The organism is Alteromonas gracilis (assembly GCF_002993325.1).
Lineage (GTDB): Bacteria > Pseudomonadota > Gammaproteobacteria > Enterobacterales > Alteromonadaceae > Alteromonas > Alteromonas gracilis.
In genome coordinates, this window is record NZ_PVNO01000030.1 from 14,178 (window position 1) to 71,848 (window position 57,671).

51 protein-coding genes and 1 tRNA gene (1 of these 52 only partly in view) are annotated in these 57,671 nt (G+C 44.1%); 21 read left to right on the top strand and 31 right to left on the bottom strand.

Features of this window, described 5'->3' with window-relative positions; all coding sequences use genetic code 11:
- The 4 genes from C6Y39_RS18815 to smrA form a co-directional block, all read left to right on the top strand.
- Window positions 1-583 (top strand): hypothetical protein (locus C6Y39_RS18815; RefSeq protein WP_167390678.1); only part of this gene is annotated, 583 nt, incomplete at its 5' end.
- A gap of 246 nt (window positions 584-829) precedes the next feature.
- A tRNA-Arg gene (locus C6Y39_RS16130) sits at window positions 830-904 on the top strand.
- A gap of 127 nt (window positions 905-1,031) precedes the next feature.
- Window positions 1,032-1,157 (top strand): hypothetical protein, encoded by a 126-nt coding sequence (locus C6Y39_RS18995; RefSeq protein WP_276309307.1) that lies wholly within the window; start codon window positions 1,032-1,034, stop codon window positions 1,155-1,157.
- A gap of 143 nt (window positions 1,158-1,300) precedes the next feature.
- Window positions 1,301-1,888: a DNA endonuclease SmrA gene (smrA, locus tag C6Y39_RS16135; protein WP_105932262.1), complete on the top strand. Its 588-nt coding sequence runs from the start codon at window positions 1,301-1,303 to the stop codon at window positions 1,886-1,888.
- 158 nt (window positions 1,889-2,046) lie between these two features.
- Here the strand turns inward: smrA and C6Y39_RS18820 are convergent, their stop codons facing one another.
- Together C6Y39_RS18820 and purL are read right to left on the bottom strand one after the other, a co-directional pair.
- Window positions 2,047-2,187 carry a hypothetical protein gene (locus C6Y39_RS18820; protein ID WP_012517588.1) on the bottom strand — a complete coding sequence of 47 codons (141 nt, stop codon included), beginning with the start codon at window positions 2,185-2,187 and terminating at the stop codon, window positions 2,047-2,049.
- 258 nt (window positions 2,188-2,445) lie between these two features.
- Entirely contained in the window at window positions 2,446-6,333 is a 3,888-nt protein-coding gene (gene purL / locus C6Y39_RS16140) for a phosphoribosylformylglycinamidine synthase (protein ID WP_105932263.1), read from the bottom strand.
- A gap of 176 nt (window positions 6,334-6,509) precedes the next feature.
- Between purL and mltF the strand changes: the two genes are divergently transcribed.
- Entirely contained in the window at window positions 6,510-7,898 is a 1,389-nt protein-coding gene (gene mltF / locus C6Y39_RS16145; RefSeq protein WP_105932264.1) for a membrane-bound lytic murein transglycosylase MltF, read from the top strand.
- Between the two features lie 405 nt (window positions 7,899-8,303).
- Here the strand turns inward: mltF and tadA are convergent, their stop codons facing one another.
- A complete protein-coding gene (gene tadA, locus C6Y39_RS16150) occupies window positions 8,304-8,810 on the bottom strand; it encodes a tRNA adenosine(34) deaminase TadA (RefSeq protein WP_105932349.1) in 507 nt (168 codons plus the stop codon).
- Window positions 8,811-9,373: 563 nt separating this feature from the next.
- Here tadA and C6Y39_RS16155 point away from each other — a divergent pair.
- Window positions 9,374-9,601, top strand: coding sequence for a hypothetical protein (locus C6Y39_RS16155; RefSeq protein ID WP_105932265.1), 228 nt, complete (start codon window positions 9,374-9,376; stop codon window positions 9,599-9,601).
- A 48-nt stretch (window positions 9,602-9,649) separates the two neighbouring features.
- On the opposite strand, the gene C6Y39_RS16160 is transcribed toward C6Y39_RS16155, so the two are convergent.
- Entirely contained in the window at window positions 9,650-11,617 is a 1,968-nt protein-coding gene (locus C6Y39_RS16160; protein ID WP_105932266.1) for a monovalent cation:proton antiporter family protein, read from the bottom strand.
- Between the two features lie 356 nt (window positions 11,618-11,973).
- Here C6Y39_RS16160 and C6Y39_RS16170 point away from each other — a divergent pair, with 356 nt between their 5' ends.
- Entirely contained in the window at window positions 11,974-12,873 is a 900-nt protein-coding gene (locus tag C6Y39_RS16170; RefSeq protein WP_105932268.1) for a GGDEF domain-containing protein, read from the top strand.
- A gap of 215 nt (window positions 12,874-13,088) precedes the next feature.
- On the opposite strand, the gene tilS is transcribed toward C6Y39_RS16170, so the two are convergent.
- The 17 genes from tilS to rpsB form a co-directional block, all read right to left on the bottom strand.
- Window positions 13,089-14,414 carry a tRNA lysidine(34) synthetase TilS gene (gene tilS, locus C6Y39_RS16175; RefSeq protein ID WP_240618919.1) on the bottom strand — a complete coding sequence of 442 codons (1,326 nt, stop codon included), beginning with the start codon at window positions 14,412-14,414 and terminating at the stop codon, window positions 13,089-13,091.
- Between the two features lie 124 nt (window positions 14,415-14,538).
- Window positions 14,539-15,495, bottom strand: coding sequence for an acetyl-CoA carboxylase carboxyl transferase subunit alpha (gene accA, locus C6Y39_RS16180; protein WP_105932269.1), 957 nt, complete (start codon window positions 15,493-15,495; stop codon window positions 14,539-14,541).
- 68 nt (window positions 15,496-15,563) lie between these two features.
- Entirely contained in the window at window positions 15,564-19,028 is a 3,465-nt protein-coding gene (dnaE, locus tag C6Y39_RS16185; protein WP_105932270.1) for a DNA polymerase III subunit alpha, read from the bottom strand.
- Between the two features lie 4 nt (window positions 19,029-19,032).
- Entirely contained in the window at window positions 19,033-19,605 is a 573-nt protein-coding gene (gene rnhB, locus C6Y39_RS16190) for a ribonuclease HII (RefSeq protein ID WP_105932271.1), read from the bottom strand.
- Complete coding sequence (gene lpxB / locus C6Y39_RS16195) at window positions 19,598-20,746, bottom strand: lipid-A-disaccharide synthase (RefSeq protein ID WP_105932272.1); 1,149 nt, start codon at window positions 20,744-20,746, stop codon at window positions 19,598-19,600. Before lpxB ends, rnhB begins: the two co-directional genes overlap by 8 nt.
- A 2-nt stretch (window positions 20,747-20,748) precedes the next feature.
- A complete protein-coding gene (lpxA, locus tag C6Y39_RS16200) occupies window positions 20,749-21,519 on the bottom strand; it encodes an acyl-ACP--UDP-N-acetylglucosamine O-acyltransferase (protein ID WP_105932273.1) in 771 nt (256 codons plus the stop codon).
- Window position 21,520: 1 nt separating this feature from the next.
- Window positions 21,521-21,970, bottom strand: coding sequence for a 3-hydroxyacyl-ACP dehydratase FabZ (gene fabZ / locus C6Y39_RS16205; protein WP_105932351.1), 450 nt, complete (start codon window positions 21,968-21,970; stop codon window positions 21,521-21,523).
- A 193-nt stretch (window positions 21,971-22,163) separates the two neighbouring features.
- Window positions 22,164-22,679 (bottom strand): OmpH family outer membrane protein, encoded by a 516-nt coding sequence (locus C6Y39_RS16210; RefSeq protein WP_105932274.1) that lies wholly within the window; start codon window positions 22,677-22,679, stop codon window positions 22,164-22,166.
- A 61-nt stretch (window positions 22,680-22,740) separates the two neighbouring features.
- A complete protein-coding gene (gene bamA, locus C6Y39_RS16215; protein WP_105932275.1) occupies window positions 22,741-25,218 on the bottom strand; it encodes an outer membrane protein assembly factor BamA in 2,478 nt (825 codons plus the stop codon).
- Between the two features lie 58 nt (window positions 25,219-25,276).
- Window positions 25,277-26,629 (bottom strand): sigma E protease regulator RseP, encoded by a 1,353-nt coding sequence (gene rseP / locus C6Y39_RS16220; RefSeq protein ID WP_105932276.1) that lies wholly within the window; start codon window positions 26,627-26,629, stop codon window positions 25,277-25,279.
- A complete protein-coding gene (gene ispC, locus C6Y39_RS16225; protein WP_105932352.1) occupies window positions 26,623-27,810 on the bottom strand; it encodes a 1-deoxy-D-xylulose-5-phosphate reductoisomerase in 1,188 nt (395 codons plus the stop codon). Before ispC ends, rseP begins: the two co-directional genes overlap by 7 nt.
- Entirely contained in the window at window positions 27,810-28,673 is an 864-nt protein-coding gene (locus tag C6Y39_RS16230) for a phosphatidate cytidylyltransferase (RefSeq protein WP_105932277.1), read from the bottom strand. Before C6Y39_RS16230 ends, ispC begins: the two co-directional genes overlap by 1 nt.
- 54 nt (window positions 28,674-28,727) lie before the next feature.
- Window positions 28,728-29,510 (bottom strand): polyprenyl diphosphate synthase, encoded by a 783-nt coding sequence (uppS, locus tag C6Y39_RS16235; RefSeq protein ID WP_105932278.1) that lies wholly within the window; start codon window positions 29,508-29,510, stop codon window positions 28,728-28,730.
- A gap of 9 nt (window positions 29,511-29,519) precedes the next feature.
- Window positions 29,520-30,077 (bottom strand): ribosome recycling factor, encoded by a 558-nt coding sequence (gene frr / locus C6Y39_RS16240; protein WP_105932279.1) that lies wholly within the window; start codon window positions 30,075-30,077, stop codon window positions 29,520-29,522.
- Between the two features lie 23 nt (window positions 30,078-30,100).
- Window positions 30,101-30,838 carry a UMP kinase gene (pyrH, locus tag C6Y39_RS16245; RefSeq protein ID WP_105932280.1) on the bottom strand — a complete coding sequence of 246 codons (738 nt, stop codon included), beginning with the start codon at window positions 30,836-30,838 and terminating at the stop codon, window positions 30,101-30,103.
- Between the two features lie 235 nt (window positions 30,839-31,073).
- A complete protein-coding gene (tsf, locus tag C6Y39_RS16250; RefSeq protein WP_105932281.1) occupies window positions 31,074-31,946 on the bottom strand; it encodes a translation elongation factor Ts in 873 nt (290 codons plus the stop codon).
- A gap of 121 nt (window positions 31,947-32,067) precedes the next feature.
- Window positions 32,068-32,799, bottom strand: coding sequence for a 30S ribosomal protein S2 (rpsB, locus tag C6Y39_RS16255; RefSeq protein WP_105932282.1), 732 nt, complete (start codon window positions 32,797-32,799; stop codon window positions 32,068-32,070).
- 444 nt (window positions 32,800-33,243) lie between these two features.
- Here rpsB and map point away from each other — a divergent pair, with 444 nt between their 5' ends.
- The 3 genes from map (at window position 33,244) to dapD (ending at window position 37,767) form a co-directional block, all read left to right on the top strand.
- The gene (gene map, locus C6Y39_RS16260) at window positions 33,244-34,038 is read left to right on the top strand and encodes a type I methionyl aminopeptidase (protein WP_105932353.1); all 795 of its coding nucleotides are present in this window, start codon (window positions 33,244-33,246) and stop codon (window positions 34,036-34,038) included.
- 256 nt (window positions 34,039-34,294) lie between these two features.
- Window positions 34,295-36,946, top strand: a complete 2,652-nt coding sequence (glnD, locus tag C6Y39_RS16265; protein ID WP_105932283.1) for a [protein-PII] uridylyltransferase — start codon at window positions 34,295-34,297, stop codon at window positions 36,944-36,946.
- Window positions 36,943-37,767: a 2,3,4,5-tetrahydropyridine-2,6-dicarboxylate N-succinyltransferase gene (gene dapD / locus C6Y39_RS16270; RefSeq protein WP_105932284.1), complete on the top strand. Its 825-nt coding sequence runs from the start codon at window positions 36,943-36,945 to the stop codon at window positions 37,765-37,767. The genes glnD and dapD overlap by 4 nt, the downstream gene beginning before the upstream one ends.
- Before the next feature lie 131 nt (window positions 37,768-37,898).
- Here dapD and C6Y39_RS16275 read toward each other — a convergent pair whose 3' ends face one another.
- From C6Y39_RS16275 to C6Y39_RS16285, 3 genes are all read right to left on the bottom strand, one after another.
- Window positions 37,899-38,348, bottom strand: a complete 450-nt coding sequence (locus C6Y39_RS16275; RefSeq protein WP_105932285.1) for a flavodoxin domain-containing protein — start codon at window positions 38,346-38,348, stop codon at window positions 37,899-37,901.
- A gap of 66 nt (window positions 38,349-38,414) precedes the next feature.
- Entirely contained in the window at window positions 38,415-39,242 is an 828-nt protein-coding gene (gene truC, locus C6Y39_RS16280; protein ID WP_105932286.1) for a tRNA pseudouridine(65) synthase TruC, read from the bottom strand.
- Window positions 39,239-39,583 (bottom strand): YqcC family protein, encoded by a 345-nt coding sequence (locus tag C6Y39_RS16285; RefSeq protein ID WP_240618920.1) that lies wholly within the window; start codon window positions 39,581-39,583, stop codon window positions 39,239-39,241. The genes truC and C6Y39_RS16285 overlap by 4 nt, the downstream gene beginning before the upstream one ends.
- A gap of 195 nt (window positions 39,584-39,778) precedes the next feature.
- Here C6Y39_RS16285 and C6Y39_RS16290 point away from each other — a divergent pair, with 195 nt between their 5' ends.
- Together C6Y39_RS16290 and C6Y39_RS16295 are read left to right on the top strand one after the other, a co-directional pair.
- Window positions 39,779-40,828, top strand: coding sequence for a DUF3549 family protein (locus C6Y39_RS16290; protein WP_105932287.1), 1,050 nt, complete (start codon window positions 39,779-39,781; stop codon window positions 40,826-40,828).
- The gene (locus tag C6Y39_RS16295; RefSeq protein WP_105932288.1) at window positions 40,829-41,131 is read left to right on the top strand and encodes a DUF3301 domain-containing protein; all 303 of its coding nucleotides are present in this window, start codon (window positions 40,829-40,831) and stop codon (window positions 41,129-41,131) included. It begins immediately after the preceding gene.
- Between the two features lie 951 nt (window positions 41,132-42,082).
- Here C6Y39_RS16295 and C6Y39_RS16300 read toward each other — a convergent pair.
- Both C6Y39_RS16300 and C6Y39_RS16305 read right to left on the bottom strand, forming a co-directional pair.
- Window positions 42,083-42,730, bottom strand: coding sequence for a GNAT family N-acetyltransferase (locus C6Y39_RS16300; RefSeq protein ID WP_105932289.1), 648 nt, complete (start codon window positions 42,728-42,730; stop codon window positions 42,083-42,085).
- A 197-nt stretch (window positions 42,731-42,927) separates the two neighbouring features.
- Window positions 42,928-43,293, bottom strand: coding sequence for a DUF3192 domain-containing protein (locus C6Y39_RS16305; protein WP_105932290.1), 366 nt, complete (start codon window positions 43,291-43,293; stop codon window positions 42,928-42,930).
- Between the two features lie 428 nt (window positions 43,294-43,721).
- Here C6Y39_RS16305 and C6Y39_RS16310 point away from each other — a divergent pair, with 428 nt between their 5' ends.
- Entirely contained in the window at window positions 43,722-43,931 is a 210-nt protein-coding gene (locus C6Y39_RS16310) for a hypothetical protein (protein ID WP_240618921.1), read from the top strand.
- A 42-nt stretch (window positions 43,932-43,973) separates the two neighbouring features.
- Here C6Y39_RS16310 and syd read toward each other — a convergent pair whose 3' ends face one another.
- Entirely contained in the window at window positions 43,974-44,519 is a 546-nt protein-coding gene (syd, locus tag C6Y39_RS16315; RefSeq protein WP_105932292.1) for a SecY-interacting protein, read from the bottom strand.
- 143 nt (window positions 44,520-44,662) lie between these two features.
- Here syd and queF point away from each other — a divergent pair, with 143 nt between their 5' ends.
- The 7 genes from queF to C6Y39_RS16350 all read left to right on the top strand — a co-directional run bounded on the left by queF (window position 44,663) and on the right by C6Y39_RS16350 (window position 52,653).
- A complete protein-coding gene (queF, locus tag C6Y39_RS16320; protein ID WP_105932293.1) occupies window positions 44,663-45,523 on the top strand; it encodes an NADPH-dependent 7-cyano-7-deazaguanine reductase QueF in 861 nt (286 codons plus the stop codon).
- Window positions 45,524-45,596: 73 nt separating this feature from the next.
- A complete protein-coding gene (locus C6Y39_RS16325; protein WP_105932294.1) occupies window positions 45,597-47,153 on the top strand; it encodes a GGDEF domain-containing protein in 1,557 nt (518 codons plus the stop codon).
- Window positions 47,154-47,164: 11 nt separating this feature from the next.
- Window positions 47,165-48,529 (top strand): nucleotide 5'-monophosphate nucleosidase PpnN, encoded by a 1,365-nt coding sequence (ppnN, locus tag C6Y39_RS16330; RefSeq protein ID WP_105932295.1) that lies wholly within the window; start codon window positions 47,165-47,167, stop codon window positions 48,527-48,529.
- 225 nt (window positions 48,530-48,754) lie between these two features.
- Window positions 48,755-49,129, top strand: a complete 375-nt coding sequence (locus C6Y39_RS16335) for a DUF3192 domain-containing protein (RefSeq protein WP_012517477.1) — start codon at window positions 48,755-48,757, stop codon at window positions 49,127-49,129.
- An 11-nt stretch (window positions 49,130-49,140) separates the two neighbouring features.
- Entirely contained in the window at window positions 49,141-50,751 is a 1,611-nt protein-coding gene (locus C6Y39_RS16340; protein ID WP_105932296.1) for a histidine kinase, read from the top strand.
- 246 nt (window positions 50,752-50,997) lie between these two features.
- Window positions 50,998-52,005 (top strand): isocitrate dehydrogenase, encoded by a 1,008-nt coding sequence (locus tag C6Y39_RS16345; protein WP_105932297.1) that lies wholly within the window; start codon window positions 50,998-51,000, stop codon window positions 52,003-52,005.
- Window positions 52,006-52,338: 333 nt separating this feature from the next.
- Complete coding sequence (locus C6Y39_RS16350; RefSeq protein ID WP_105932298.1) at window positions 52,339-52,653, top strand: ComEA family DNA-binding protein; 315 nt, start codon at window positions 52,339-52,341, stop codon at window positions 52,651-52,653.
- 127 nt (window positions 52,654-52,780) lie between these two features.
- Here C6Y39_RS16350 and galU read toward each other — a convergent pair whose 3' ends face one another.
- The 4 genes from galU to wecA all read right to left on the bottom strand — a co-directional run bounded on the left by galU (window position 52,781) and on the right by wecA (window position 56,932).
- Complete coding sequence (gene galU / locus C6Y39_RS16355) at window positions 52,781-53,674, bottom strand: UTP--glucose-1-phosphate uridylyltransferase GalU (RefSeq protein ID WP_105932299.1); 894 nt, start codon at window positions 53,672-53,674, stop codon at window positions 52,781-52,783.
- A gap of 341 nt (window positions 53,675-54,015) precedes the next feature.
- A complete protein-coding gene (locus tag C6Y39_RS16360; RefSeq protein ID WP_105932300.1) occupies window positions 54,016-54,876 on the bottom strand; it encodes a glycosyltransferase family 2 protein in 861 nt (286 codons plus the stop codon).
- Window positions 54,873-55,760 (bottom strand): glycosyltransferase, encoded by an 888-nt coding sequence (locus C6Y39_RS16365; RefSeq protein WP_105932301.1) that lies wholly within the window; start codon window positions 55,758-55,760, stop codon window positions 54,873-54,875. The genes C6Y39_RS16360 and C6Y39_RS16365 overlap by 4 nt, the downstream gene beginning before the upstream one ends.
- A gap of 110 nt (window positions 55,761-55,870) precedes the next feature.
- A complete protein-coding gene (wecA, locus tag C6Y39_RS16370; protein WP_105932302.1) occupies window positions 55,871-56,932 on the bottom strand; it encodes a UDP-N-acetylglucosamine--undecaprenyl-phosphate N-acetylglucosaminephosphotransferase in 1,062 nt (353 codons plus the stop codon).
- A gap of 485 nt (window positions 56,933-57,417) precedes the next feature.
- Here wecA and C6Y39_RS16375 point away from each other — a divergent pair, with 485 nt between their 5' ends.
- Window positions 57,418-57,671, top strand: the 5' portion of a protein-coding gene (locus tag C6Y39_RS16375; RefSeq protein ID WP_105932303.1) for a hypothetical protein. The gene runs 145 nt beyond the window's last position; only the first 254 of its 399 coding nucleotides appear in the window; the start codon lies at window positions 57,418-57,420; its stop codon lies beyond the right edge, outside the window.

The window sequence follows — 57,671 nt, forward strand, 5'->3', positions numbered from 1 at the left end:
AACTGTTACGTTAGGTAAATTACCGGAAGATACCATTACCCTTCCACAAGAAGACGTAATTTCGACAACAGCGCCCGATGAAAGCACGAGCCCTCTTACATCTGATAGTAGGGAGCAAGACAACACGGCGATTGAAACTGTTACGTTAGGTAAATTACCGGAAGATACCATTACCCTCCCACAAGAAGACGTAATTTCAACAACAGCGCCCGATGAAAGCACGCCCCTCCTTACATCTGATAGTAGGGAGCAAGACAACACGGCGATTGAAACTGTTACGTTAGATAAATTACCGGAAGATACCATTACCCTTCCACAAGAAGACGTAATTTCAACAACAGAACCTGTGACGGAGCTAACTGCTAATGTCATCGATTTTGATCTTCCGTATGAAGATTTGATTCTTCCATCAGCTGAGTCTGATTCATCTGAATTAGACAGCGACGAGACGCTACTTTCTGGTTCAAATAACCAAATAGCTGATATATCAAAAGAAGGCAGTGGGGATATTAATGCACCTTCTCCCACTGAGTCTGAAGTACTCAAAACTGCGATGGATAAGCTTCCACCTTTAGATATCTGATAAGGTAGTTTCTTCTCAAAATCGATAATATATACATAAGACCCTGACATAAATTTCAGGGTCTTTCTTTTTGCCCTTCTAACATTTTTGAAAATATTCTCAGTTTCAGCATAAGTTAATTTAATACAGTATACAGACTTTTTGTTTTGTAGACTTTGTTACGCACCATAAAGCTCCTCACCTCTTTGATAAATATAAGGGTTTCGTATTTCTTTCAACTCCGTATAATAAGATGTTCAGTTATCAGTCCCCATAGTTTAATGGATAAAACAAGGCCCTCCTAAGGCTTAGATGTTGGTTCGATTCCAGCTGGGGACGCCATCTTTGCTAAATCCGCTGAATCACAAGTCAAAGTGCCTGAACACCCTTCTTTTTTTACAAATATTTTCGTGTGTTTCGCTTGAATTTCAATCTGTGTAAGCAATACTCTTTTAAACAGGAGAACATGATGACTTTTGATTTTCCCTCACCCAATGGTGACAATAGCGAAGCTGAGGCTTGCGAAGACACGCCCTTTACTGAAGAAGAATGGGAAGCTATCAATGCCCTCTCTGAACCTGGTGCTATTTTTTAAAAGGTGATTTTTAAAAATTTATCCCCACATTTATACCGTTGTCGGTCAGTTCTTTATTTTTTCTAAAGCGCTATTTAACAATGTAGATCGACAGTTCTTTAAGGACGTATGAATAGCCAAGCAATAACGAGAGTGAGGGGCAAATGGGCCAATTTGAAAGCGACGATATCGATTCGTTTTTTGCAGAAATGCAAGATGTAAAACCAATTGCATCAGATGATAAGGCTTTATTACACGACCCTGAAAAGGCGCTCGCCGAAAAACAAAAACGTGCAGCAAGGCAGCTAAGTGTTCGCGACAAACTTGCTAACCCTTTAAGCATGGAAGGCGTTAAGCCTGTACCACCTGATGATTTTATACATTTCCAGCAGCCCGGCATTCAAGACGGCGTATTTAAAAAACTTCGTCTTGGGAAATACCCTTTAGAGACCAATATTACGCTATCAGGAAAGACGCTAGAGCAAAGCCGCGACCTGATTTATAGCACTATTAAATCAAGTCACGAGCAAGGGGTTCGTGCCCTACTCATTAAGCATGGAACGGGGGAAAACAGTAAACCCTTTCCGGCATTAAAGAAGAGCTATGTTAATCATTGGCTAAAAGAACTTGATGAGGTGATCGCATATCATACGGCGCAACCCATGCACGGCGGGTTTGGCGCAACCTATGTGTTGCTGAAAAAGCATCCTCAGCAAAAATTGATCAATAGAGAAAAGAATAAAAAGGGATAAAATAACGGACAAGTTTTTTAGGCTTCGACAATGGATTTGTCCGCTTTGTTTTAGGCTTTTTTCACAAGCAGCAACACACGGAAAACTTTTTAATAGCCCATAATGATTAACGCCCGTATCAAGCAACTTGATACGGGCGTTAGAATTTTTCTTTCAGACTACTTAACTGAAGACAGCACACTTAGCGTTGTTGGAGCTTCGGCAGACTTCGCAGATGTGCTAAAAACAGCAGTTACGAACATCAGCACTACAGCTACAGCCACTCCGGTTAAGCCAAACCCTTTTGAGGAACGATTCATTGGTCGTCTCTTATTATTTAAACCAGCTCGCAAATGCAGAATACCGGTACAACCCTAACTCAACTCCTGTAACCTAATTGCATTCCCTGCGTGCACTACAATAGATCAGTGACAACTTGATGACAAGAGCAAAAACCAGATTTTTGACACTTTAACAAAGGTTTGACGCCTATTTATGGTATGCGCATTTATTAAACAGTATTTTTATAGAAAATAAACAGGGGGTTTCCCCCTGTTTATTAAAAATCACACAGTTAACTAGCCAACAAATTTACGGGCGTTTCTAAAGATTCGCATCCACGCACCGTCCTCTTGCCATTCATCTGGACGCCAAGAGTTTGCAACGGCTCTAAATACACGTTCAGGGTGCGGCATCATAATAGTGCTGCGCCCATCTACAGACGTTAAACCAGTAATACCTTGTGGTGAACCATTCGGGTTAGCCGGGTATTGCATGGTTGGCTTGCCGTAGTTGTCTACGTAACGCATCGCCACCTGCGCGCCCACCAGTGATAACGCGTTGTCGTTAGCGAACTCAGCCTGACCTTCACCGTGCGACACAGCAATAGGCATACGCGAACCTGCCATGCCATCAAGCAGCACAGACTTAGATTCCATCACTTCAACCATTGCAACGCGGGCTTCAAATCGCGCCGACTGGTTAGTGACAAAGTGCGGCCAATGCTCAGTGCCAGGGATCAATAATTTAAGGTTCGAGAGCATCTGACAGCCATTACACACACCTAAACTGAAAGTATCGTTACGGTTGAAGAAGCCTTCAAACTGATCCCGAGCCATGCTGTTAAACAGTATAGACTTAGCCCAGCCTTCACCTGCTCCCAGAACATCACCGTAAGAGAAACCACCACAAGCAGCAAGACCCGCAAACTGTTCAAGGGTAATGCGACCTGCCAACACGTCACTCATGTGTACATCAATAGCATCAAAGCCTGCACGGGTAAATGCAGCCGCCATTTCAAGATGCGAGTTAACGCCCTGCTCTCTTAAAATAGCCACTTTGGGCTTAACGCCTTTGGCGATATAGGGCGCGGCAACGTCTTCGTTAACATCGTAAGATAGCGCTGCATGCAAACCAGGGTCGGCAGCATCTTGCTTCGCAGCGTGTTCTTGTTCAGCACACTCTGGGTTATCACGAAGCTTTTGCATTTCAAACGTAGTTTGCGCCCACGTTGTACGCATTGATACGCGGCTATCTGAAAGTACAGCAACGCCATCGCGACTAAACTCAATCATATCTGTGCTATTAAGCGTACCGATATCGTGAGTCAATTCAGTTAAACCGAATTCCGTCAATACTGCGTTAACTGCTTCCTGGTCGCTTTCAAGCACTTGAATAACGCCACCCAGTTCTTCATTGAACAATACAGCAATGTCGTTACCTTTAAGGCTATCAAGGTTAACGCTTACGCCTGTTTTACCCGCAAAGGCCATTTCAGCAACAGTGGTAAACAGGCCACCATCTGAACGGTCGTGGTACGCACATACCAAGCCTTTTTCGATAAGCGCCTGCATTGCGTCAAAGAAGGCTTTAAGGCGGCTAGCGGACACCACATCGGCTGGGCTATCGCCAAGCTGGGTATAAACTTGCGCCAAACAGCTCGCGCCCAAGCGATTTTTACCTTCACCCAAATCTAGTAGCAACAAGCGGCTTGCGCCTTTGTCTGTTCTAAGCTGAGGCGTCACCGTTTTGCGAATATCTTTTACGGCGCCAAACGCTGAAATAACCAGTGACAGCGGAGAAGTCACCGCTTTGTCTTCTCCGTTTTCATTCCATGCCGTTTTCATCGACATTGAGTCTTTACCCACTGGAATGGTTAGGCCTAACTCTGGGCAAAGTTCCTCACCCACTGCTTTTACAGCTTCATAAAGACCTGCATCTTCCCCAGGGTGTCCAGCTGCTGCCATCCAGTTTGCGGACAGTTTAATGCGCTTAATATCGCCGATGTTTGCTGCGGCAATGTTGGTTAACGCTTCACCCACAGCAAGACGTGCTGACGCGCCGTGTGACAAAAGTGCAACAGGCGTACGCTCGCCCATCGACATCGCTTCACCGTGGTAGGTGTCAAATGCTGTTGCGGTGACCGCCACGTCTGCCACTGGGACCTGCCATGGGCCCACCATTTGGTCGCGACTTACAAGGCCGGTAACCGAGCGATCGCCAATGGTAATAAGGAAAGTTTTTTCAGCGACAGTTGGCAAAGATAAAATGCGGTTTGCAGCTTCACTTAAGGTAATGCCTGTGTCGTCTAGTGCTGGCGAGCTTACCTCGGACGAACTTACGTCACGGTGCATTTTAGGCGGCTTGCCTAAAAGTACGTCCAGCGGCATATCGATGGGTTTGTTATCAAACTGGCTATCGTTAAGGTTTAGGTGTTGCTCTGCCGTGGCTTCACCAACCACAGCAAATGGCGCGCGCTCGCGGGCACAAATCGCTTCAAAAACTGGCAGGTTTTCTGGTGCTACAGAGAGTACATAGCGCTCTTGCGATTCGTTACACCACAATTCTAGTGGCGTCATTCCAGGCTCATCAGACAATACTTTTCTAAGTTCAAAGTTACCGCCACGGCCACCATCATTAACCAGTTCAGGCAGTGCGTTTGAAAGGCCACCCGCGCCCACATCGTGGATAAACTGGATAGGATTGTTGTCCCCTAGCTGCCAGCATGCATCAATCACTTCCTGACAGCGACGCTCCATTTCTGGGTTGTCTCGCTGTACAGAGGCAAAGTCTAAATCTTCGTTCGATTGGCCAGACGCCATTGACGACGCTGCCCCGCCGCCAAGACCAATATTCATCGCAGGGCCGCCAAGCACAATTAGCTTAGCGCCAACGGTGATTTCACCTTTTTCAATATGTTCACGACGAATGTTACCTAAGCCACCAGCCAGCATAATAGGCTTATGGTAGCCACGAACTTCGACGCCGTTAAAACTATTAACTTCTTGCTCAAACGTACGGAAATAACCTAATAGCGCAGGACGACCAAATTCATTGTTAAACGCAGCGCCACCTAGAGGGCCTTCAAGCATAATATCAAGGGCACTAACAATGCGCTGTGGCTTGCCGTATTCGAATTCCCAAGGCTGCTCAGCGCCCGGTATACGTAAATTAGATACGGTGAAACCAACCAAACCCGCTTTAGGTTTTGAACCACGACCTGTGGCACCTTCATCACGAATTTCACCACCAGAGCCTGTTGCAGCACCTGGGAAAGGTGAAATTGCCGTTGGGTGGTTATGGGTTTCTACCTTCATCAAAATGTCGATATTTTCATGATGGTATTCGTATTGATGTGTTTGAGGATTAGGGAAGAAGCGCCCTGCTTCCCATCCTTCCATAACCGCTGCGTTATCTTTGTAGGCTGAATACACGTGATCAGGCAATAACTCGTAGGTGTTCTTGATCATTTTGAACAGCGACTTCTCTTGATCTTCGCCGTCAATGGTCCAGCTAGCGTTAAAAATCTTGTGACGACAATGTTCAGAGTTTGCTTGCGCAAACATGTAAAGTTCAACGTCAGTCGGGTTTCTGCCTAGCTTTGTAAAGCTTTCAAATAGGTAGTCAATCTCATCATCGGCAAGTGCCAGGCCTAACGATACGTTTGCATTAACCAGCGCATCTTTGCCTTCGCCTAAAACATCAACACTGGTGAAGGTATTGGCTTCAGTGTGAGCAAAAAGCACCGCTGCATCGTCGGTATTAGTAAATACTGACTCAGTCATTCTGTCGTGTAGAAAGCTAGCAACAAGTGCAAAATCATCTTCGCTAAGTGCCGTCTCTGACTCGATATAAAATGCACAGCCGCGTTCTATTCGGTTGATATTTTTTAGACTACAGTTATGAGCGATGTCGGTGGCTTTAGAAGACCAGGGAGAGATAGTGCCGGGGCGAGGAGTGATAAGGAATAGAGTTCCAGAAGGTGTTTGTGCTTGCCTCGCGGGGCCGTAAGTGAGCAGCTTTTCGAGTATTTCTATTTGCTGCTTAGACAAGTCACCTTTGGAATCGACTAGGTGAACATATTCGCTATAAAGGTTTTTTACCCTAACGCCGGATTGACCCAGCTTTGCAATCAGTTTAGTTTGGTTAAACTCTGATAGTGCAGGAGCGCCTCGAAGGACCAACATATTGATTTACCTGGTTTGTTAGAAACAACGACCACCAATGCGACGCGTTGCCTCTTGGATTGATGAGTATTTCGGCGCGGATTATAAAGTAATAATGAGCAGTAAGTAACCTCATAACGCGCTTACGTGAACTTTTTTTTAAACTTAGACGGTTTAATGACAACAAGTAAAGGTCTATGCAGTCATCTGACTATAAAAAGCGATTAAAGCTACAGTTAATAATTATTTTATCTATTGCAGTAATGAGTTGTGGCGTCCCATCAGTGCCTACTGCGCTCTCATCATTATTAGAAAGAGAATCTATTCGGGTGGGCACGGTTTACGGAGCAGGCACGTTTTATAATGGCGCAGAAGGCCCTCAAGGGTTTGAGTACGAGTTACTGGCAGGTTTCGCTGATTACTTGGGTGTCACCTTAGATTTGTATCCGTTTTATAGTTACGAAGTCATGCTTGAGCAACTTGAAGAAGGCAACCTAGATATCGTGGCAACGGGTGATGCGGTTACTGATTCATTGAAAAAACGCTTCGCTTACGGACCCGCCTACCAGCACGTCGAACAAGAGCTTATTTTTCAGGCGGGAACAAACAGGCCTAGAGATCTCGCTGATTTGGACGCACCGATTGTTGCAGTATCAGGGAGTAGCCAAGCATATCTTTTAACAGATATTTTCGACGAACTGAACGAGAGCAATGAGGTCATAAAAACCAATTTGGTGACCACTGAAGACTCAGACTCAGAAGAACTACTACAACAAGTGGCTAATGGTGACATCGCGTATACTGTGGCCGACAGCAATCGTTTAGCACTTCAGCGTAGACGCTATCCCAATTTAGCAGTCGCGAAAACACTTGATGAGAAGATGCCAATGGCATGGGCTCTACCAATGAATCAAGATGACTCGGTTAAAGCTGCATTAATTGAATATTTTGGCACCGTGCATCAGTCTGGTTGGTTTACGGTGTTGGAAGATAAATATTTCGGCCATATTCGACAGTTTGATTATGTGGACAGTCGAGCATTTAACTACGCTGCAGAAACCTCACTGACAGAGTACAAACCGTTATTTCAAAAGTATGCTGGCGAGCTCGACTGGCGACTTTTAGCGGCTATGAGCTATCAGGAAAGTCACTGGGACAGCGAAGCTATCTCTCGGACGGGCGTACGTGGGTTAATGATGCTTACCTTAGATACGGCAAGCGACTGGAACGTAGACGATAGAACCGATCCTGAACAAAGTATTCGCGGTGGGTCACGTTATTTCGCCAGCTTACTAAATAGGATCCCCGCGCGTATAAGCGACCCCGATAGAACCTGGATGGCTATGGCCTCGTACAATATCGGCATGGGACATCTGGAAGATGCGCGAGTACTTACTGAAAGACAAGGTGGAAATCCTGATCTATGGGTAGACGTAAAACGCCGATTGCCGCAGCTTAGACAAAAGAAATACTATCGAACTACCCGCTATGGTTACGCTAGAGGCGACGAAGCGTTGCAGTATGTTGAAAATATTCGTCGCTATTACGACAGCTTAGTCTGGCTAGACGAACAAGGAAAAATTTAACGCCATTCATTATCGCCTCTCTTGAAAACTGTCATTTCGATGTCATCTTTATTCACTACCCTAAGAAAGAGTTAGTCAACGCTAACTCACTTTCTCAAAAGACAATATTCGATAAACATATTCAATGCGAGAAGGACGGTTAGTCTTTCTACAGCGAGAGATGAGAGAAAGGAGAATAAATGAAAAGAAATCGTTTTATGAAAAAAGGAATAAAATTGAAAAACAATAATAGACGTAGGCTTATGCTTAAACGTTGTCATCAAAAAGTACTTCAGCGTCGTAAGCTCTTTGTGACCAGTGACATGTTTACTCAACTAACTCGCACACCGAGCTAGTACTATGGGCGGCTCAACTCGCTGCCCTCAGATCTCTTACATTTACACTTCTATAAACTTCTATGTTGAACTAATCAGACTCGCCATTCTCTTCAAGTTTTTTGGCTTTTTTAGCAGCCTTTATTTCCTTTCTGCGCTTGCGGAAAAAGTCTGACAATTTATGTGCGCACTCGTCAGCTAGTACCCCCGATACTATCTCAATCTGATGATTTAGGGCTGAATGTTGAAGTAAATTCATGACCGAACCCGCTGCACCGGTTTTGGCATCTTTGGCGCCAAACACCACGCGCTTAACACGCGCATGTACCAACATGCCTGCGCACATTGAGCAGGGTTCCAGTGTGACATACAGGGTTGCATCAACAAGGCGATAATTTTGAACTTGAGAGGCAGCTGCTTTCACGGCACGAAGCTCAGCATGAGCAGAAGGGTCGTTATCTGTTATGGGCGTATTGTATCCTTCGCCAATTAGCTCGCCATTTAATACCACACAGGCTCCTACCGGCACTTCTCCTATTAATTCCGCTTTATCGGCAAGCGTTAAGGCATGTTTCATCCAATGCTTATGTTGCTCAATCTCTTCACTTGTGAACGTCTCGCATGCATCTTGAAAGGGTCGTTTAATTTGAATCGCGTTATCGTGCAGAGATAAACTACCATCATGCTTCGACGGTTCACTCTCAATTGCTAAATCCCTTTCTTCACTCTGTCTTTTTAATTCGCCAGATGAATCTTGCTGATGCTCTTCTGCGTGCTTCTGTTCTTTCGTGAGACTTGCTGACAGAGAGTTACTATTTTGGTCATTCATTCGTCAAATTTGCTATTTAAGTTGGTGAAATCTGTTAATCTTTATTTTCTACCTGCCGAGTAAAAAACCTAACACATTAAAAAATAATGACTTTTGTCACTTGGCAATGTACTTGCAAACTCTCATTATAACACTGCTGAAGTGAAGGAATTAACTGGTTACATTTTTTACCAAAAATGTTGAAAAATAACCGTTATATTGCCAAAAGCCTAGCAGGATTTTCTCAATAAGTAGTTAGATCGAATTGACTAGATATACAGGTGAATTAGACAACTGAACATATTTTCACCTACACTGTTTTAAAGCCATTTGTGAGGGATACCACCGTGAATATGACCGCGATTGCAATAGTAGCTATTTGTGCTTGGGCACTTGTCAGTATTGTCGATAGTGCAAAAGACAAAAGTAGAAAAAAGCTTAACACTAAAGAAGTCGATGCTTACAAAAAAGAAATTGCTGATTTGAAAGAGCGCGTATCAGTGTTGGAGAAGATTGTCACCGACGAACGCTACGACTTAAAAAAGCAGTTTGCGGACTTAGAAAAAGACCGCGTCGCATAGGTCACCTCAAACTTGTCTCCCCGCCAGCGCGTTAACTTAAACCGCGCGCTAGCTCCCTTCTAACAGTTTGCGCTCTGCCCGCTCCACCCGTCGAGGTTTACCCGAAATCACGAGGACGTCGTGAGCTTGTAAGATAGCGTCCTTATCGGGGTCTTTTACTTCGTTGCCGTCTCGTCTCAACCCTTTGATTGCCACCCGCATTCTAGAGAAATCTATATCTTTGATTGCTTTTCCGATACACGATGCGTGTTCAGACAGCACAACCGCGTGAATAAATTCTAGTTTATCTTCTGTGCCATAAGTGATTTCAGTGGTTTCTCCTGGATAAAAGCCGTGCATGTGATCGTAACGGCCTTTCCTTTCCGCTCGAACGCGCTTTAAAATACGTGACATGGGAACACCGGCATAATGCAGTACTTGAGAAACTAGCATCAAACTTCCTTCCTGAAGTTCCGGAACCACTTGATTAGCGCCAGCGGTATACAAACTATCAAGTTGGTAATCTCGCTTTGTTCTCACCATAACATCCGTCGTCTCGGTAATGCTTCGTGTTTGGGTGATAACTTGCTTCGCTTTATCGACTTGATCAAAGGTAACTAATACGAGTTTGGCGCTTTCTATATTGGCATTAAGCAAAATATCTTTTTGACTAGCGTCACCGAAAATAACGGGCTCCCCAGCGTTTCGACTCTCGTGTACTCTCACAGGATCCATATCAATGGCGACAAAGTGAATACCTTCCATTTTCAGCATTCTTGCCACCGACTGCCCTACTCGACCAAAACCACATATCACCACATGGTTAGTGAGTTGAGCGCCCGCATTGTGACTAATATTATCGTCAAAAGATAAGTCGTTATTAACGATGCGTTTAGCAATGGTGACACTATTGTTCATTAGCCAAGGTGTTAGTGCCATACTGATTACGCCCATACTCACGATGAGAGATGATTGTTCTGATGTGAGTACACCATGTGTAGTGGCGAGTGCTGCAATAACAAAGCTAAACTCTCCGATCTGACATAGCTTAACGCCTGCTGACCATCCATCTATGGCGTCTGTTTTAACCAATAAAGAAGCGACTCTTACGAGTACCACTTTGGTGATCATAAGTGCAAATACACCGAAAACAATTTCAAACAAACTGTCCCATAGTACGGTTAGCTCTAACTGCATTCCCACTGTCACAAAGAACAGCCCCATCAATATGTCTCTGAAAGGGCGTATATCAGCTTCAAGCTGGTATTTGTACTGGCTCTCTCCGAGCATCATGCCGGCCAAAAATGCGCCCAATGCCATAGATAGCCCGAAATAATAGGTTAACCCTCCTGCCAGCAATGCTATGAGAATAGTGGTCAGAACAAACAGCTCGTCTGTTCTGGTTCTCGCTATTTCTCTAAATACCCAAGGAAGTAACCACTTACCTACAGACATTAAAAATGCAATAACGAAAACGCCTTTGAGTAGCGCTTCACCGAGGGCAAGCGCAATGCTCACTTCACCGGTTTGAGCTAGGAGGGGAATGGCAATTAAAAATGGAACAACCGCTAAATCTTGAAAAAGTAAGATACTGACAGCGAGCTGCGTGCGACGGTTATTTAGGATCCCCATTTCTGTGGCTTGTTTAATGACAATCGCCGTAGAGCTAAGGGCGAGCGTACCGCCTATGATTATTGAAGCGCTCATTGAAATACCGAAAAATAAGGGGATGCAGGTAAAGACAGCGGTAGTGAAGACCATTTGCCCTAAACCTACCCCAAATACTAAAGAGCGCATGGCGAGTAATTTAGGTAAGGAGAATTCTAGCCCCAAGGAAAAAAGCAGAAAAACGATGCCGACTTCGGCCAAGAGGTGCATTTCCTCTGGGTGTGCGAACACCGAAAGGATCTGCGGTCCAGCCAAAATACCAGCAAATAGGTAGGCAAGAATAGGAGGGAGGTGAACACGTTTAAATAAAGCGACAGCGCATACCGATATAAACATCAGTATCACAACATTTAAAAAGCTTGTTCCCACATTACCTCCGAAAATTTAATGAATATGCTATGCAATATCGCTACAGATTTTTGCGGTTTTAGTATCGAGTAACTATCGTATACCCAATATTAAATCTAACCATATGTGTGTATTGTTGTGGGCTGTCAAAAAAGCCACGTAAGATTAGTATCCTCACATTTATAATAAAAAATCAAACCGCTTACCTTTATTGGCACTTGTTTTGCAAAAACCTTTAGTACAAATGCAGATTCGGCAAGTTTTGCCATTGTGACCGCCATAAAACCTTTCAAAAATTGAAAGCTAGGCCACAGGAACGTCAGGGCTTTGACGCTTGTTTCTTTGCATATCAACGCATTTTGTATAGGGGCACTACTGTGGATTTTTCAACCTCGGTCTACGATAGCACACAACACAATAGCTTTTATCCTGCTGAGAGCACTGCAAGTTCACTTACATTTAGTGAACTATCAGGCTTTGTCACACAGATACTTTCCACTCTTGAACTTCAAGAGCTAGGTGGCGTGTATTTCCAGCAGCTTAATATGCTGCTGCCAGTCATCGGGTTTAGCCTATCTGATTTTGACTCTCGCTGGGTTTATGGCAATGCGAAAATATCGTCAACGCTGATTGATTTGCCTTTGCAAGGTGCCAACGCTATCAATGGCGAACAAGCACACGCGTATTATTACATTAGTTCACCATTGTCGTTATCGCAACGGGAAGCGCTTTTCCAACTCCATGATTTATTTGGAAAACAGGTTAAACACGCGCTAACTCTTGCGCAAGTTCAGCAGATGGCGACAAAAGACGCGTTAACAGGTTTAGGCAACCGAGCAGGATTTGAGCAATCTATGACAAGACAGCTGGGCTGGGCCCAGAGGCACGATGAACCCTTTGCTCTTTTAGTTATAGATTTAGACAATTTCAAGTACGTTAACGACAACTTCGGCCACGGCGAAGGTGACAAAGTTCTGGCGCATGTGGCATCGCACCTATCGAGAATGCTGCGAGACGAAGATGAAGCATTCCGCTATGGCGGCGACGAATTCTGTTGCTTGCTAGATTGCCAAACACAGCTTCAGCTTGCCTGTGCTGCACAGCGCATTCAATCGAGCATAAACAGCTCTAGTTATTTGGCAGGCTTAGAAGTATCGACAAGTTTAGGCGGAGCTATCTACCGAGACGGTGATACAGTCAGCAGCATTTTCGACCGCGCAGACAACGCGTTGTATCGCGTCAAAAATTCAGGAAAAAATAGCTATCAAGCGGCATAGGTTTTTTAAGCCATAAAGCGGCAAAATACTGCCGCTTTCGCCTCTATCTCTTTCCCAGTATACCAGCCTGAGGTACCCCAAAGCTTCTGTGCTTTAGCTTGAGTATTGCAGCAGCTAGGTATGCGATAAATGCTGAATTAAACGCTCCTTTCAAAGCACCATTAGCGAAAACAGCTTTTTTAGTTGGTGTCGTTTAACGTGTTAACTAAAATGTCTTAGTCTGATTTGAAAGACACATGGATACGCTGGTCTCTGGGTTGTAAATAAACACATTCCCCATTAACAATTACCGCAATAGGTTGGCTATTTAGGTAAATAACCGGCGCACCATTTCGCTCCCATCGCGGAATACGCCACACCTTGAACCATTCCTTCAATGGTTTAGATACACTAGCGTGCTCAGGCTTAATGCGAAGGTTACGAGCATTGGTTTGAAACCTAACCATGTCGTCCTCTTTTGGCTGAGTTAAAAAAACGGTTACCGACCCGTTAAGCCAAGGAAGATGATTGTCAGTATTGAGATTTAATGTGCCATTTGCGTCAGGTTCATGTGTTGTATTTGCGACCCAATAGAGGTCTTTATCAAACCGAATCACCTTTCCCCACTTGAAGTTAACTTCAGGCGTCGCATCATGCTTCGCGTTTAACATCGATAGTACTTGGTCAGCTTGTGCTTTAGACGGTGACAGTTGGCGTTGCGCATTAAACCAGGCACGTATAACCATGGCTTGCCAAGGTGGTGACAAAGAGGCGAGTTTTTGACCGTCTAGCCTTAACTCTGTGCGCTTACAATCCTCATAAAATGACTGGGCCGAGTCAACCACAAGCGCGCTCTGCTCTGCACACAGCGTTGCACTGCGCCCCACTGTTTTAGTTAACTGGGGCCAGCGATTTAATAAATGTGGAATAATCTCGTTTCTTAAAAAGTTTCTGTCAAAACTATTTTGCTGGTTAGATTCATCCTCAACCCACTGCAGCATTTCATCCTCTGCATAGGTGACTATATCAGCCTTCTCTAATGCCAACATAGGGCGCATGATGAGCGTTTTGCCGCGGTATTGCATTTCCCCCATCCCAGCTAAACCTTGTGGACCAGCGCCTCGTTTCAACTGCAGCAAAACGGTTTCAAGCTGATCTTCTGCGTGCTGACCTAGCAGCAATACGCCGCCTATTTGCTCACAAACCTCAAGTAGTGCGTTGTACCTTACTTTCCGCGCCTCGGCTTCTAGACTCTTGCGCGCACCGGTATTCACCTCTACACGATACAAGTGAAACTGTACATCTTCGAGACGACATTGCAATTCACAATGACGTGCCCAGTTGTCGGCGTTCTCACTCAAACCATGATGTACATGCACCGCATGGACAGGCGCATTAAATTGTTCGCGATACGCGATTACGGCTTGTAACAGAACAGAAGAATCAACACCGCCGCTATAAGCAACAACGAGAGGGGTCTGCAAAGACATGTCAGCTTCGCTTAGAAGGTGCTCTATACGATTAACGACATGTTCGCTTACTGAGAAAATTTGGCGGGACACTTACCGATATGCCTCTTAATCTTATGATCTTAAAAAAGCCAAGGGGTTGGTTACCTTTGGTAAACAACCCCTTGATATCATTTACTAAACAGCCCTGCGCTATTAAACGCAGAAGCGAAAAAGCCTAGCAGTAACCGAAGGACATTAAACGGGCGTAACGCTCTTCCATTAACTTGGTTTTATCCAGCTCTTTTAGCTGACTAAGCTGCTGTTTAATAACAGCTTTAAGGTTAGCCGCCATACTATTGTGATCGCGGTGCGCGCCACCTAATGGCTCTTCAACAATACTGTTAATTAACCCAAGCTCTTTAATCTGTGGCGCACTTACACCCATTGCTTCAGCAGCCAAAGGGGCTTTTTCTGCACTTTTCCACAAAATAGAGGCACAGCCTTCCGGCGAAATAACCGAGTAGGTAGAGTATTGAAGCATATTAACGCGATCGCCCACACCAATTGCTAGTGCACCACCTGAGCCACCTTCGCCAATAACGGTACATACGATTGGAACAGTAAGCTCTGCCATTTCAAACAGGTTTTTCGCAATGGCTTCACTTTGACCACGCTCTTCAGCGCCCACACCCGGGTATGCCCCTGGCGTGTCGATGAAGGTAATGATAGGCATGTTAAAGCGCTCAGCCATTTTCATGAGACGCAATGCCTTGCGATAACCTTCAGGTTTAGGCATACCGAAGTTACGCTTAATTTTTTCGTTAGTGTCGCGACCTTTTTGGTGACCAATAATCATCACCGGCTGGTCGTCTAACATTGCTGGGCCGCCCACAATAGCTTTGTCATCTGCAAACGCACGGTCTCCAGCAAGCTCGTCGAATTCGGTAAAAATACGCGGAATATAATCAAGGGTGTACGGACGCATCGGGTGACGTGCTAGTTGTGAAACCTGCCATGCGCCAAGATCAGAGAAGATTTTCTTAGTTAGCTCCGCGCTTTTTCCACGAAGCTTGTTAATCTCTTCTTCAATCCCAACGTCAAACTCGCCACCTTGATTTACCAACCTAAGCTCTTCAATTTTTGCTTCTAATTCGGCTATTGGCTGTTCAAAGTCCAAAAACTGTATACTCATTTCATGTCCTATTCGTACTACGCTCGTTTATACAAACGCGAGATGTCCAATCTAACGAACTCTTACCCTTAATGGTAGAGAATTGATACGGCTTTGTCTCCCAAACATTGTTTGAGATCGTGTAAAAGTTGGTCTTCCGGCGTAACGTACCATCTTGCACCACACGCCAACGTAACTTCAGCGTCCGGATGGGTTACCGCTAACTGAACAGGACAACTTCCACCATTAAATGCCTGCAGGATAGATTGCATCTGACTCATTTTCTTCGGTTCAAGCAACTGGGTATCAATATTAAGCGCCAGTGCTCTCGCGTTTTTCTCTCGTGCTTGAACAATGTCCATTACATCACGGGCGGTGATTGTATTGCCCCCAGAGAAATCATCAAAGCTGACCTGTCCCTTTATTAGCAATATTCTGTCAGTTTCTAACACACTTTCGAACTGTTCGTACATATCGGGGAAGAAACGTACATCTATTCTGGCACTCTTATCATCAAGTGTCACTATTGCCCAACGACGCCCTCGTTTGTTCGTCATAACACGAACGCCAAGTACTAAACCAACCGCGCTAGCCATTTGATCTTTATTAGTCGGTTTTAAATCAACTAAGCGACCATCGGTGTAATAACGTAATTCTTCCGCATACTGATTTATGGGGTGGCCCGTCAAGTAGAGCCCTAAGGTATCTTTTTCACCTTCTAGCCACACTTTTTCCGGCCACTGCGGTACATCTGCAAAGGCTTGTTTAACCTCGTCGGGTTCAGTAGTTAAAAGCCCAAACATGTCTGATTGACCAAACGACTCCGCCTTAGCATGCTGTCCCGCGGCGGCAAGGGCATCAGGTAAAGTAGCCATCAATGTAGCGCGATGTGGACCTAAGTTGTCCATAGCGCCTGCGAGCACTAACTTTTCTAACACCCGTTTATTAACGCGCTTAATATCAACCTTCGCACAAAAATCAAAAAGATCTTTAAATGCACCTTGGGTTTCGCGCGCTTCGATAATGGCTTCAATAGGACCTTCACCTACCCCTTTAATTGCACCAATACCGTAGACAATGCGGCCTTCGCTATCGACGGTAAATTTGTATTTACCCGCGTTCAAATCTGGCGGCAGTATTTCAATGCCCATGCGCTCGCATTCATCCACGAGCGTCACGATTTTATCGGTGTTATCCATATCCGCCGACATTACCGCAGCCATGAATTCCGCAGGATAATGCACTTTCAGCCAAAGGGTTTGGTAAGACACCAACGCATAAGCGGCTGAGTGAGATTTGTTAAATCCGTAACCTGCGAACTTTTCTACCAAGTCGAAGATTTTCATCGCAAGATCAGGGTCAATGTTATTGCCCTTAGCGCCTTCAGCAAAGGTACCGCGCTGCTTAGCCATCTCTTCCGGCTTTTTCTTACCCATTGCACGGCGCAGCAAGTCAGCACCGCCCAGTGAATAGCCCGCCATTTCCTGGGCTATCTGCATTACCTGTTCCTGATACAAGATAATGCCATAGGTGGGTTCTAGAATTTCTTGAAGACACTCGTGTTGATATTCCGCATCGGGGTAAGATATTTCTTCACGACCGTGCTTACGGTCAATAAAGTTATCTACCATGCCTGATTGAAGCGGCCCAGGACGGAATAGGGCTACCAATGCGATGATATCTTCGAAGCAGTCCGGCTTAAGGCGCTTGATCAGCTCTTTCATGCCTCGAGATTCAAGCTGGAATACCGCCGTTGTCTCGGCGTTTTGAAGGGTTCGAAAACTCTTAGGATCTTCAAGGGGAATAGCGCTGATATCTACATCAACATTCTTGCCTTCCTTGATCATATCTATTGCCCACTGAATGATCGTCAGCGTACGAAGACCCAAGAAGTCAAATTTAACAAGCCCTGCTGTTTCAACGTCGTTTTTGTCGAATTGGGTTACTGGGTTCTTACCTTCGTCATCACAATATAAAGGTGCAAAATCTGTGATAGTCGTTGGCGCAATAACAACACCACCAGCATGTTTACCCGCATTACGGGTTACCCCTTCAAGGATACGGGCCATATCAATGAGGTCTTTAACTTCCTCATCACTTTCATAAACTTCGGGCAGCTGCGGCTCAGCTTTAAACGCCTTTTCAAGCGTCATGCCCGGATCTGGTGGAATAAGCTTTGAAATTCTATCTACAAAGCCATAAGGGTGACCAAGCACTCTGCCTACGTCACGCACTACCGCTTTGGCGGCCATAGTACCGAATGTAATAATCTGAGATACCGCCTGGCGGCCGTAAAGTTCAGCAACGTGGTCGATTACCTCGTCTCGTCTATCCATACAGAAGTCGACGTCGAAGTCGGGCATGGATACACGCTCTGGGTTCAAGAAACGTTCGAATAGCAAATCGAATTCTAGCGGATCTAGATCGGTAATTTTAAGGGCATAGGCTACCAGTGAGCCGGCACCAGAACCACGCCCTGGCCCTACTGGAATTCCGTTATCTTTACTCCACTGAATAAACTCCATTACGATGAGGAAGTAGCCTGGGAAACCCATTTGGTTGATAACTTCCAGTTCAATACGAAGTCTGTCATCGTACTCTGGGCGCTTGGCTTTGCGCTCTTCTTCATCAGGAAAAAGAAACACTAACCGTTCTTCGAGCCCTTCTTCAGACACCTTAACCAAGAAGTCTTCGGTGGTCATGCCACCTGTTGGAAACTGAGGCAAGAAATACTCGTTTAAGCGAACCGTCACATTACAGCGTTTAGCAATCTCAACCGTGTTTTCAATGGCTTCTGGAATATCGGCAAATAGCTCAACCATTTCTTCACTTGTGCGAAGGTACTGCTGGTCGCTATAGCGCTTAGGGCGGCGATTATCATCTAACGTATAACCGTCATGAATACACACACGAATTTCATGTGCATCAAAGCCTTCTTGGTCAATAAAGCACACTTCATTAGTGGCAACGACAGGCAGACCGCGCTGCTCGGCAAGCTCTACCGCACGGTGCAAATAATCTTCTTCACCCTGCCTACCTGTTCGAATAAGTTCTAAATAAAAGCGATCAGGAAAGTGAGTTTGATAGAAATCGACAGCGCTGTCTAAAAGCTTGGGATTGTTCTTCGTTAAACCTACGCCCACATCGCCATGCTGAGCACCGGAGAGAATAATGACTCCTTCGCTATGCTCAATAAGCCACTCTTGATCAATCACCGCGCGATGAGCCAAATGCCCCCGAAGATAGGCTTTAGATATAAGAACCGTGATATTCTTATACCCTTCGTTATTCATTGCCAATAAGGTGAGTCTGAATGGCTCATCGCCAAACGTTTCGTTAGTTACCCAAAAATCTGTACCAATAATCGGCTTAATGCCTAGGTTATGTGCTTCGGAGTAAAACTTTACCAAGCCACACATATTCATTTGGTCGGTTATCGCCACCGCGGGCATCTCAAGCTCGGCAACCTTCCCCAATATAGGCTTAACTTTATTTAAGCCGTCCATCATCGAATAATCGCTGTGAACACGTAAATGAATAAATGGCGATGACATGGTGTTATTTCTCTTCAAGTAACGCTTTAACGGGCTTAAAGCTTTTACGATAGCAATCTAAAATGCCATATTCAGCAATGGCTTCAAAGTGAGCTTTGGTTGGGTAGCCTTTGTGCCCTGCAAAATTGTACTGTGGGTAGGCTTCATGGAGCGAAATCATGTCGTTATCGCGTTCTACTTTAGCGATAATAGAAGCTGCTGAAATTTCAGCATGAAGGCTATCTCCTTTTACGACAGCCTCAGACTCATAATTCCACGCTGGCACGCGGTTTCCATCTACGCGCACAAAATCTGGCCTCACAGATAAGCCTTCAACTGCACGGGCCATCGCTAACATTGTCGCTTGAAGAATATTGAGTTTATCGATCTCTTCTGGACTGGCTCTACCAATATTCCAATAGAGCGCTTTCTCACGAATTTCTTGGGCAAGCACTACGCGCTTTTTTTCACTCAGTTTCTTGGAGTCGGTTAGCCCTTCAATGGGGTTTTCAGGGTCGAGAATAACCGCGGCAGTGACGACATCACCTACCAGTGGCCCGCGCCCTACTTCATCAACACCGGCAATTAACTTATGCAAACAATTCCTCCACGACAGCTTTTGCTGCTGTTTTATCAGCTTTGCATTTTAGCGTATGGTGGAGGTCGGTGAAACGGGAAATAAGGGCTGAATTGTCACTTTCGAAGAAGTTAAGTAACTGACTGCTCATATTCTCTGCATTGACGTCATCTTGGAGTAATTCAGGAATAATCGCTTCATTAGCTAATAGATTTGGCAACGTGAAAAATGGTGCTTTGTACAAATGCTGCATTATTTTGTATGTGAGAGGAGCAAGTAAGTACGCTGCCACCATGGGACGTTTGCAAAGCATTGCTTCTAATGTTGCAGTACCGGAAGCTAGCAAGATAACATCGCTCGCTATCATCGCATCCCGCGATGTGCCTTGGGTTACCTGAATGGGTAAACGTTCCTCTGCATTATCAGCTTCAAGCAAAATCGCTTTTATTTGCGCAAGCCGATGCTCGTTAGCCGCAGGAATTAGAAATTGAATGTCGCTGCGTTTAGCATGAATAGCTTCTATGGTCTCAAGAAAAACTGGAAGTAGCGTATCCACCTCGCCTCTTCGTGAGCCGGGAAGTACAGCCAATACGGGAGCATTGCTATCTACACCTAATGCATGGCGCGCCGCATTTTGGTCGGGCTCAATCGCTATAGCGTCAGCCATTGTGTGCCCAACAAAGGTGTAGGGAACATTATATTTGTCGTAAACCTGCTGTTCGAAAGGAAATAAACCCAATACGCGATTAGCCGCTTTCGCTATCTTGTGAATCCGTTTCTCACGCCACGCCCACACCGTAGGACTTACATAGTGCATGGTTTTGATACCGCGGGTTTTGAGGGCTTTCTCTACTCTCAAATTAAAATCAGGCGCATCAATTCCCACAAAAATATCTGGTGGGTTTTGTTCAAAGTGAGCGAGAAGCTGTTTTTTGACTTTTAAAATAGCAGGTAAATGAGAGAGGACTTCAACAAGCCCCATTACTGATAAGGTTTCCATGTCAAAAAGACTGTGGAAACCTGCATCTATCATATTTGGACCGCCAATACCCTCAATGATAGCATCAGGGTATTGACGTTTTAGTTCTGCAACCATTCCAGCGGCAAGCACATCACCAGAGGGCTCTCCGGCAACCATGCCGATACGAATTGGCTTAGACATAATTAGCGAATGATGCCTCGCTTAGCGTCTTGTAAAAACTTAACCATTAATGCCACACCATCAAATTTATCAGCAGGCTCGGCAAGCTTTTCAATCGCTTCATCAATGGTATTTCCTTCGCGATAAATAGCTTTATAGGCACGCTTTATCTCAAGTACTTCTTCTTTCGAAAAGCCTCTACGCTTAAGGCCCTCAGAGTTTATTCCTTGAGGAATGTTCTTTTGCCCACTTACCATTACAAAAGGAGGAACATCTCTTAAAATGATACCGCCGGCACCTAAGAAAGCGTGTGCACCAATCTTGCAAAATTGGTGAATGCCTGTAGCGCCGCCAACAATAACAAAATCGTCGATGTGAACGTGCCCAGCCACTGCTACATTATTGGCGATAATAATATCATCACCTAGCACGCAGTCATGGGCAATATGTGCGTTAGCCATAAACAGACCACGAGAACCAATGATGGTAATACTGTTATCTTGGATAGTGCCTCGGTGAACAGTTACGCCTTCACGAAATTCGTTGTCGTCACCGATCACAAGCTCAGTAGGCTCGCCCGCATACTTTTTATCTTGGCAGTCTTCACCGATTGAAGAAAACTGATAAAACTTATTATTTTTACCGATACGCGTAGGGCCGCGTACCACCACATGTGATTTCAGAATACACCCATCACCAATGGTGACGTTGTCGTCAACCACGCAAAAGGGGCCAATGGTGACATTCTCACCAATCGTTGCACTTTCTGAAATTACCGCAGTAGGATGGATCACGTTACGCTATCTCTCTCATCGCACACATAAACTCTGCACAGCAAGCAATGTCGCCGTCGACACTTGCAGTACCTTTAAATTTCCAAATCCCTCTGCGCTCTTTAACCAGAGCAACATCAAACTCAAGCTTGTCTCCAGGAACAACTGGACGCTTGAAGCGTGCGTTGTCGATCCCTGCATACAAGTATAACTTATCATTATTACCCATGGTCTTGAATCCTAAAACACCGGCGGCTTGGGCCATGGCTTCTAAGATAAGGACGCCTGGGAATATAGGCTGCCCAGGGAAATGCCCAGTGAAACAAGGCTCATTAATAGTAATATTTTTATAAGCCTTTACAGACTCACCCAGAACATAGTCTGTTACACGATCAACAAGCAAAAATGGATACCTATGTGGAAGTAACTCCAAAATTTCTTGAATTTCGATGGTATTGAGTGAATTGGCCAAAAACTTTCTCCTGTATACAAGCATGACCCATGACTATTTCATACCAATGCGGATAATTGATTGGTATTTGGTCAAACTCGCCGTAAAAACTAAAAACGGCGGCAACCATACGCTGTTAAGCGCAAAAAACAAATCAGACCAACACCTCTCGGAAATTGGCCTGATAAATTTCACGACTGTTTCAAACCGTCGATTAGTTAGCTTTGCTAACCTGCTGAAGTACTTGCTCAGATAAGTCGTGCTCTTCTTTTGCAAATGCAACTGCGCCTGAGTTAAGCACTAGGTCGTAACCTTGCTTTGCTGCTACAGAGTCAATAGCCTGTTTGATAAGGCCAAGAAGCTTATTGCGTTCTTCGTTGCTACGACGTTGGATATTCTGCTGTAAAGGTTGACCTTTTTTAGAAAGCTCTTCACGAACTGACAAGATTTTTTGTTCAAGTTCTTTCTTTTCGGTATCGCTCATCGTCGCCGCATCGCGTTGAAGACGCTCCGCGTAAAACTGACCGTCACGCTGAAGTTGATTCACTTCTTCAAGCTGATCTTTAAACTCAGCTTGAATAGCGTTTTGTATTTCAGCAGCTTGAGGCATTGCTTGGAAAATACCTTGAACGTCTACTACAGCGACTTTCTGTTCAGCCATTACAGACGTACTTACTAAAGCGCTACCCAACATTGCTCCTGCAACGATATGTTTAACCAACTGTTTCAAAGGGAACTCCTTTTGTAAATCTTGTTATAGAGCGCGATTATTACACGCTCGCTTTAATGTTTTAGAAAGTTTGACCAATATTGAAAGTGAAGAATCTCGCATCGTCACCATCACGTTGCTGTATCGCTTTCGAGAAGCTGAATACCATCGGCCCCATTGGAGATATCCACTGAACCGATATACCTGCCGAGCTACGATACAGACTCCAGTCAGAATAGTCTAACAGCTCGCCTCTCTGTGTTGAGGCCACTTGAAACTGACTGTAATAGTCATAATCGAACTCAGTATCCCATACGTTACCCACATCCACAAACAAACTTGTGCGAACAGAGTTATCCATATCTTCTTCTACAAATGGCGTTGGAACTATGAGCTCAACACCACCGAGTGCCATGGCGTTTCCACCTAAGCTTCGCGTAGACCAAGATAATTGTGCATCTGTTGGATCGCCTGGGAAAGCTTCACCGTCTGGCCCCACGATACTACCCGCGTTTCCAAGGAATACCCCCCTTGGGCCCACTGTATTGTTCTCGAATCCACGCAGTGAATCCGCACCACCTGCCGTGAAGTTCTCAGTAAACGGTAGTATTTGCTCGTTGCCGTTTATATCGCCATAACCGTTACCATACCCTAGACGCATACGCGCCAAGAATGACCAACGCTGGTTACGCGATAGCGGGAAGTACCACTTACCATCAAATACGGTTTTAAAGTAATTAACGTCTGAGTTAGGGGTAGTAATACTAACAGAGGCACGCTGTGACGAGCCCGCTGTTGGGAATAAACCGCGGTTTAATGTACTTCTACTCCAGCTTACACTAGCTAAATAACTGTCGTACTTAATCGCAGCATCAGGGTCTTCACCGTTGGTAAACTGATTGTAGAACTGCTCAGTCTGTTCATAATAACCACGGTTGAACAACTCAACATTACTGTAAGTCAATCCAAAGTTTATACGGTTAAATTCGTTGATAGGGTAACCTACGTTCGCGCCGATAGACCACCGTTTCGAGTTATATTGAATAACGTTGAAGTCAGAACCATCAAATTCACTATAGCCCAAACTTCCGCCCAAACTAATGCCGTCAATAGTAAAATAAGGGTCGTTGTAAGTTATTTGCGCGCTTCGCTGATACGACACTGTGCTAAGGTTAAGACCAATACGCTTACCCGTACCCAAGAAGTTATCCTGTTGAATACCCGCTTGTAAGCTGAGTTTTGTTCTGTCGCCGTAGCCGATACCGGCATTGAACGAGCCAGAAGGCTGTTCTTTAACGTTGAAATTAACATCAACTTTATCTTCAGAGCCCGGGATTCGAACTGTTTCAAACTCTACATCTTCCATGTAGGTAAGACGAGAAAGCTGGTTTTTAGAAGATTCAAGTAGGTTATTAGATAACCACGTACCTTCCATTTGGCTTACGTTCTGACGCAACACGCTATCAGCGGTTACAACGTTTCCGTTGAACTTGATGCGATTTACGTAAATACGCTTACCTGGGTCAACTGACAACGTCAGTTTTACCGTTTTGTCATCATCGTTAATTTCAGGAACGGTTGTCACTGTTGGATAAGCGTAACCAAACCGCCCTAAGTACTTACTTATGAACTCTTCTGTATAGGTAACTTCTGCTTGGTTATAAAGTTCACCAGTAGTGAGGGGAAGCACCCTTTCGATGTACTCTTCGTGACCTAGCACATCACCCACTAGTTCAACTTCAGAGATAGTGTATTGCTCACCCTCAGACACATTCATCGCAATGTAGATACCAGATTTTTCTGGCGTCATTGATACTTGTGTAGAGTCTACGTTAAAGCGAAGGTAGCCGCGATTCAGATAATGGTTACGAAGCGTTTCCATATCGCCTTGCAAGGTTTGCTGCTGATAGCGAGTTTCAGATAAGAAGTCCCACCATGGCGTATCATATTGCAGTTCGAAAGCTTCCATCAGCTCTTCGTCTGAGAAAATTTCGTTACCGACGATATTTATTTGTTCGATTTCAGCCGCATCGCCTTCTTCAAACAATAACTTTAAGTCTACCCGGTTACGCGGTAAAGGCGTAATGATGGCGGTCACATCAGCGTTGTATTTGCCGATGCTGTAAAAGAAATCTTTTAAGCCGTTCTCAATTGAGGTCAATACTGTCTTATCAAGCGGCTCACCGATACGAACGCCATTACCGTCCAAACTTTCTTGAAGCTGCTCATCTTTAATATCATCGTTGCCTTCAAAAATGATATTACTGATCGTTGGACGTTCAGCAACACGCACAACTAGCGTATTACCATCACGAAGAATTTCAACGTTTTCAAAGTGAGTTGAAGAGTATAACGAGCGAATAAGCTGCGTTACCCTAAATGTATTGAGCTCGTCGCCAACCTGAACGGGCAAGTAGGTTAAGGCTGCACCTAGTGCAACACGTTGCAAACCTTCAACGCGAATGTCTTCAACGACAAATTCACTGTTTTGCGCCGCAGCGTTGGCGAAGCTAGCACTGGAAAGAATGGCTCCGGCTGCTACTAACTGTTTTAACTTCATCTATTTTTCTTTTCCTGGCCGCGTTTTGTATTAGCTGTTTTGTACTTCCTGATTTCCATCAGGTTATGCGAGCGATATCGTTAAATATTGCGATACCCATTATCATAAACAGAAGCACGCCACCTATTCTGTAACCCCATTCCTGCACGGCTTCAGGCACAGGTTTGCCTGTGATCCACTCCACGATAAAAAACATGAGGTGACCACCGTCAAGCATGGGCAAGGGTAATAAATTTATAATGCCTAAATTCACGCTTATTAAGGCAAGAAAACTCAAGAAGTACGCAAGTCCATACCCAGCACTTGTTCCCGCACCTTGAGCAATTGAGATAGGTCCGCTTAAATTCTTCACCGACACGTCGCCAGTAATGAGCTTCCCTATCATTTCGACACTCAGTGTCATAAGACGCCACGTTTTATCTAGCGCCTTCCCAATAGCCTCTATAATGCCATATTGATGTGTAAACACATACCCCTCAGGCCAAGGCTCAAACGTTGGGCTAACGCCTAGATAACCACTTTGCCCTTGTGGTGTATCGCGGCGCGCTATCGTGGCATTTAACGTAAGTGGTTGTCCATCCCTTTCTATTTCGAGCAATATTTGCTCTCCAGGGCTTTCAACAATCTCTTCCACTAAACGTTCCCACGACTGCAGCTTATTACCGTTAAGCGCTAACAGTTTATCACCAGGCTGCAACCCAGCCTGTTGTGCTGCACTTCCCTCACCGACAAAGCCAACGGTTAATGTTGCATCAGGGCGGTAAGGAGTTAGCCCTAAGCTGCTTAAAGGAGACTCGCGATCTGGGTCAAAGTTCCAAGCATTCAGCGTAAAACTCAGTTCTTTTTCAACGTTTGATGAATTTTTAACCGTAACACTAGCTTTTTCAGCGCCGATATTTGAGACAATTTCTAAATTAACCGCTTCCCAATCTGGTGTAATTCTATCGCCTACCTTGATAATTTCATCGCCAGGCTTAACGCCTGCGATAGCTGCAATACTATTGGGTTCGATGGTTTTGACCACAGGTTTCACGGTATCAAGACCAACTAAATACATTACCCATAACGCGAAAAAGGCAAATATAAAGTTGACCCCAGGTCCAGCCGCAATCACCGCCATGCGCTGCAATACTGGTTTATTATTAAAGGCCTTATCTGCTAGTTCTGGTGGTACATCGTCAACACGTCCGTCAAGCATGCGAACGTATCCACCAAGCGGGATCATAGCAATGACATACTCTGTGCCAGATTTGCTTAACTTACGCCAAATTGGCTTTCCAAAACCTATTGAGAAGCGTTCTACCTGTACACCGCATTTACGGGCAACATAGAAGTGCCCCCACTCGTGAACCGCAACTAAAATACCTAAGGCAACAATAAATGCGCCTAGGCTCCATAAAAATGCTAGCACTGAAATTTTCCTCGAATAATCTCGTCAGCTTTCGCTCTCGCCAAACTGTCTTGCTCTACTATTTGCTGTATCGAACTAACCGATACACAGGGCATAGCGTTTAATGTGGCTTCGTTCACTTGAGCAATGTTAGAAAACTGAATCTTTCCTTGAAGAAATGCCTCGACGGCCACTTCATTAGCAGCATTCATCCTTGTCGTTGCACATTGCCCCTCTTTGCAAGCATCAATCGCGAGCTTTAAGTTGGGGTAGCGTTCGAAACAAGGAGTTTGAAAACTAAAATTCGCCATATTGGAAAAGTCGAGTGGCTCGACTCCCGCCTCTATTCGCTCAGGATGCGCCAATCCATAAGCGATAGGCGTACGCATGTCAGGGTTCCCCATTTGCGCGATAACCGAGCCGTCAATGTATTGCACCATAGAGTGAATAATACTTTGTGGGTGAATAACCACATCAATGTCACCGGCTCCCGCACCAAATAGCCAACAAGCTTCAATAAACTCAAGGCCTTTGTTCATCATGGTTGCCGAATCGATGGTTATTTTCCTGCCCATAGACCAGTTAGGGTGTGTGCTGGCTTCATCGATTGTAATTGACGAAAAGCTATCTAGCGGCCTTTCCCTAAACGGACCACCTGAGCCCGTTAATAAAATTTTACGAATGCCAGATGCCGCAAAATTACCGTACTCATAATCGTGGGGAAGGCATTGAAAAATGGCGTTATGCTCACTATCAATTGGAAGAATTTTGGCACCGCTTTGATTAGCTGCATCAATAAAAAGTGCCCCCGACATAACGAGCGCTTCTTTATTTGCAAGCAAAACCCGTTTGCCCGCCTTTACCGCCGCCAGTGTAGGTAAAAGGCCGGCTGCACCAACAATTGCAGCCATTACAGCATCAACTTCAGGCGCACTTGATACTTCTTCCAGTGCCTTGGCTCCGGACAGAATTTCTGCATCGACACCGTACTGAGATGCTAGCTCACAGGCTAGTTTGTAGTTAGCGTCATCGGCAATTACCACATAACGCGGTGCGCATTTCTGAGCCTGCTCCATAAGTAATTCAAGCTGAGAGTTACCAGTAATGGCAAATACGCGGTATTTATCTGGGTGGCGATTTATTACATCAAGTGTATTGCAACCAATGGAGCCTGTGGCCCCTAACACTGTTACTGTTTGCATTACGCCATCCAAGTTACATAGCAGAATGCGAAAACAGGGAACGCAGCCGTTAAGCTATCAATTCTGTCTAGTACTCCACCGTGCCCTGGTAGAATTTTGCCACTATCTTTAATACCAGCACAACGCTTTAGCATACTCTCGTTCAAGTCGCCTAATGCCGATACGGCAACCGTAATACCGCCTATAGCGAGATGAAGCCAGATGCGAGATGGCTCTACCTGGTAGTGGAGTGCCGCAAAAGCAATAATAGCGAATGAAGCAGCAATGCCACCTAATAAGCCTTCTAAACTTTTACCAGGCGACACATTAGGGCGTAGCTTATGTCGACCAAATTTCACGCCTACAAAGAATGCACCTATGTCGGCAGCCCATACAATACCGAGTACATAAAAGATAAGCGATGCACCATAGAAAGGGTCAACATCATGCAAACTAGTGCGAAGTGCAACCACAGCCACCCAAGTTGGAATTAATGTCAGCGCGCCAAACAAAGTTCTTACACTGCGGCTGTCTTTCCAAAACTTTGAATATTTAGGATAGGCAAGCACCATAAACAACGAGGCTATCCACCATAATACAGCCACGGTAAGTATGGCGCGGTACAAACCATGAAGTTGGCCTTGATACCAAATCATACTTGCATCAACAATTAATGAGAGTGCAATGCATATGGCAAAAGCACCCGTCATATAGATGAGCTTCTTAGGGCGTTCACACACGCCTGACATGTTTGCCCATTCATAAGCGCCTATGCCAACCACGCCAGCAATGGCTATTTCGAACCAAAAAATGGGAAGGAAAAGAATAGCGTAAAGCGCCAGTGGCGCTAGGATTAATGCAGTTATTATTCGTTGTTTTAGCATAATTTGCCCTTGGCTTTAGTTACCAGGGCTAGCCTGATAATTGCCTGCATGGTATTAACCATCGGCTGTGACTACCTGTTCACCGGTTAGACCGAAACGACGTTGGCGAACATTGAAATCGTCTACGGCTAATTGAAACACGTTTTCGTTGAAGTCGGGCCATAGTACGTCGGTAAAGTACAACTCTGCGTAGGCGCATTGCCACAGCAAAAAGTTGCTAATACGGTGCTCGCCGCCAGTGCGAATGAGAAGGTCTAACTCGGGAAGGTTAGCCGTTGAAATATGCGCATTAAATGCGTCTTCATTGATGCTATCAACATCAAGTTCACCACTTTTCACTTGCATCGCAAGATTTTTAGCAGCATTGACAATGTCCCATCTACCGCCATAGTTTGCAGCGATATTTAAAACTAAGTCTTTGTTGTCTTTAGTCATGTCTTCGGCTTTTCGAATTTTTTCGACTAGCTTAGCATCAAACGCTTCAACATCACCTATGACCTGCAAACGCACACCGTTTTTGTGTAATCGTTTTGCTTCACTATTAAGGACAAGATTAAACAAGTCCATCAATACACTGACTTCTTCCTCAGGACGTTTCCAGTTTTCACTTGAAAACGCGAATAGCGTAAGTGACTCAATACCGTTTTGACGTGCAAAGCGCACAACAGAACGTACAGACTCTACCCCGGCCTTGTGGCCAAAGGTACGAATTTTCCCTTTCTTTTGCGCCCACCGACCGTTGCCATCCATAATGATCGCAACGTGCTTCGGGCCAGCAGTGACTGCCGGCACCTCAGCTTTCGTCGATTTGGCTGCGCTAAAACGCTTTCCAATCATAATACTTACTTAAACTTCCATTAGTTCTTTTTCTTTGTCAGCAAGCATACTGTCGACTTTCTTAATGAAATCGTTAGTAATAGATTGAATGTTCTCTTCAGCTGCACGGCTTTCATCTTCACTGATCTCTTTTTCCTTAAGAAGATCTTTAATGTCGCCATTAGCGTCACGACGGATGTTACGAATAGCAACACGGCCACCTTCAGCTTCGTTACGAACAACACGAATAAGATCTTTACGGCGCTCTTCTGTAAGTGGAGGAAGTGGAATACGAATTGAACCACCCGCACTCATTGGGTTAAGGCCTAAGTCAGACTGCATGATCGCTTTTTCTACTGCTTGTATAGCACTCTTGTCGAATACAGTAAGCGCTAGTGTGCGACTGTCTTCAGCAACAACGTTAGCCACTTGCTTGAGCGGCGTGTCTACGCCGTAATAAGGTACCATGATGCCGTCTAGCAGGCTTGGATGCGCACGACCTGTGCGAATTTTGCTGAATTGGCCTTTTAATGCAACTAGGCTTTTCTCCATGCGCTCTTGCGCATCTAATTCAATTTCATCAATCACGTTTTGTATCCTATTGTTCTTAATTAATCGTTGTCAGCGTGGCGAATTACAGTACCTTCTTTCTCGCCCATCACAACACGCTTTAGGCAACCAGGCTTATTCATGTTGAATACGCGAATAGGTAGGCTGTGATCACGCGCCAAAGTGAACGCAGACAAGTCCATCACTTTAAGTTCTTTTTCTAGTACTTCTTGGTAGGTCAGCTCGTCATAAAGCGTTGCTTCTGGGTTTTTCACTGGGTCATCGCTATAGACACCATCCACTTTAGTCGCCTTTAGTACCGCATCGGCTTCAATTTCGATGCCACGTAAGCAAGCCGCAGAGTCTGTAGTGAAGAAAGGATTACCCGTTCCGGCAGAGAAGATAACAACACGGCCTGACTTAAGAAGACTAATGGCTTCTGCCCAGTTGTATGCATCGCACACGCCATTTAGAGGAATAGCTGACATCATGCGAGCATTTACAAATGCACGGTGAAGCGCGTCACGCATGGCAAGACCATTCATTACGGTTGCCAACATGCCCATGTGATCGCCAACAACACGGTTCATACCCGCTTTTGCTAGCCCTTCACCACGAAACAAGTTACCACCACCGATAACAAGACCAACTTGAACACCAAGTTCAACCAGCTCTTTAATCTCTTGTGCCATTCTATCTAACACTTTAGGGTCTATGCCAAAGCCTTCAGCCCCCATTAGGGCTTCACCACTGAGCTTTAACAGAATGCGTCGGTATGCTGATTTTGGTGTGATACTCATAGTTTGAATTGTCCTCGTAAACCCGGTTTGTCCTATGCCTTTCGGCGCATTATACGCAAAAAAACATAGGACAAATCGCTTTCGTTCTTTAGGCAGGCGCGCACTTGTCTCGCCTAGCTTCACACTTACGCATTGCAATGGCAAGACGAAAGACGTTCAGCTATAAAAAAGCACCTCCTAGGAGGTGCTTCGTAGTTTATCTAACTATTGCGTAATGCAAAAGATAAACACTGAATTATTTCTTAGCAGCAGCCATTTGAGCAGCTACTTCAGCAGCGAAGTCTTCAGTCTTCTTCTCGATACCTTCACCAACTTCGAAACGTACGAAGTTGATTACGTCTGCGCTGTTGTTCTTAAGAAGCTCAGCTACAGAGATTGAAGGATCTTTAACGAAAGGCTGACCAGTCAAGCTCACTTCGCCAGTGAACTTCTTCATGCGGCCTGCAACCATTTTCTCTGCGATATCAGCTGGCTTACCAGACTGGATAGCGATTTCGATTTGGATTTCTTTCTCTTTCTCAACAACTTCTGCTGGAACGTTTTCAGGCTTAACGAACTGCGGGCTTGCAGCTGCAACGTGCATTGCAACGTCTTTCGCTAGCTCTTCGTCACCGCCAGTAAGGATAGAGATAACACCAATACGGCCGCCGTGTACGTATGCACCAAGCGTATCGCCTTCAACGTTAATTACGCGACGAGGAGAGATGTTTTCGCCAATTTTAGCAACAAGCGCATCGCGAACTTCACTTACTTTAGAACCGTTAAGGTCTGCGTCGTTAAGTGCGTCGATATCGTTGATGTTGTTCGCTGCTGCTACTTCTAGAAGCTCATTACCGAACTTAAGGAAACCTTCGTCACGTGCTACGAAGTCAGTTTCACAGTTAAGTTCAAGCATGGTCGCACGACCACCTTCAACTTTAGTAAGGATAACACCTTCAGCTGCGATACGACCTGCTTTTTTAGCCGCTTTCGCTTGACCTGATTTACGCATATTTTCAATGGCTAACTCAATGTCACCATCCGTTTCAACCAGGGCTTTTTTACAATCCAGCATACCTGCGCCAGTACGTTCGCGCAGTTCTTTAACTAGTGCTGCAGTCACTGCCATTTTTCAATTCCTCAGCATTAAATATAAATTCGTTAGGTAAAAGGGGCGATACCGCCCCTCTCAATACGTTTCGTATTGTAGTCCTGTCATATTATCAAGATATGACAGTCAGCAATCAGAATTACTCTGCCGCTTCTACGAAGTCGTCTTGCTCAGCTTGTACTTCAAGGTTGCTTTCGCGACCTGAGTTAATAGCGTTTGCAGCAGCATCCAAGTAAAGTTGGATAGCGCGGATAGCATCGTCGTTACCAGGGATGATGTAATCAACACCGTCTGGGTTAGAGTTTGTATCAACAACACCAACAACAGGAATACCTAGGTTACGCGCTTCTGTTACAGCGATGTGCTCGTGATCTGCGTCGATAACAAAGATTGCGTCTGGAAGACCGCCCATGTCTTTGATACCGCCAAGGCTGTTTTCAAGCTTGTCCATTTCGCGCTGAAGCATAAGTGCTTCTTTCTTAGTTAGCTTCTCAAACGTACCGTCTTGGCTTTGCTGCTCAAGCTCTTTAAGACGTTTGATTGACTGACGTACTGTTTTCCAGTTAGTCAGCATACCACCTAACCAACGCTTGTTTACGTAGTACTGGTCGCACTTAAGCGCAGCATCTTTAACCGCTTCACCAGCTGCACGCTTAGTACCAACGAAAAGGATTTTACCTTTCTTAGACGCAACACCTGAAAGGTAGTTAAGTGCGTTGTTGAAAAGTGGAACCGTTTTTTCAAGGTTGATGATATGAACTTTGTTACGAGCGCCGAAGATGAAAGGCTTCATCTTTGGGTTCCAGTAACGAGTTTGGTGACCGAAATGCACACCGGCTTTCAGCATGTCACGCATAGAAACATTAGCCATTTTATTTTCCTCTTGGGGTTAGGCCTCCATATACCCCTTGTATCGATTCAGACCAACCTAGATTGAACTGAACACCCCGATACGAAGTGTCGGTATATGTGTGTTTTAATAGAATAAATTTACCCTCTGAAACGGTGCTAAATGCGAGCAGCAAAATGAGCTTTCCGTCAGGGCGCGCGCTTTATATCACAATCTAACCCTAGCCTCAAGTTTTGAGGGTAAAAAGGCAAGGCTAAAATGGTGTAGCTTTAGCAAAAGAAGCGTTATGGACACAAGCAAAAGAAGCGTTATGGACACACTTTTACATTCATCTTTATCCATCAGCGCTTCACAAATAAAAGCACTTAATTTCAGCACCTTACTAAGAATGACCTGTTTAGTGCTATAATGCGTAAAGAAATAAATTCTTCATCAACACTAGTTTCAAACGATTTGAGAGGCGCTGTGACAGCTATTATCAAAACCCCAGAAGAAATCGAGAAAATGCGCGTTGCCGGTAAACTGGCTGCCGAGGTTCTCACAATGATAGGGCCTTATGTTAAGAAAGGCGTTACTACTGACGAGTTAAATACAATCTGCCACGATTACATCGTAAACGAGCAGAAGGCCGTGCCAGCACCACTAAATTATGGCCACCCGCCGTTTCCTAAGTCAATTTGCACATCAGTAAATCATTGCATCTGCCATGGAATACCTTCCGACAAAAAACTAAAAGACGGCGACATCATCAATATTGACGTCACTGTTATAAAAGATGGCTACCATGGCGATACATCAAAAATGTTCGTAGTAGGTAAACCCTCAATTCTTGCTGAGCGCCTTATTCGCGTAACTCAAGAATGCTTGTACAAAGCCATAGAACAAGTAAAGCCAGGTATGCGCCTGGGTGATATCGGTCATATCTGCCAAACCCACGCAGAAGCGCATAACTATTCAATTGTTCGAGAATATTGTGGTCACGGCATTGGCGCTAGCTTCCATGAAGAGCCTCAGATTGTTCATTACGGCAAACCGGGCACGGGTGATGTACTTGAGCCAGGCATGTGCTTTACTATTGAGCCTATGGTAAATGCGGGTAAACGCTACTCAAAAGTACTGCCAGACCAGTGGACGGTGGTAACTAAAGACAGAAGCTTAAGTGCTCAATGGGAACATACACTGCTTGTAACAGAGACTGGTGTTGAGGTTCTAACACTCAGAGAAGAAGAGGCGTTGGAGCGGGTTATTTCTCATAACTAATGAAATGAACCATAGTCTCTGGTTTTTAATTTGAGCGGCATCGATTTATCGTTGCCGCTTTTTCAAATAAATACACGGAGCAAATTACTTCAACGCCCTTCTAGCTTTCTTTATTGTCATTCTACACACCTATAACAAAAAACCATAAATATTCACAATTTAACCTAACTTATGCATTAATTTGCTACTGCGAAGTGCTACCAATTCATGCTATTGTTCGTAGCGTTTAAAAAGAAGTCTAATTCAAAGGTGCATTTTGACGCTGCAATCACTGATAAAGAATATCGACACCATAAACTCTGTGGATGAAATCCCCGCAATTAAGTCTTGCGTGGAGGCCAGTTATACATGGATAAACGAGTCCTTTGACGTAACGCCAGTTAATCAACTCGTTACGGGTCGCGCCCAATTCGTCGATGCGCTTCTTTGTCATCTTTGGCAACTTTATGGTCTCGACACCGTAGACGAACTGTCACTTTGCGCGGTAGGCGGATACGGTCGAGGTCACTTGCAGCCTTACTCAGATATTGACTTACTTATTGTCAGTAGAAAGAAGCTGAAGCCTGAAGTTCAAGAAAAGATTGGTCAATTTATCACCCTGTTATGGGACATTAAACTTGATGTGGGCCAGTCGGTCCGGACTATTAAAGAAACCGTTAAGCTAGCAAAAGACGATATTACCATTGCGACCAATTTAGTTGAGAGCCGTTTGCTTTGCGGCAGTGAAACTACCTTTGATAAATTGTGGGATGAAGTTAATGGTAGAAACTCTTGGTCGAGTAAAGCGTTTTTCTCCGCTAAATATGATGAACAGAAGCGACGCCATGCTAAGTTCAACGGCACCGCCTACAACCTCGAGCCAAATATCAAAGAAAATCCAGGGTGTTTGCGCGATATTCAGTCGATAGGCTGGGTAGCGAAAAAGCACTTTAAAGAGTATGACGGCTGGAATTTGGTGGGTCACGGCTACTTTACCGAGCAAGAGCATAGTGAGTTAATCGCTTGTCGTATGCACCTTTGGAAAATGCGCTGCGCACTTCATTTAATTGCTGGTAGAAGCGAAAACCGATTACTTTTCGACTATCAACCCGACGTTGCAAAGATGATGGGTTACGGTGAAGAAGGGAAATCGTCTGTTGAGAAAATGATGCGTGACTTTTTCCGTACGGTTGCCCGCGTATCAGAGTTGAATCAAATGCTGCTTCAACGCTTCAAGTACGACATGCTCAATCAAAGCGTGCAAAAAAGCGTTGTAATTAATGAAGACTTTGAGCTTCTCGACAATATGATTTCGCCACGACACGAGACCGTATTTTCATCACCTGAAGCAATTTTAGATTTTTTGAACTTGGTGGCCAATTTACCAGACGTAAAAGGCCTGAGCACCATATGCATTCGTCAGTTGCGTAATGCTCACCGCGCGTTTGAAGCCGAATATTATGTAGAACGCCCACTGTGCCGTGAAAAATTCATGCGCTTAATGAAACAGCCTGAGTTCTTCGATTTTGCTTGGGACATCATGCATCAGTACGGTATTTTGCAGGCCTATTTACCTGAATGGGATACGATTGTAGGCATGATGCAGTTTGACCTGTTCCACGCCTATACAGTAGATGAGCATACCCATAGGCTTGTAAAGCATGTGAATTACTTTTTCTCAAAAGAGAACAAAGAATTTCCGCGGTGTGGCAGAATTTGCAGGAACTTAGATAAGCCAGAAGTTCTTTATATAGCAGCGATTTTCCACGACATTGCAAAAGGTAGAAATGGCGATCACTCAACATTAGGCGCACAAGATGTGGCGAAGTTTTGTAAGCTACACAATGTGTCAAGTGACGACGCTGAAATGATCGCATGGTTAGTTGAAAACCATTTGCTTATGTCTGTAGTAGCTCAACGTCGCGACATCTACGACCCTGACGTAATAAGTGAGTTTGCAAGTGCAGTAAGAAGTCATAACCATCTAAACTTGCTTTACACACTCACGCTTGCTGATATCAGAGCAACTAACGACAATTTATGGAACGATTGGAAAGCTTCGCTACTTCGCGAACTTTACCTAATGACACAGAAGGCGTTAGACAATGGCCTACAGTGTCAGGTAACGCTTAACGAACGCGTTGCCACCCATAAGCATCAAGCGAGACAGATTTTACAGGAACGAGCTATCGACCCTATTTCCATTGATGCATTATGGGCACGCCTAGATGACGACTATTTTGTTCGCTTTAAACCCACGCAAATTGCTTGGCATACCGATGAGATCATAAAGGCGCAGGATGATTGGCTTTCGCCAGAACACGATGGGCTTCTCGTTAAAGCAAACGATAACAGCGCCAAAGGTGGCACTGAGGTGTTTGTTTATGGCAAAGACAGAAAAGCCTTATTTGCTCAAGTCGCTTCTGTTCTTGATAGCCGCAATTGTTCAATTCATGATGCCCACGTAACCGTAACACGTGATGGCTATGTATTTGACAGTATGCTCATTCTTGAAAACGATGGTAGCCGGATTAGTTCCGAGTCTCGTATTTCGTCTATTGAAAATGCTATCTCTGCCCAATTAGAAAAACCGGGGCGCTCACACGAAAACAGACGCAAATTACCACGACAAATGAAACAGTTAGACGTTCCCACTAAGGTTCGTTTTTTCAGTATCAACGACGAAGCCACACTTATTGAGTTAGAAGCCCTAGACGCTCCAGGCATTTTAGCTAAAATTGGGCATGCATTCGTTGATACTAATATGACGCTAAAGCTTGCTAAAATTGCCACCATAGGTGAGCGAGCTGAAGATATTTTTATCGTCAGCAATGACGCTGGCAAAGCATTAACCCAAGAACAACAGGTAAACCTTAAAAAGCGGATCCTGTTTAAACTCGACCAACTTGAAGATATCACAATACCATGAATGAATTGAAAGCCATTATTGAAGACGCCTTCGAAAATCGCGACAACATTAGCCCTTCATCTGCACCTGATGAAGTAAGAGATGCAGTAGCACAAGCTATCGACCTTCTTAACAGCGGTAAAGGCCGTGTTGCGGAAAAGATTGCTGGCGAATGGGTGGTACATCAATGGCTTAAAAAAGCTGTTCTACTTTTCTTCCGCCTTCACAATAACGATGTGATTGAAGGTGCGGAAAGCAAGTTTTATGACAAAGTGCCGCTTAAATACACTAACTACACCGCACAACAATTTGCAGCAGACGGTGCGCGTATTGTCCCACCTGCGGCGGTACGTACAGGTACGTTCGTAGGTAAAAATGCGGTAGTAATGCCTTCTTACGTTAATATTGGTGCATTCGTAGACGAAGGCACTATGGTAGATACATGGGCAACGGTTGGTTCATGTGCACAAATCGGCAAGAATGTTCACCTTTCCGGCGGTGTAGGTATTGGTGGTGTATTAGAACCGCTTCAAGCAAACCCTACTATTATCGAAGATAACTGCTTTATCGGTGCGCGCTCTGAAATTGTAGAAGGCGTAATTGTTGAAGAAGGCTCTGTAATTTCAATGGGCGTTTACATCGGCCAAAGCACGCGCATATATGACCGTGAAACTGGTGAAATCCATTACGGCCGTGTACCAGCAGGTTCAGTAGTAGTGGCGGGTAACCTGCCAAGTGCCGACGGCAAATACAGCCTTTACGCTGCTATTATTGTGAAAAAAGTTGATGCTAAAACCCGCGCGAAAGTAGGTATCAACGCGCTACTTCGCGGCGTAGAATAAGCAGTATTCCTGGCTTCTCGCTAACGGTTTGGGTTAATTTTAATTAGCCGAGCCACATGCTAAAAGAGTCACAAACTAAAAGAGGCGCATAAGCGCCTCTTTCTATTCATAATCAACAAGTGTCTACTGGTTTAAGCCAGCAGCTTATCTTTAATGGTATTAACCCACTCTACCACATCTTTTTCAGGCTCTAATGTTTCAATCGCGTCAACTTCCAACATATCTGCAACTGCGCTGCCTTGTAGTTCTGTAAGTAGCGCTTGGAATTGTTTACCTGCGCCACAGAAACTCTCTCCGTAGCTGCTATCGCCTAATGCAGCTACCGCAAATGGTTTTCCGCACAGCATTGGCGCTTCGTCTTTCAAATCCGAAAAAACGAACTCTAGGTTAGGTGGCACATCACCCTGACCGGTTGTAGACGTAATAATAAGGAGCGCATCTGCATCGGTGAAATCGGCAACCGAAGGGTCACTTTCTAGTGAGCAGTCAACACCCTGTTCGGCTAAGCTTTCTTCTACCTGCTCGGCCACGTGTTGCGCGTTCCCGTATACCGTACCCGCAATGATTTTCAATGTTGCCATTTTTACCTCTTAAACTAATATTCGTTGCCTATAGCGACAGGCTGGAATTCTGTCTTCTTTATAGATTCAAACTCTGAACGGTTCCAATTGCTCTACTAATTGTTGCATTCCATGATGCATCTCACCATTAATGGTTATCCACTTTCCAGTTACCGGGTGGGAAAATCCCATATGGGTACAACTTAAGGCCAAATTGTTAAAATTAAAGTGCTGTTTAGCAAATTTGTTTTGTTTACCGTCTCCATGAGTCGTATCGCCAATGATCGGGTGACGGAGGTGCACCATGTGCCTACGAAGCTGATGCTTTCTTCCCGTACTCGGGGAAAGCTTTACAAGAGAATAACGTGCGCTTTGATACTTACCAACAGGCTCTGGTACTTCGAAATGTGCCACCGACTGATACATTGTTGATGCGGCTTGTGGAGCTTGCTGGGGACGTTTATGTTTATCAGCAATTTTATCGTAGCGATATTTTAGCGCGTAGTCGATAAACCCAGTGTGATGCACAAAACCGCGAACAATGGCGTGATACGCTTTTACTACTTGCTTATCCATCATTTGCTGACCAAGCTTTGCTGCGACTTCAGAGCTGAAACTAAACACCAACACGCCAGATGTAGGTCTATCGAGGCGGTGAGCAGGAAACACGTGCCGTCCAATCTGATCTCTGAGTGTTTGAACCGCAAACACGGTTTCATGTCTGTCTATCGGACTTCTGTGTACAAGTAGACCCGGCGGCTTATTTATAGCGACGATATACTCATCTTGATACAGCACAGGTAGATGCAGAGCGCTAAGGTCGCCTTGTTGATCCTCTTTTTCTTCTGACGTTGTTTTCAAATGGCACCTTGCGTCACTGTCTATAGAATATTGGGGTTGGTTACGCTTATTCATCCAATGTCTCCATTGGCAATATTATCAATTTTTTGCAGTTGATTGAGCGTTCGTTGCTTTGCACTGGATAAATAAACTTCAGCGGCAGGCGTAATTTGCATTGGCGGTAGAGGAGATTCTAGCGACAGCAAAACACGCAATTTAGGAATAAAAATAAAAGCTAACCAACTTTCAAACGTTAAACAGTCTACAGAAAAAGGGACAGTGCTTTCCATCGCTCTGTTGAGGTCTTGCTCACTCGGCGTTTTGCTCGGCCAAATCCCCTCTTCTTTCATGGTGATCTCTAGCTGTTCCAGCGCGTGTTTAAATGCAATGTAACGCATACCTTTTGACTGATTCACTATGTCCCCGCAAAACATGAACGCTTCAATTTTGAGGCGCGCAGTATAGCAGGGGCTTAAGGTGAACATAAGTCAGTGTGGCTTATCGTTGAAATTCATATGCTGTGATACCATTACCAGTGTTTCTTGGCGGTATCTCATTGAAGAATGCTCGCCCTGAAACATTTTTATCAAAGCAGTTTTTTGGAACGAGTTATGAGCGCTAACAGTATTAATTCTATCAGTGAGTTTTTGTTACATGCAGGCACTGAATATCTAGTTTTTGATTTAGGTCGCCGCCTTGAACCTACAGATAGTCAAATTTTTCTAGAAATAGAAAACGGCAGCGCCTATGCGCCCTATCCTCGTCAGCAGCATGCTTGGTTTGGCATTGTATTTTGGAATAAAAATGCTTCAACGCAACATTATATTTGGTTCGTTAAATTGCCGCTTGATGAACAAGGTTTGGTGGTTGCCGCTGCTAGAAATCACTTTCTAGAGATTATTGTTGATGCGCTAGGGCAATCTGTTGCTGAAGATACGGAAAACGCGCAGAAGCTGCCGGATAATCCATATTCTTTTGTTCCCAATCAATCGCAGCTCGCTCAGTTCAACGCACTGGTCAAACATACCTTAGCGCAACCGTTAAGTGAAGAAGCACAGAAAGTTGAAGCCTATATTCAAGCTCCGCAACTTGTTGACTGGCAGCAAATCTCAATGCAAAGCGTCGCGGATTTTGTGTATCGCTTCAGTACACATCCCAAAAGAGATATTTTAGAAAGTGCGATTAGAAACAACGCATCGCTCTATTCTAGCGTATTTCTTGATACGCTAATGGAAATGAGTGAAAGCGTAGCGTTGTCTGAACATTTGTTAGCCATGTATTTAAACGAAATAAATAAGTGTGCTGATATTAATTTAGCAGCGCTGAGGGGCTCGTCAGAAGGGTCCTTCAACACTCTGATAAATAATAAGCTTCTTGACTTATTAAAAGACGAAAAATCACAAAGACTGGATATTCTTAGCGTAATTGCTGCCCGTCACTTTGAACAAATGGAACCGTTGCTGCTGAGTGCCTTTCTTGAACAAACAGCCAAAGTTGATGAGAAAGAGGGGCATCAAGGTGCTTTATTTGCAGGTTTTTTCTCCGATTTAGTACAAATCCCGAAATTGCGCAGACAAGTACTTACGCTCTTACATTCAGATACAAACTCGAACGTTCTTTCAAACGCATTTCAACAACTGTTTGCACAAGCGAGAAAGTAGATGACGTTACTCGAATTAGTAGTGTGGCTGGTTATTGGATTTACAGGCTATCAGTTTTGGCGCATACGCGCTATTTCCGAACGAACAAACACTTATCTAAAACAATACTGCGATAAACACGGTTTGCAATTGTTGAGTGTGGCACGAGCCAAAACTCGATTCTCATTTAAATATGGTAAGCCAGACTGGCACAGCTTATTCAATTTTGAGTTTTCAAGTAATGGCGAGGACAGGTACACCGGCGAAGTTGAATTGATAGGTGTAAGGATTATGCGAACAGAGGTGCCACCACATAGAGTTTGAGCCTTTAAGTCAGAAAGAGGCCACGCTTCTTAATTCACCAGCGTGTTTCAGGACGGGACAATTTTTTTACAAAAAAAAGGGGAACCTGACGGCTCCCCTTTTTCCTGGAATTTTGAGTATCCTTCTCCGCGATCCTTTGCGACTAAAATCTTCCCGATTAAAATCCGTATACGCCCCTTTCCATCTACTCTCGCGCCTTCCTGTGCGAGCTACCCATCCATGCGTAGGTCCCTTTCCCTTGCTCCTACATAACTGCACATCCGATGTACAGTGCTCCTCATCCTGAGGCTGTCCTTGTCAGGCTCCGCTGACATTCCTTTCCTTCATCCATCATATGCTGCACATCCTGCTACAGCTTTGCTAATCCTTCAGCATGTCCCTTATTCATCCTTGGTTTGCTCGTCCATGCAAACTCAGTATCCTTTAAAGGCATTTCCTCGCCTTTGGCTCCATGCCGACTAGCTCCTTGCTAGCATTTGTCCCTTTTCCTTTGCTACATCCTGTCGTGATGTCCTATCACACAAAACATCCTAAATCCTTACTATCCCTTCAATGTCCTTATCGCTGCAGTTTCCTAACTGCTTTCCTTTTCCCTTCTCTCACTATCCTATGAGAATCTTATCCTTAAGTTGTCCTATCGCTTTCCTTACTCAATCCGTGACTCGTCGTGTTTCCTTGTGACATGTTTATAGTATCCCTTCCAAATATTACCGCCATGTTGAATTACAGCAATTTTAGAAAGTTTTTCTTACTACTTTGGGCTAGCTTTAAGAAAAACCAATAAAATCAATAACTTTATACTTTTGTCTAATTTTGTATTGATGAATTTAGGTAGGATCACGCACAGAGTTTGTAAGACATATCCTACAAACTCTGTCATAAATTTAACGTTACGAAGATTAAGATGGCCAGAGCAGTTCAAGAAACGAACAAAACGAGGTGAGAAGGGAATCAGGTCCGACGAAACATTACGTCGCCTTTAACATGAGAAAGGCTTAGCTGCCCGACTACCTGATAATTATCGTCGTTAAAAAATGAACGGTGTTTATCAATGGTAACAAAAACTGATACCCCTTCACTCTTTTCATCTTCCTCAACTACGCTATCAATAGCGCCAAGTAATATATGACCAAGACCATGATGTTGGTAATCTGGATGAACCGCAATAAAACTGAGCATGTGGAAGTTATCAGCGGGTACCAGCGACCTCACTTTTTCTTCTTTCTCCAGCATCTGTTTGGTACCAAATAGCCCCGCCGTAAGCAACATTCTTAGTCTCCAGTGCCAGTATCGACCAGAGCCGAATGCTGCGTCAGGCGCTGTTAAGCAAGCAACTGCAATCAGCCTTTCTTCATCAAAAAGACCAATCATTGGTTGCTCTGCTACCCAAAATGCGTTTAATTCCTCGCGAATGGCAGAGCGAAGACGGTTCTCGTAACCTTCTTTTTCAGCTTGAAAAATATCTATAAACAGAGGGTCGTCGACATAAGCGTTATAAAGGATGGAGGCGGCGACTTTGAGATCGTCTACGGTTAGGTATATCGCTTTGACAGTGTCTTGAAGAGGGGCTAACGCACCATCTATCGCTTCGTTACTCATAGGGGCTCCTCAAACGCAAAGTTTTGTTAGTGGCTTAACCATTACAGTGAAATGAGTTATTGCGATATTTAAATTAAAAACCTCTATCGACCATTTCACCTGCTCAAACTTTACCCTACGCGAAAACCCCTAAGATGTTAACTTTTTATTAACAAAAACATTTAACCCAGCACTTGACGCACTGGTGCTAAGAACAATTAGTGCATTAGACCGTAAGCACTATCCCCCCACCCAACGAGGTTTCCATCTCTAAATACAAGGGGCGTGCATTCATCTTTCGTTGTAATACCGTCACCCATGGTTTTTTGCGTTCGATAATAAAGTACACGGTAAGTGCCATCTTGTTTTTCAAAAAGTTCATTGAAGTCTGCTACACCCATCTTTCTGAGCACGCTCTCATAGCTTGTCCCCTTCTCGAGGTTTGCGATGTGCTTGCGATTGTTAAACTCTCTATCTTCCCAATCAGCGCCATAATGACTATCTGAACCTCCGCCAACAGATACAACACAGCCCGACAAGAGAAGTGAAGAGGCTAAAGCAGCAGAAAGAAGCATAATTTTCATGTGAATTCCTTATTTTTATTTGTGCAGTAATTTACAATTTTGACGCGAGGTTTTGTAAGGTATTAAGTCTGCAACCTGATGCAACATTAAGTTCCAATACGAAATACCTACAACATTTCGACACTCGCTAAATGCGTATTAAGTAATTGAAAACAAAGTAAACAAGAATAGGACCAAGATTTTAAGTGATTAATATTTAAAGATTTAAATAAAAATCTATCGTTCCCCACCTTTTGCGGTTAGCGAAATCACTAATTTTTTGGTGAAATTAACCATCTTATCAAGCTAAACTAATCCTTATTCCAACCTACTATTGCTTCATAATGAATAATTCGAACTTACAACAACTTCACGCTCTTTGCCTCCAAATGCACAATGAAGGCAAAACACCCACAGTAGGAATTCTGCGAGCAAAGGCGCCGTATAAAGTGTCAGTAACCGAAGCGATTGAGGCCATTAAACGTTTTAACGCTAACAAGCCAGCCGTTGAAAGGAATGAAAGTGGTTCATTACCACCACAAGTCTCTGAATTACCTTCTAGTGCTACTCGACACCTTTACGAACGAATTGAAGTGTTAGAAAAAGAAGTTACTGAGCTAAAGCAGATAGTACAGCAGCTCGTTAAGGAAAAAAGATAACGGCACGATTAGAGCCTTTATACCAGTCCGCATAGATAGGTATTACCTTGTAATGGGCGTAAGCTGCGCTAAGAAGTCAGCTAATGAGGGCGCAAGAATTTGTGTTGGCTCTCTACCTACTTGTTCAAGAGCAACTTCACCACTGTCATTTACGACAGTAAGAATAAAATCCTCTTCATCAGTAAGGCCAAAGAATAAGGTTGGAGCTTGCTTTAGCCGCTGCTTCATCAACAAGTGACCAATTAAGTTTTGCTGAAGCCGCTCAAAGTCTTCATGGTTAAATACCTGAAGCAGTTCGCAGTTACCTTTCGGAGCTTTCGCCTTTAAGTTATCGCTGTAATAGGCAGTAAAATAACTACAATAATCCGGATGCAGCTTCAACGACATCGCTTCTTCCACATTATCGAAAGAAAGTTTAGGAGTTTGTAACGTTGGCTTCCATCTTACAAAGTCACCGTCTTCTGCCGCCTCTTGATAACAAGGTGATGGCCAGTCGCTATCGAAAACTATTTTGAGCCCTTCGCTTTTCGCTTCTTCGACATAAGATGATACAAATTTAGTTAATTGTTCTGAAATTGTTAGAGCCATTGTGACGTTACCTGCGTATTTTTGGGGTACACTATACAACTAAACAGTTAAGTCAATATCAAGGCCACGGTACTCGCTATTCGAACTCACAAAGGTTCAGCGCAAATTTCCTTCGCCTTCTAGTAGATATATAAAAGGTTCTTATGTCGACTGACAACCCACCTAAAAAAATTATTATCTCTGCACCTGATAACCTTTCTTTGGGAAAACAGGTTGACTACGAGTTTGAATATAATCCAAGTCTATTGCAGGGAGTGCCGCGCAGCCTTAGCCGTGACACGCTCAATCTAAATGGTAACCAACTGCCTTTTACAGGCATAGATACATGGACGGGCTACGAACTTTCCTGGCTAAATCCGAAGGGAAAACCCTGTGTCGCTATTTTAGAATGCCGTGTTCCGATAACGTCAGAAAATCTCATTGAGTCAAAATCGTTCAAGTTATACTTAAACAGCTTTAACCAAAGTCAGTTTTCCTCTGACGATGAAGTAAAAAACGTATTACAAGCTGATCTATCTGCATGTGCCGGACAACCGGTGGAAGTAAACCTAATCTTGCCCCAGCATTTCGCTGACCTGCAGTTTAAAGAGTTCGAAGGCGTACTATTGGATGAACTAGACATAACTGTCGATGAATATTCACCTAATACGCAATACCTAACTGTAGATGAAAGCCACGAAGAAGTGAAAGAGACTCTCGTTTCCCACTTACTTAAATCTAATTGCTTAATAACAAGCCAGCCAGATTGGGCTAGTATTCAAATAAGATATGAAGGAAAGGCGATAGCCCGCGAAGGGCTCTTACAATATTTAATTAGCTTTAGGCAGCATAATGAATTTCATGAGCAGTGTGTTGAACGCATTTACAGCGACATTATGCACAAGTGCAGCCCAGAAAAGTTAACTGTTTGTGCGAGATATACGCGAAGAGGTGGATTGGACATAAACCCTTTCCGCTCAAATTTCGAGACGCCCTATCCCAATCATCGCCAAGCACGCCAATAAAAATAGCGGTGAGTTGAGTACATTGGGTTAGCTAAAATTCTGCCTCGAAGCGAATTTAAATAAAGACGAGAATATGGAAGCAAAACAACTACAAACCCTAAAGCAAAATAATACGCTTCTTTGTCAGTTTATCGTAAAGCTCTCCGCTTTTTATGAGGGCTTTTCCGATAAAATAGATACCGAGCTCAAAATTTTAAGAGGGCACCTTTCCGGCACCCCCAACTTTAGTCTGGCCGCAGTAAGCATAGAAAAATTAAACAAATCGCTGCAACACCAAGAAATAACGCTTAGAAAATACAGCGTTGATACCGTTTCTGCGTTAGAAGATGCAATGAAACAGCTGCAGAAAATTGTGTTTGAAGATAATGAACTCAAAGGCCTTACTACCCAAGAGCTCATAAAGCTAAACCAGCCTGTTACCGATATTTTCAGCATTTACAAGCTATATGCTAAAGCCATAGCATTGCACCGTATCGCGCTCAACAAAGAAATGGTTGGATTGTCGCCAGTCGCGGCGTCTAACAACGACGCAAAATCAGATGTTAGCGGGCAAGCCCGTTCTGTCAAAGACGACAACCCACACTACCGCTCTATTCTTGTTGAGCTAAACCACCTGATAGCCTCTTATGCACAAAAGAAGCCTGACGACCAGCAGTTAAATGATATCAAGAAACGGCTTGATCAAGGCATGGATGAAGACCAGTTATTAAAAAGCTGCGTCGTTATTTTACGCATGATAGTACAAGACGCCATGTCAGAGGCTAGCTTGACAGGTAAGGTTATCCAAAGCCTTCATCGTTCACTTGGCGAAGTAAGTAATGATGTCAACAGCACCATAGAAAGCAGCCAATCACAGTTTGAACAAAGGCGCGCTGGCAATGAACAACTTATCCGCCACATTAGCCATATTGAAGAGGCGGTCTCTGAAAGCCAGTCTTTTGAACGGTTGAAAGAACAAACCCAAATCTGTGTAAAAGAACTAGCGAATACCCTAAGCGAACAACAAGATAATGATAAAGAAGGCCAAGAGAGGTTATTGGCCTTACTCTCCGCCATGCAATCCCGTATTGACACACTGCAGCAGCAAACCAGTATTTATAAAAAGAAAATCGCTGAACAAGCGATGCAGAGTCGAACGGATGCACTGACGCGCTTACCTAACAGGCAAGCTTACAACGAGCGTTTAGAAACAGCATATAGCAATTATAAAGCAAACGGCGGTAGCTTGGCCGTGGCAGTTGTCGATATAGATTTTTTCAAATCTATAAATGACAGATTTGGTCATGCCGCGGGCGATAAAACCCTGCAAGTGGTTAGCAAGTTTCTAAAGCAAAACCTCTCAGACAATGAGTTTATTGCACGGTGGGGAGGTGAAGAGTTTGTGATGTTACTGCCGGATATGTCGATGCAAGATATTGACAAAAAACTTAACGAAATCAGAACCAAACTCGCAGCCATGCCGTTTAAGTTTAAGCAGGAAAAAGTAAAAATCACCGCATCTTTTGGCGCAACCTGCTTCGGTGAAAAAGATACCACGGAATCTGTATTTGAACGGGCCGATGAATATCTTTATAAAGCAAAACGTGACGGCCGCAATCTTGTTGTGACTGACCTAAGCGCTGATTTATAGGAAGTAGATGTATGAAAAAGGTACAGCTTAATCCCGTTGGCTGGATGAGCCAACTCTCTCAGGTAGAGGTCGCTCGACTTCAGGATGCAGCAAATAGCGAACTTTTCGATATGTTCAGGAATTGTTGCCTAGCGGTCTTAAATAGTGGCGTTGACGAAGACAATTTCGAAGCCCTATTTGCACCTTTCGAAAATTTTGAAATTAAACTAATACGTCGTGAACGAGGGGTTAAAATTGAACTGGTTAACCCCCCTGAAGTTGCCTTTGTCGATGGAAAATTAGTACGTGGTGTACATGAACACTTGTTCGCAGTGCTTCGCGATTTGCTTTATATGGGAAACAAGTACGCTTTTCTTCACCAAACAGCACCCGCCGAAGGTAATGAAATCACTGACATGGTGTTTGATATGCTACGCCATGCCAAGGCACTTGAAGGCAATGACGGTGTAAATACTATCGTCTGCTGGGGCGGCCACTCGATAAATCAAACAGAGTACAAATATACAAAAGAAGTCGGCTATCAGCTTGGGCTTCGCGATATGAACATTTGCACTGGATGTGGCCCAGGAGCCATGAAAGGCCCCATGAAGGGCGCAACAATAGGTCACGCTAAACAGCGTCATAAAGCAGGACGCTACATCGGCATTTCCGAACCAAGCATCATTGCGGCTGAGCCACCTAATGCAATCGTAAATGAATTGATAATCATGCCTGACATCGAAAAGCGGTTGGAAGCATTCGTTCGGTTAGGGCATGGCATCGTTGTTTTTCCAGGTGGGGTAGGCACTGCTGAAGAGTTACTTTATCTTCTTGGTATTCTTATGAACGAACGCAATGCTCAACAACCTTTTCCGTTCATTTTAACCGGCCCCGCGGGCAGTGAAGAATACTTTGAAGCTATTGATGAATTTGTTGGCGCTACCCTAGGCGCTGAAGCTCAATCAAAATATCAAATCATCGTCAACGACCCCGAAGAAGTGGCCCGTACTCTATGTTCAGAACTTGAGAAAGTGAAAAAATTTAGAGGAGCAATGGGAGACGCCTTCAGTTTTAATTGGTCATTGAAAATTGAGCACGATTTCCAGCAACCCTTCATCCCAACCCATGAAAGTATGTCGGGCCTCAAACTTCACCTCGACCAGAACAAAAGCGAGCTTGCAGCAAACCTTCGCAAAGCATTTTCTGGGATTGTAGCCGGTAACGTGAAGGCTGAAGGCATTGCACAGATTAAAAAGCATGGTCCGTTTGAACTTACCGGTGATAGCACGCTAATGAAAAAAGTGGATGTACTTTTAGAGTCCTTTGTAAAGCAACACAGAATGAAGTTACCAGGTAGTGCTTATGAGCCCTGTTATGTGGTGAAAGATACGAATTAAAGGCACGCTATTTAAGACGTATTTGCTTACGATTACCACTTATGTTTCCCGCGCGTTTTGCGGTACACTGTTAGAAAGAGTGCTGTAGATAATTGTATAACGCTCATTGAGTGTCCTTATTGTGGGCTCAATGCGCTATGCAGTAAATAAAGAGTCGACAAAGTTCAATATGATATCCATGCCTCAAGCATGTATTTAAGAACTCAGAATTGAGAAGTAACGGTCATGAATACCAAGGTTATTCGTCTAATTTTAGCTGGCGTCGCGTTGTACGCGGTGTTTGTTTTTATGGTTATCGCTTTCTACCCCGATAAACCAGAAAACATGGATTGGAAAGATCGTGAAGAATATAATCGAGTTCAAATCACCAAGTTGAAACTAGGGAGTACGCGAGAAGAAGTTCTGGCTCTCCTTGGGTCACCAGATATCACAGAGGCCAAGCGACAAGGTTCAATGGCCATTCAAGTTATGTTCTTTCGCACCCAGCATGTGCGCGCGGATGGCTTAACTACGCAGGACGAATGTACGCCATTGCTGTTCGAGAATGACAAGTTAATTGCTTGGGGCGAAGGAGCCTATTCCAGTTACCAAAAAAGTTAAAAGGATGGGGAGTGAGCGATATCATTTCCACGCTTAAGCGACTTGCAAAACAAGGCGATGCGTCGCTCAATGCTGAAGAGCGCATAAACCACTGGTTAAAAAGTGCTAAACGCATTCTTGCTTTGGTAAATGGAAACCCGGCGATCCCAGCGTCTTTGCTTCACCTTGACAATGAGCTTCCCCGGGGCACCCAACAACTCTTACTGTTAGCATTGTTTGGAAAACTTTGTCGTTTAAATGACCATTATTTGCAGCATATTATCGGGTCGTTGCTCGCGACGCATTGGTTCTCTGATATCGAAAAAGATAAAAGCAAAATTGCTGAAGTTGTTCGCTTTTTACGACAGCACAATCTGACAATTTGGTTAGATACGCTTCGCTTACAGAAAGCGTTCCAGTCTGAAAGACAAATGAAATACATCGCAGATAATAGGCTTAACATTGCCCAGCGCCTTTGTTTACTTGCCGGAGTATTTGCTTTTAAATCAGACAAAACAGAACATGCTTTGCTGTTCACGCTAATAGCACCTCGAATTCCTGTACAGCACAGGCACTATATCGCCTCTTTGATATCGTTATTTGAATATCCTTTGCCAGGCGCAAAAGTTTACGCAAACGGAATTCCTGGGGTGATTGTAGACAGACAACAGAGCCATGCCTTTGTGTTTGCCTTAAGTAACGAAGATGTAGATGGCAAGTGGGTCCCGCTCTCATCTATCCATAGCCCTGTCAAATTGTCGGTGCCATTCGAACACTTTATCGCTCTTTACACTGACACCGCCAAGGCGAGGTTAAGCCACGGTGGTAGTTCGTTTATGCCCTTCACCTACGCTATACAGCACCCCCCAAAAGCGTTACTGGGCATCATAGATTCGTTGCAAAAACCTGATGTAGATATTCCGACGCTCTGCGATAAGATTGAACAAGTGCCAACTTTCAATCAATTCCTGATACATACGGCGAGCCAAGATAATCGACTACAGCTTCCTGTAAAAAGTTTAAAGCAAGCGGTTTTGACCTACGGTATTGAGCGTGTCGGCGATATGCTTATTCAGTTCGCCTTATTAGAAAGGTTGTCGCAAAATCAATTCCCCCTCATGGCCATGTGCAAACAAGTCACCCTACTCGCTTGTTCATTTGCCAGCCACTTTGCTCAAGCGGCGAATACTAAATTTTCGCCTCAGTCAGCGGCATTAAGCATGACGTTTGTATGCTCTCCGCTTTTTACGTTACCTGGTTTCAAAGTGGCCCAGTCGCTTCCCGTTGATAAAACTAAAAATGTCACCGTTAACAGCGCATTCAAAGTAAAATCAGGCACCCCTTGGCTTGCAATAGCATCTGAACTTGCTGGGAGTTGGCATCAAAGCTCGACATGGCGCGCGGTTATTCATCAGTGCAACAAGCCAACTAGCGAAGTACCTAAATCCTTGCAAAAAGAACAAGGCATTATTCTGCTGGGGTTTTCACTTGCAAAATCATGCTTGCTTACGCACGACTTCTACGTTTTGCTAAAAAGTATCGAAGTAAAAACTATATTGCGTATTTTGAATTTAGAGGAAGACGATGTACTTAAAGCATTAGATGCCAACGCGCATTTACTCTATTGCCCTCTTCCCATTTAACTTTCAAGCCTTCCAACTTTTTGAGCGACCTCTCACTCTTGTAACTGTAATAAATTTATCTTTACGAATGGCTATAACTTGCGCCGGCTATCGTATAAAATACGGTAACTTTTGCAGTGCTTTACCGTTTTTCCCTACAATTTCCATTATAATAATTTAAGCAGGCAGAATCTGGCCTTTAAAGCGCCAGAAAAACCCAATAAACCTAACGATTTTGACAACAGAATTACCAGAGGATCCCTCCACATGACTCAGCAACGTATTACAGTCATTCGCGGTGACGGCATTGGCCCGGACATTATCGATGCAACCACAAAAATTCTAGATAAGGTTGGCTGTGACTTTGCCTACGACTATGCCGACGCAGGTTTAGTTGCACTGGAAGAACATGGCGAGCTTCTACCTCAAGAAACATTAGATTTAATCGCAAAAAATAAGGTTGCACTTAAAGGCCCACTAACGACGCCAGTGGGTGAAGGTTTCACCTCGATTAACGTAAGCCTTCGCAAGCAGTTCAAACTTTATGCAAACTTGCGCCCAGTTATTTCTTTCAAAGGCACCAAAGCACGTTACGAAGATATTGATATCATCACTGTTCGTGAAAACACGCAAGGTATGTATTCAGGTCTTGGTCAGGTTGTGTCAGAAGACGGCAACGAAGCTGAAGCAATGAGTAAGATCACCCGTGACGGCGCTGAAAAGATCGTAACCTTCGCTTATGAACTAGCTCGTCGTGAAGGCCGCAAAAAGGTAACGGCAGTACATAAAGCTAACATCCTTAAGTCAACGTCAGGTCTTTTCCTTAAAGTTGCCCGTGAAGTTGGTGAGCGCTACCCAGACATCGAATCGGCTGAAATGATTGTTGATAACTGCTGTATGCAGCTTGTTATGAACCCGCACCAGTTCGACGTTATTGTAACTACCAACCTATTCGGAGACATATTATCAGACTTGTGCGCAGGTCTTGTAGGTGGTCTTGGTATGGCACCTGGCGCAAATATCGGTGAAGATTGTGCAATTTTTGAGGCGGTTCACGGCTCTGCACCAGATATCGCTGGTAAAAACCTAGCCAACCCAACATCTGTAATTCTAGCTGCAGCGCAAATGCTTGAGTATCTAAACATGGGTGACAAAGCTGAAAAAATCCGCACAGCATTGAAAGACGTTATCGAGTCTGGAGACCGCACTACCCGTGATTTAGGTGGTGAAGCCGGTACTATAGAGTTCACACAAGCACTTTTGGATCGCTTGTAAGCCACTCTGTTTTAACAAAGTAACACTAAAAAACGGGCTTTATTGCCCGTTTTTTGATTTCCCTTCAGTTTTTCACCGTACAAACTGTACTAAAACTGGACTACCGCTTTCCTCATTCACACTTATCATTTCAATTGTACCTTTCAGAGTGCTGAGCTTTGTAATTTACCTGCTCTACCAAGAGTCAAACGCCGTAAGGAAAAACAACGTTCCGCCTTGCACTAGCCTGTAAAACGTCAGTGCACTCTGTGTACACAACTCACATACCAAACAGCGACAACACAATGCCATTTACGGTGAAAGTGTTTGATGCATTACATAAAAGGAAAGATGATGAAAAAGTTAATCTCAGGTTTGTTAGTACTTTCAGCTTTAGCCATTCAAGCTCCTACAGTTCACGCTCAGGGCATGAGTGAAGAAGGTAACAACGCTAGTGAAACTGCACCCATTCAGCAGCGAATCGACTTAAACTCAGCCACTATAGAGCAACTGGTAACCTTGCCAGGCGTAGGACAATCTAAAGCGAAAGCAATAGTTAAATATCGCGAAGAAGTAGGCCCATTTCTTGAGGTAGCTCAGCTTACCCAAGTTAAAGGGATTGGTGAAAAAATGCTCAGCAAAATAGAGGGTTATGTCTTAGTAAAATAGGTCGTGTAGTTGTAACTATTAGACCTTCTTGCCAATAAAAAATGCGCCGCGAGGGCGCATTTTGACAAGCTAGTAACGATTGAGAGTGCAGGCTTATTTTGTCTATAAACCTAGTAACTCATAGCCATTATTTTAATACAGAGGTCAAGTACTCTTTAAACTCTGCGCCTAAAGATGGGTGACGTAGTGCATATTCAACGTTAGCTTTCATATAGCCTAACTTGCTTCCACAGTCATGGCTTTTACCTTTCATGTAATAAGCGTCCACTTGCTCAAGCTTCATTAATGCGTCAATAGCATCAGTAAGCTGTACCTCACCGCCTGCCCCTGGTGGTGTAAACTCTAATAGGTCCCAAATCTTCTCGGATAGCACATATCTACCTACAACTGCTAGATCAGATGGCGCTTCATCAAGAGGTGGCTTTTCTACCATCTTATGGATCTTAGCTGATTGACCCTGCGTGATTGCAGCGCCGTCGAGGTCGGCAATACCGAATTTAGAGATCTCTTCCTCTGGCACTTGCTCAACCATTACTTGGCTTACTCGGCTAGTATTAAACTTCGCAACCATATCGGCAAGGTTATCTTTTTTAGGGTTGCTAGCAGCATCATCAATAATTACGTCTGGTAGAACTACAGCAAACGGTGCATCGCCGATAAGCGGGCGAGCACAAAGTACAGCGTGCCCAAGACCATTAGCAACGCCCTGACGAATATGCATAATCGTAACGTCTTTCGGACAAATTGACTGGACTTCTTCTAAAAGCTGACGTTTTACACGCTTTTCTAGCGTAGCTTCAAGTTCAAAAGATGTGTCAAAATGGTTTTCAATGCTGTTCTTACTTGCATGTGTCACAAGAATAATTTCTTTAAGTCCTGCAGCAACACACTCACTGACTACGTATTGAATTAACGGCTTATCCACCACTGGAAGCATCTCTTTAGGAATTGCTTTTGTTGCTGGAAGCATTCGCGTTCCAAGTCCCGCCACAGGGATTACCGCTTTTTTAACCTGACTCATAGTTAATATTCCTTTTTTGAATTCCTAATTTTACGCTTAAGACGACACTTCATTGTCATTCAGCCTCTCAAGCAAAAGCTTTTTTCATCAAATCTTTTCGATAACGCATTTCAATGCAATCGATGTTCCAATTACCCTTTTAGAGCATTTATGTATTGATAGTGGGCAAAACCACGCAAACCTTTATCTAATCGCACCATTAATGGGATTAATAATACCTAATGCACCAAATTAGTGAAAGATTACATAGGATGATTTTACAGAGTAGCAGCGGAATTTACCAAAGTGTTGCTTTTTGCTAACGCCTGTATCAACCGCTACTTTCCTCTATGCCTATCTTCCTACCTCTCGTCCAGAGACCCTGTGCGATGCAATGTCCCGTCTTTAAGTCCAGCACGCATGAAGCAGCCCCGTTCTTTACCTTGCGCAAAAAAATACCGGTTTACAATATACCTAAGTGGTATTGCACAAACATGACGAAGCTTCCAATAAAGAGGAACGTAGGGACGCCGGGCTAGAATCAGTACGTTTCGAAACTGATAGTAAAGCCGGATGGGTGCCCCTTGCTTAAACGTTACACCGCACACCTTTACTCGATCATCCCCTTGCCGATGAGGCATACAAGCACTTAGCGATTGATAAATCGCCATGCCCTTTGCTCTAGCACGCCAACACCATTCATGATCAACACCGTCAATGAAAAGGGCGCTCTCTTTTCCCCCCACCTTTTTAAAAGCGCGGTGAGAAATGAGCATACCTGAAGCTATAATTTGCTTTACCTCTTTAAGCGAATGGGAAACTTGCTTCCCTTTTTGCAGTACGCCCTCTTCAACACGATCTGAGAACTGGCAATGAATAGAAGGACCTATCGCTGCGATTGGGCATGATTTTTCAAGTTCCAAAAACTGTGATAGCAATTCACGAGCGATAACTGGCGAAAAGAAACTATCTTGATCGAGCAAAAATGCATACTCAAGGCCACGGTCAAAAACGGCCTTTAGACCAATATTTTGGGCCTTCGCTATACCAACATTTTCTGAACAATGAATGTACTTAACGTGAGAGGACGCGAGGCTTTGGTTGCGTACTGGGGAGTTATCCACCAGGACTAAATCCCACTCAGCTGAAGAAAAAGCGTCAAGGAGTTTAGCTACGTGCTTAACGTCTGGATTGAACAATACAATGACAACGCCAGTAATCAATGTTTACCGAACCTTTCTAATAAGTGCCTATCTAGCTTGTAGGCAAGCTTAACCACTTTACCCGGCATTAGTCGTAATGAAAGTACGCCACAGGCATATAAAAAGTTGTAAGGAGAAAACTGCCTGAGCTTAGTTATCGCATACAGACGCGCCTTGAATTCGTTAAGTGACTTACTTAACCCCCGACGTTTATAAAAATTATTTACCCGCCTAAATTTAAGTAGTCTATCTTTTAAATTTCTAAAAATGTACCCTCGCGATGCCAACGTTATCCAGAGAAAGTAGTCTTGCGTGTTGAGCAAATCTCCATCATATCTATGGCCATCCGTAAAGACATTAAACCTGATTACCACAGTAGGATGATTCAGCGAACAGCGACGAGGTAGAATACGCACTATTTGTCGGTGGGAAGCAGGCATTACACGTGCGCCTACCCTCTCACCTTTTTCATTAATCTCGGTAAGTGCAGATCCCAATATAGATATATTACTATGCTTTTTTAAATAGGTGATTTGGCGCAGCAATCGATGCTCTTCAGATATATCGTCAGCATCCATTCTCACAAAAAAAGACGGGGTAAACTGCATAGCGAACTCGACAACAGAATTCATACAGCTCGCTAAACCGATATTATGGCTATTTTGCCCTATTATTACTCTATCATCGCTTGTCGCGGCTTCATCTAGCACTTCTATAATTGCTTGCGGGACGGGGCCATCCACCACAATCATGAACAAAAAATTCGTATAGGTCTGTGCTAAAATACTATTTACTGCTTCCCTGAGCCACTTTGCATTATCAGCTTGATAAACCGCCATAGCCACAATCGATTCAACCTGCTGTTTTTTATTTTTGTTATGGAGAATAGAGAATTGATTTATCAAGTATTTTTACCAGCGAAATAAGTAACAAAGAAAATAAAAGCGCTAATGGATGCGCTCTTATTTGAGGTATGTTACAGAGATTTTATTCAGACGGCTACGATTTTACTAATCTAGGCAGTTACGCGCTTAACAAAACGAAGTACGCTCCAGATATGTTGGATAACAAGACTGTAAACAACGAGTAAGCCAATAAAGCACCAAAACATTATCGCTTCCGGCACTTGATAAACTTCGCCAAGAATACCGATAAGGCAGTAGCAAGCCCCTAACATTAGAATCGCGACAAGTGATTTTCTGCTGCTTAACCCAGCTCGCATGAAGATGTTATGAAGGTGTTGGCGGTCAGGTTTTAGCATCGATTGACCTTTTCGCGCGCGTCGATACATAATCGCCGCCATATCCATCAAAGGCAATCCCACTAACCATACAGCGGTAATAGGTCTAAACGCTGCCGTTTCTCCTTGGGTATGATCCACGAGCAACCAGACAATGGTTAGCCCAACAAACATACTCCCCGCATCGCCCATGAATATCTTATTTCCCCTGAAACCTTTCCAACTGAGATTAAAGGCGAGGAACGGAACGATTGCAGCTACTATAATAAGAGGTTCCATTATGGACGCGCCATGGCCTGTAAAGACTAGAAAACCGGAAACCGTTAGCAAAATGACTAAACTCATTCCACCGGCTAAACCGTCAATTCCGTCTATCATGTTAAACGCATTAATAACGCCTACGACGCAAATGATAGTGAAGAAATAACCGCTAAGTCCAAGCAGCACTTCACCTGTGCCGAAAATATTACCTAATGACGTAATATAGTTTTGGGCACTCCAAGCCATTATTGCTGCAACACCAAATTGACACATCAAACGACCTTTAGCACTTAAATCAAAGCGGTCGTCTAACATGCCAAGTAAAACAATAAACGCGCTAGCCGTGAAAAATAGAGGGTTATTTTTCATCCAAACATCAGTAGCAACACTGGCGACTAACACGGCCATAAAGATCGCAACGCCTCCCGTTAAAGGAACGATACCAGCATGGCGTTTGCGCGCAGAAGGTTGATCGACTAGGCCGAATTGATGTGCCAATGGCGTCATCACTACTAAAAGGATCAGCGCAACAAAAAATGCAGTGAACAATGGAACGAACTGCAAATACGTTAGCATAAAAGACACAACCTCTCGTCACTGACCCCAAAAACGTATTCCGCTTCACTACAGATCAGTGCATTCAAAAACAACATTAAAAACTTAAACCGTGCATCCATTTTTTTACAACTTCCATTTCTACCAATGCGACGAGGGCGTATTGTTATTAAGCGTGGATAGAAAACTCTGTAATGATATAAAACATTTGGTTGACTAACCACCTTAATTATAAAAATAACCTCTAGAAACATCGTTTTTAATCTTTAATATTACCGCGCCAAAGCAATTTGCAATAAAAACACATTTGATGACCCTAGTTTGAAAACATAATCCTGGTTGTAACATTGCAACTTCAAGGAGAAATAACTATCTCGGTTACTCGTCTACTTACATTTAAGCGCGATTCAAATGCTTTAAACTACGTAGCAATTGAGACGGCAAACATGCTTTTTTCGAAACTTATGTTATTCTAGCGCGAAATTGCTATATGGATATGAAAGCTAATGTTCAAACAATTCACACGTTTTATGTTGCCGTTCGCAATTATTGCGTTCGGAGCCGGGTGCACCAACTCCCCCACGGTTACCAAAGCTGACATTCCTTTGGTGCATTCTTCGCTCGCCTACTCGCTCGCACCAGACAAAGAGCTTGCAATAAATATTCCAAAAGCCAATATATATTTCGATTCGAAAGAATCATTTTCAATACGTTTTGACGGCAGTAAGTACACCGCGGTTAAACACTATATCTCGGCGAC

Coding starts and splice junctions, on each gene's coding strand:
- ispC (WP_105932352.1), bottom strand. CDS start 27,810: ATGCAAACAGTAACAGTGTTAGGGGCCACAGGCTCCATTGGTTGCAAT.
- C6Y39_RS18820 (WP_012517588.1), bottom strand. CDS start 2,187: ATGAATCGTTCCTCAAAAGGGTTTGGCTTAACCGGAGTGGCTGTAGCT.
- C6Y39_RS16295 (WP_105932288.1), top strand. CDS start 40,829: ATGACGTTACTCGAATTAGTAGTGTGGCTGGTTATTGGATTTACAGGC.
- C6Y39_RS16345 (WP_105932297.1), top strand. CDS start 50,998: ATGACTCAGCAACGTATTACAGTCATTCGCGGTGACGGCATTGGCCCG.
- C6Y39_RS16155 (WP_105932265.1), top strand. CDS start 9,374: ATGACCGCGATTGCAATAGTAGCTATTTGTGCTTGGGCACTTGTCAGT.
- syd (WP_105932292.1), bottom strand. CDS start 44,519: ATGGCTCTAACAATTTCAGAACAATTAACTAAATTTGTATCATCTTAT.
- dnaE (WP_105932270.1), bottom strand. CDS start 19,028: ATGTCATCGCCATTTATTCATTTACGTGTTCACAGCGATTATTCGATG.
- galU (WP_105932299.1), bottom strand. CDS start 53,674: ATGAGTCAGGTTAAAAAAGCGGTAATCCCTGTGGCGGGACTTGGAACG.
- rpsB (WP_105932282.1), bottom strand. CDS start 32,799: ATGGCTAATGTTTCTATGCGTGACATGCTGAAAGCCGGTGTGCATTTC.
- C6Y39_RS16290 (WP_105932287.1), top strand. CDS start 39,779: ATGAGCGCTAACAGTATTAATTCTATCAGTGAGTTTTTGTTACATGCA.
- C6Y39_RS16275 (WP_105932285.1), bottom strand. CDS start 38,348: ATGGCAACATTGAAAATCATTGCGGGTACGGTATACGGGAACGCGCAA.
- C6Y39_RS16305 (WP_105932290.1), bottom strand. CDS start 43,293: ATGAAAATTATGCTTCTTTCTGCTGCTTTAGCCTCTTCACTTCTCTTG.
- C6Y39_RS16325 (WP_105932294.1), top strand. CDS start 45,597: ATGGAAGCAAAACAACTACAAACCCTAAAGCAAAATAATACGCTTCTT.
- C6Y39_RS16300 (WP_105932289.1), bottom strand. CDS start 42,730: ATGAGTAACGAAGCGATAGATGGTGCGTTAGCCCCTCTTCAAGACACT.
- ppnN (WP_105932295.1), top strand. CDS start 47,165: ATGAAAAAGGTACAGCTTAATCCCGTTGGCTGGATGAGCCAACTCTCT.
- pyrH (WP_105932280.1), bottom strand. CDS start 30,838: ATGAGTATCACACCAAAATCAGCATACCGACGCATTCTGTTAAAGCTC.
- dapD (WP_105932284.1), top strand. CDS start 36,943: ATGAATGAATTGAAAGCCATTATTGAAGACGCCTTCGAAAATCGCGAC.
- C6Y39_RS16350 (WP_105932298.1), top strand. CDS start 52,339: ATGAAAAAGTTAATCTCAGGTTTGTTAGTACTTTCAGCTTTAGCCATT.
- C6Y39_RS16335 (WP_012517477.1), top strand. CDS start 48,755: ATGAATACCAAGGTTATTCGTCTAATTTTAGCTGGCGTCGCGTTGTAC.
- mltF (WP_105932264.1), top strand. CDS start 6,510: ATGCAGTCATCTGACTATAAAAAGCGATTAAAGCTACAGTTAATAATT.
- bamA (WP_105932275.1), bottom strand. CDS start 25,218: ATGAAGTTAAAACAGTTAGTAGCAGCCGGAGCCATTCTTTCCAGTGCT.
- wecA (WP_105932302.1), bottom strand. CDS start 56,932: ATGCTAACGTATTTGCAGTTCGTTCCATTGTTCACTGCATTTTTTGTT.
- accA (WP_105932269.1), bottom strand. CDS start 15,495: ATGAGTATACAGTTTTTGGACTTTGAACAGCCAATAGCCGAATTAGAA.
- queF (WP_105932293.1), top strand. CDS start 44,663: ATGTCGACTGACAACCCACCTAAAAAAATTATTATCTCTGCACCTGAT.
- uppS (WP_105932278.1), bottom strand. CDS start 29,510: ATGATTGGAAAGCGTTTTAGCGCAGCCAAATCGACGAAAGCTGAGGTG.
- truC (WP_105932286.1), bottom strand. CDS start 39,242: ATGAATAAGCGTAACCAACCCCAATATTCTATAGACAGTGACGCAAGG.
- C6Y39_RS18995 (WP_276309307.1), top strand. CDS start 1,032: ATGACTTTTGATTTTCCCTCACCCAATGGTGACAATAGCGAAGCTGAG.
- lpxB (WP_105932272.1), bottom strand. CDS start 20,746: ATGTCTAAGCCAATTCGTATCGGCATGGTTGCCGGAGAGCCCTCTGGT.
- C6Y39_RS16230 (WP_105932277.1), bottom strand. CDS start 28,673: ATGCTAAAACAACGAATAATAACTGCATTAATCCTAGCGCCACTGGCG.
- smrA (WP_105932262.1), top strand. CDS start 1,301: ATGGGCCAATTTGAAAGCGACGATATCGATTCGTTTTTTGCAGAAATG.
- purL (WP_105932263.1), bottom strand. CDS start 6,333: ATGTTGGTCCTTCGAGGCGCTCCTGCACTATCAGAGTTTAACCAAACT.
- tsf (WP_105932281.1), bottom strand. CDS start 31,946: ATGGCAGTGACTGCAGCACTAGTTAAAGAACTGCGCGAACGTACTGGC.